57 protein-coding genes and 3 pseudogenes (1 of these 60 running past the window's edge) are annotated in these 57671 nt (G+C 28.5%); 56 read left to right on the top strand and 4 right to left on the bottom strand.

All coding sequences use genetic code 11. The features are described from left to right. Positions 1-403: the start of a phosphopyruvate hydratase gene (eno, locus tag HMPREF0216_RS14440; protein ID WP_005215765.1), read on the bottom strand. Its footprint begins 890 nt before the window's first position; only the first 403 of its 1293 coding nucleotides appear in the window; it begins with the start codon at positions 401-403; the stop codon falls past the left edge of the window. A gap of 375 nt (positions 404-778) precedes the next feature. On the opposite strand from eno, the gene HMPREF0216_RS14435 reads away from it, so the two are divergent. The 3 genes from HMPREF0216_RS14435 to HMPREF0216_RS14425 all read left to right on the top strand — a co-directional run bounded on the left by HMPREF0216_RS14435 (position 779) and on the right by HMPREF0216_RS14425 (position 2979). Next, positions 779-1471 carry an iron-sulfur cluster assembly scaffold protein gene (locus tag HMPREF0216_RS14435; RefSeq protein ID WP_005215762.1) on the top strand — a complete coding sequence of 231 codons (693 nt, stop codon included), beginning with the start codon at positions 779-781 and terminating at the stop codon, positions 1469-1471. A 21-nt stretch (positions 1472-1492) separates the two neighbouring features. Continuing rightward, positions 1493-2491, top strand: a complete 999-nt coding sequence (locus HMPREF0216_RS14430) for a GGGtGRT protein (RefSeq protein ID WP_005215761.1) — start codon at positions 1493-1495, stop codon at positions 2489-2491. Between the two features lie 149 nt (positions 2492-2640). After that, the gene (locus HMPREF0216_RS14425; RefSeq protein ID WP_005215760.1) at positions 2641-2979 is read left to right on the top strand and encodes an arsenate reductase family protein; all 339 of its coding nucleotides are present in this window, start codon (positions 2641-2643) and stop codon (positions 2977-2979) included. 73 nt (positions 2980-3052) lie between these two features. On the opposite strand, the gene HMPREF0216_RS14420 is transcribed toward HMPREF0216_RS14425, so the two are convergent. After that, positions 3053-4363, bottom strand: a complete 1311-nt coding sequence (locus HMPREF0216_RS14420; protein WP_005215759.1) for an aspartate kinase — start codon at positions 4361-4363, stop codon at positions 3053-3055. Between the two features lie 224 nt (positions 4364-4587). Here HMPREF0216_RS14420 and HMPREF0216_RS14415 point away from each other — a divergent pair, with 224 nt between their 5' ends. The 14 genes from HMPREF0216_RS14415 to HMPREF0216_RS17520 all read left to right on the top strand — a co-directional run bounded on the left by HMPREF0216_RS14415 (position 4588) and on the right by HMPREF0216_RS17520 (position 15639). Beyond that, positions 4588-5541 (top strand): DUF4003 family protein, encoded by a 954-nt coding sequence (locus HMPREF0216_RS14415; protein ID WP_005215757.1) that lies wholly within the window; start codon positions 4588-4590, stop codon positions 5539-5541. A 9-nt stretch (positions 5542-5550) separates the two neighbouring features. After that, the gene (locus HMPREF0216_RS14410) at positions 5551-6597 is read left to right on the top strand and encodes a DNA polymerase IV (protein ID WP_040420112.1); all 1047 of its coding nucleotides are present in this window, start codon (positions 5551-5553) and stop codon (positions 6595-6597) included. 100 nt (positions 6598-6697) lie between these two features. Then, on the top strand, positions 6698-7372 hold the full coding sequence (gene deoC, locus HMPREF0216_RS14405; protein WP_005215755.1) for a deoxyribose-phosphate aldolase: 675 nt from the start codon (positions 6698-6700) through the stop codon (positions 7370-7372). A 184-nt stretch (positions 7373-7556) separates the two neighbouring features. Continuing rightward, positions 7557-9857, top strand: coding sequence for an AAA family ATPase (locus HMPREF0216_RS14400; RefSeq protein ID WP_040420110.1), 2301 nt, complete (start codon positions 7557-7559; stop codon positions 9855-9857). 315 nt (positions 9858-10172) lie between these two features. Then, the gene (gene spoIIAA, locus HMPREF0216_RS14395) at positions 10173-10508 is read left to right on the top strand and encodes an anti-sigma F factor antagonist (RefSeq protein WP_005215752.1); all 336 of its coding nucleotides are present in this window, start codon (positions 10173-10175) and stop codon (positions 10506-10508) included. Positions 10509-10523: 15 nt separating this feature from the next. Continuing rightward, positions 10524-10955: an anti-sigma F factor gene (spoIIAB, locus tag HMPREF0216_RS14390; protein WP_005215751.1), complete on the top strand. Its 432-nt coding sequence runs from the start codon at positions 10524-10526 to the stop codon at positions 10953-10955. Positions 10956-10964: 9 nt separating this feature from the next. Continuing rightward, positions 10965-11723: an RNA polymerase sporulation sigma factor SigF gene (gene sigF, locus HMPREF0216_RS14385; RefSeq protein ID WP_005215750.1), complete on the top strand. Its 759-nt coding sequence runs from the start codon at positions 10965-10967 to the stop codon at positions 11721-11723. A 147-nt stretch (positions 11724-11870) separates the two neighbouring features. Then, positions 11871-12347 carry a stage V sporulation protein AC gene (gene spoVAC / locus HMPREF0216_RS14380; RefSeq protein WP_040420108.1) on the top strand — a complete coding sequence of 159 codons (477 nt, stop codon included), beginning with the start codon at positions 11871-11873 and terminating at the stop codon, positions 12345-12347. Between the two features lie 18 nt (positions 12348-12365). Beyond that, complete coding sequence (gene spoVAD, locus HMPREF0216_RS14375; RefSeq protein WP_005215748.1) at positions 12366-13385, top strand: stage V sporulation protein AD; 1020 nt, start codon at positions 12366-12368, stop codon at positions 13383-13385. A gap of 18 nt (positions 13386-13403) precedes the next feature. After that, a complete protein-coding gene (spoVAE, locus tag HMPREF0216_RS14370; protein WP_005215747.1) occupies positions 13404-13784 on the top strand; it encodes a stage V sporulation protein AE in 381 nt (126 codons plus the stop codon). A 116-nt stretch (positions 13785-13900) separates the two neighbouring features. Continuing rightward, the gene (locus HMPREF0216_RS16870) at positions 13901-14059 is read left to right on the top strand and encodes a DUF1540 domain-containing protein (protein ID WP_005215746.1); all 159 of its coding nucleotides are present in this window, start codon (positions 13901-13903) and stop codon (positions 14057-14059) included. A gap of 190 nt (positions 14060-14249) precedes the next feature. Further along, complete coding sequence (locus HMPREF0216_RS14365; RefSeq protein ID WP_005215745.1) at positions 14250-14666, top strand: flavodoxin; 417 nt, start codon at positions 14250-14252, stop codon at positions 14664-14666. Between the two features lie 46 nt (positions 14667-14712). After that, the gene (locus HMPREF0216_RS17225) at positions 14713-15315 is read left to right on the top strand and encodes a DUF3793 family protein (RefSeq protein ID WP_187116567.1); all 603 of its coding nucleotides are present in this window, start codon (positions 14713-14715) and stop codon (positions 15313-15315) included. Positions 15316-15354: 39 nt separating this feature from the next. Beyond that, a complete protein-coding gene (locus HMPREF0216_RS17520) occupies positions 15355-15639 on the top strand; it encodes a DUF2325 domain-containing protein (RefSeq protein ID WP_005215743.1) in 285 nt (94 codons plus the stop codon). 98 nt (positions 15640-15737) lie between these two features. On the opposite strand, the gene HMPREF0216_RS14350 is transcribed toward HMPREF0216_RS17520, so the two are convergent. Continuing rightward, entirely contained in the window at positions 15738-16541 is an 804-nt protein-coding gene (locus tag HMPREF0216_RS14350; protein WP_005215742.1) for an EcsC family protein, read from the bottom strand. Between the two features lie 164 nt (positions 16542-16705). On the opposite strand from HMPREF0216_RS14350, the gene HMPREF0216_RS14345 reads away from it, so the two are divergent. From HMPREF0216_RS14345 to holA, 8 genes are all read left to right on the top strand, one after another. Then, on the top strand, positions 16706-18505 hold the full coding sequence (locus HMPREF0216_RS14345) for an ABC transporter ATP-binding protein/permease (protein ID WP_040420105.1): 1800 nt from the start codon (positions 16706-16708) through the stop codon (positions 18503-18505). Between the two features lies 1 nt (position 18506). After that, on the top strand, positions 18507-20177 hold the full coding sequence (locus tag HMPREF0216_RS14340) for an amino acid ABC transporter ATP-binding/permease protein (protein WP_005215739.1): 1671 nt from the start codon (positions 18507-18509) through the stop codon (positions 20175-20177). Positions 20178-20362: 185 nt separating this feature from the next. Next, entirely contained in the window at positions 20363-20662 is a 300-nt protein-coding gene (locus HMPREF0216_RS14335; RefSeq protein ID WP_005215738.1) for a nitrous oxide-stimulated promoter family protein, read from the top strand. 65 nt (positions 20663-20727) lie between these two features. Then, positions 20728-21138, top strand: a complete 411-nt coding sequence (locus tag HMPREF0216_RS14330) for a YbaN family protein (RefSeq protein WP_005215736.1) — start codon at positions 20728-20730, stop codon at positions 21136-21138. A gap of 41 nt (positions 21139-21179) precedes the next feature. After that, complete coding sequence (locus HMPREF0216_RS14325) at positions 21180-21500, top strand: hypothetical protein (protein WP_005215734.1); 321 nt, start codon at positions 21180-21182, stop codon at positions 21498-21500. Between the two features lie 223 nt (positions 21501-21723). Beyond that, positions 21724-22116: a proteasome assembly chaperone 4 family protein gene (locus tag HMPREF0216_RS14320; RefSeq protein WP_005215733.1), complete on the top strand. Its 393-nt coding sequence runs from the start codon at positions 21724-21726 to the stop codon at positions 22114-22116. A gap of 89 nt (positions 22117-22205) precedes the next feature. Further along, positions 22206-23903 carry a ComEC/Rec2 family competence protein gene (locus HMPREF0216_RS14315; RefSeq protein ID WP_005215731.1) on the top strand — a complete coding sequence of 566 codons (1698 nt, stop codon included), beginning with the start codon at positions 22206-22208 and terminating at the stop codon, positions 23901-23903. 16 nt (positions 23904-23919) lie between these two features. Further along, positions 23920-24951: a DNA polymerase III subunit delta gene (gene holA / locus HMPREF0216_RS14310; RefSeq protein ID WP_005215729.1), complete on the top strand. Its 1032-nt coding sequence runs from the start codon at positions 23920-23922 to the stop codon at positions 24949-24951. Positions 24952-25052: 101 nt separating this feature from the next. Here holA and rpsT read toward each other — a convergent pair whose 3' ends face one another. Further along, a complete protein-coding gene (rpsT, locus tag HMPREF0216_RS14305; protein ID WP_005215727.1) occupies positions 25053-25316 on the bottom strand; it encodes a 30S ribosomal protein S20 in 264 nt (87 codons plus the stop codon). Positions 25317-25490: 174 nt separating this feature from the next. On the opposite strand from rpsT, the gene gpr reads away from it, so the two are divergent. The 31 genes and pseudogenes from gpr (at position 25491) to ppdK (ending at position 57636) form a co-directional block, all read left to right on the top strand. After that, positions 25491-26465: a GPR endopeptidase gene (gpr, locus tag HMPREF0216_RS14300; protein WP_005215725.1), complete on the top strand. Its 975-nt coding sequence runs from the start codon at positions 25491-25493 to the stop codon at positions 26463-26465. 249 nt (positions 26466-26714) lie between these two features. Then, positions 26715-27803, top strand: a complete 1089-nt coding sequence (locus HMPREF0216_RS14295; RefSeq protein WP_005215724.1) for a stage II sporulation protein P — start codon at positions 26715-26717, stop codon at positions 27801-27803. 63 nt (positions 27804-27866) lie between these two features. Next, a complete protein-coding gene (locus HMPREF0216_RS17220) occupies positions 27867-28310 on the top strand; it encodes a hypothetical protein (protein WP_005215722.1) in 444 nt (147 codons plus the stop codon). A 97-nt stretch (positions 28311-28407) separates the two neighbouring features. Next, complete coding sequence (gene lepA / locus HMPREF0216_RS14285; RefSeq protein WP_005215720.1) at positions 28408-30213, top strand: translation elongation factor 4; 1806 nt, start codon at positions 28408-28410, stop codon at positions 30211-30213. Positions 30214-30310: 97 nt separating this feature from the next. Then, positions 30311-31441, top strand: a pseudogene (gene hemW / locus HMPREF0216_RS14280) (radical SAM family heme chaperone HemW). Positions 31442-31658: 217 nt separating this feature from the next. Continuing rightward, on the top strand, positions 31659-32687 hold the full coding sequence (hrcA, locus tag HMPREF0216_RS14275; RefSeq protein WP_040420100.1) for a heat-inducible transcriptional repressor HrcA: 1029 nt from the start codon (positions 31659-31661) through the stop codon (positions 32685-32687). A gap of 25 nt (positions 32688-32712) precedes the next feature. Beyond that, positions 32713-33318 carry a nucleotide exchange factor GrpE gene (gene grpE / locus HMPREF0216_RS14270; protein ID WP_005215712.1) on the top strand — a complete coding sequence of 202 codons (606 nt, stop codon included), beginning with the start codon at positions 32713-32715 and terminating at the stop codon, positions 33316-33318. A gap of 51 nt (positions 33319-33369) precedes the next feature. Further along, positions 33370-35230 (top strand): annotated as a pseudogene (gene dnaK / locus HMPREF0216_RS14265) (molecular chaperone DnaK). A 120-nt stretch (positions 35231-35350) separates the two neighbouring features. Next, a pseudogene (dnaJ, locus tag HMPREF0216_RS14260) lies at positions 35351-36485 on the top strand (molecular chaperone DnaJ). Between the two features lie 214 nt (positions 36486-36699). After that, entirely contained in the window at positions 36700-38250 is a 1551-nt protein-coding gene (locus HMPREF0216_RS14255) for a nitrite/sulfite reductase (protein WP_005215703.1), read from the top strand. A 162-nt stretch (positions 38251-38412) separates the two neighbouring features. Next, positions 38413-39069, top strand: coding sequence for a tRNA (guanosine(46)-N7)-methyltransferase TrmB (gene trmB, locus HMPREF0216_RS14250; protein WP_040420098.1), 657 nt, complete (start codon positions 38413-38415; stop codon positions 39067-39069). A gap of 529 nt (positions 39070-39598) precedes the next feature. Then, positions 39599-40783 carry an O-antigen ligase family protein gene (locus HMPREF0216_RS14245; RefSeq protein ID WP_005215694.1) on the top strand — a complete coding sequence of 395 codons (1185 nt, stop codon included), beginning with the start codon at positions 39599-39601 and terminating at the stop codon, positions 40781-40783. 106 nt (positions 40784-40889) lie between these two features. After that, on the top strand, positions 40890-41891 hold the full coding sequence (locus tag HMPREF0216_RS14240) for an acyltransferase family protein (protein ID WP_005215683.1): 1002 nt from the start codon (positions 40890-40892) through the stop codon (positions 41889-41891). A gap of 127 nt (positions 41892-42018) precedes the next feature. Beyond that, positions 42019-42960: a 50S ribosomal protein L11 methyltransferase gene (gene prmA / locus HMPREF0216_RS14235; protein WP_005215681.1), complete on the top strand. Its 942-nt coding sequence runs from the start codon at positions 42019-42021 to the stop codon at positions 42958-42960. A gap of 21 nt (positions 42961-42981) precedes the next feature. Then, a complete protein-coding gene (locus HMPREF0216_RS14230; protein WP_005215679.1) occupies positions 42982-43743 on the top strand; it encodes an RsmE family RNA methyltransferase in 762 nt (253 codons plus the stop codon). Beyond that, positions 43743-45047: a tRNA (N(6)-L-threonylcarbamoyladenosine(37)-C(2))-methylthiotransferase MtaB gene (gene mtaB, locus HMPREF0216_RS14225; protein WP_005215678.1), complete on the top strand. Its 1305-nt coding sequence runs from the start codon at positions 43743-43745 to the stop codon at positions 45045-45047. Before HMPREF0216_RS14230 ends, mtaB begins: the two co-directional genes overlap by 1 nt. A 165-nt stretch (positions 45048-45212) precedes the next feature. Continuing rightward, a complete protein-coding gene (locus HMPREF0216_RS14220) occupies positions 45213-45557 on the top strand; it encodes a histidine triad nucleotide-binding protein (RefSeq protein WP_040420095.1) in 345 nt (114 codons plus the stop codon). 121 nt (positions 45558-45678) lie between these two features. Continuing rightward, the gene (gene rpsU / locus HMPREF0216_RS14215; protein ID WP_003441547.1) at positions 45679-45855 is read left to right on the top strand and encodes a 30S ribosomal protein S21; all 177 of its coding nucleotides are present in this window, start codon (positions 45679-45681) and stop codon (positions 45853-45855) included. 108 nt (positions 45856-45963) lie between these two features. Further along, on the top strand, positions 45964-46092 hold the full coding sequence (locus tag HMPREF0216_RS18195; protein ID WP_316318992.1) for a GatB/YqeY domain-containing protein: 129 nt from the start codon (positions 45964-45966) through the stop codon (positions 46090-46092). Between the two features lie 328 nt (positions 46093-46420). Then, positions 46421-46699: a sporulation protein YqfC gene (gene yqfC, locus HMPREF0216_RS14205; RefSeq protein WP_005215656.1), complete on the top strand. Its 279-nt coding sequence runs from the start codon at positions 46421-46423 to the stop codon at positions 46697-46699. A gap of 5 nt (positions 46700-46704) precedes the next feature. After that, positions 46705-47655 carry a sporulation protein YqfD gene (gene yqfD, locus HMPREF0216_RS14200; RefSeq protein WP_278244428.1) on the top strand — a complete coding sequence of 317 codons (951 nt, stop codon included), beginning with the start codon at positions 46705-46707 and terminating at the stop codon, positions 47653-47655. Next, positions 47616-47843, top strand: a complete 228-nt coding sequence (locus tag HMPREF0216_RS18300) for a sporulation protein YqfD (protein WP_005215653.1) — start codon at positions 47616-47618, stop codon at positions 47841-47843. Before yqfD ends, HMPREF0216_RS18300 begins: the two co-directional genes overlap by 40 nt. Positions 47844-47871: 28 nt before the next feature. Continuing rightward, positions 47872-49926, top strand: coding sequence for an HD family phosphohydrolase (locus HMPREF0216_RS14195; RefSeq protein ID WP_005215651.1), 2055 nt, complete (start codon positions 47872-47874; stop codon positions 49924-49926). A 157-nt stretch (positions 49927-50083) separates the two neighbouring features. Next, a complete protein-coding gene (gene ybeY / locus HMPREF0216_RS14190; protein ID WP_005215649.1) occupies positions 50084-50584 on the top strand; it encodes an rRNA maturation RNase YbeY in 501 nt (166 codons plus the stop codon). A gap of 17 nt (positions 50585-50601) precedes the next feature. Next, complete coding sequence (locus HMPREF0216_RS14185; RefSeq protein WP_005215648.1) at positions 50602-51303, top strand: diacylglycerol kinase; 702 nt, start codon at positions 50602-50604, stop codon at positions 51301-51303. A 72-nt stretch (positions 51304-51375) separates the two neighbouring features. Next, entirely contained in the window at positions 51376-51792 is a 417-nt protein-coding gene (locus HMPREF0216_RS14180) for a cytidine deaminase (RefSeq protein ID WP_005215646.1), read from the top strand. Between the two features lie 10 nt (positions 51793-51802). Next, positions 51803-52693, top strand: a complete 891-nt coding sequence (gene era / locus HMPREF0216_RS14175) for a GTPase Era (RefSeq protein ID WP_005215644.1) — start codon at positions 51803-51805, stop codon at positions 52691-52693. 7 nt (positions 52694-52700) lie between these two features. Next, entirely contained in the window at positions 52701-53450 is a 750-nt protein-coding gene (recO, locus tag HMPREF0216_RS14170) for a DNA repair protein RecO (protein ID WP_005215643.1), read from the top strand. Between the two features lie 9 nt (positions 53451-53459). After that, positions 53460-54074, top strand: coding sequence for a DUF4342 domain-containing protein (locus HMPREF0216_RS14165; RefSeq protein WP_005215641.1), 615 nt, complete (start codon positions 53460-53462; stop codon positions 54072-54074). 187 nt (positions 54075-54261) lie between these two features. Beyond that, positions 54262-54900, top strand: a complete 639-nt coding sequence (gene ccpN, locus HMPREF0216_RS14160; protein WP_005215639.1) for a transcriptional regulator CcpN — start codon at positions 54262-54264, stop codon at positions 54898-54900. A 105-nt stretch (positions 54901-55005) separates the two neighbouring features. Continuing rightward, the gene (gene ppdK, locus HMPREF0216_RS14155) at positions 55006-57636 is read left to right on the top strand and encodes a pyruvate, phosphate dikinase (protein ID WP_005215637.1); all 2631 of its coding nucleotides are present in this window, start codon (positions 55006-55008) and stop codon (positions 57634-57636) included. Positions 57637-57671: the final 35 nt, after the last annotated feature.

Genomic DNA, 57671 nt, shown 5'->3' with positions numbered 1-57671 from the left:
GATATAAAGGAAGTCCTAAGAAGTTAGAAGCTGCTTGAGCTACAGCTAAAGAAACGCCTAAAATTGCATTAGCCCCTAAAGAACTTTTATTATCAGTACCATCTAATTCTAATAATTTTTTATCTATAGCAGTTTGATCAAATACATTATATCCTATAAGTTCTTTTGCAATTACTTCATTTACATTTTTTACTGCATTTTGAACACCTTTACCCATAAAGTAATCTTTATTTCCATCTCTTAATTCAACTGCTTCGTATATACCAGTAGAAGCACCAGATGGGACAGCAGCTCTTCCTATAGTTCCATCTTCAAGAATAACTTCAACTTCTACAGTTGGAAAACATCTTGAGTCAAGAATTTGTCTTGCAATAATATTTATTATTTCTACAACATTTTTCATTTTAAAATCCTCCTAATAATAGAAAATATAAGTATAGATAAATGAAACATTAATAAAATGAGAATCATTATCAATAATTTGTTTAATTATACCAAAATTTATAAATAAATATCAACTTAATTGATAATAATTATCAATTTCATTTTTAAGGAGGATTTTTAACATAATTTTCAAAAAAATAAATAATAAATTTTAGCAATATGATAAAAAAATATCATTTTCTTATTGTTACAGATTGATTCATCTGTTATTATATAAGGGTAGGATGGATTTATTCCCAGCGGGATGAATCTTGACCCAGTTAGGTATAGTCTAGATATTTACATATATTTGAGACAAACTATAACTAATATTAATTAGGGAGGAATAAATATAATGATGTATTCAAAAGAAGTTGAAGAAATGTGCGTTGTTGCTAAAGGCGCTAATCATGCATGTGCTCCAATTCCAGTTGAAGGAAAATGGGTACAAGCTACACAAATATCAGATATTTCAGGGTTAACTCACGGAATAGGTTGGTGTGCACCTCAACAAGGAGCTTGTAAATTAACTTTAAACGTTAAAGGTGGAGTTATCCAAGAAGCATTAGTTGAAACAGTTGGATGTTCAGGAATGACTCACTCAGCTGCTATGGCTTCAGAAATATTACCAGGAAGAACTATATTAGAAGCTTTAAACACAGACTTAGTTTGTGATGCTATAAATACAGCAATGAGAGAATTATTCTTACAAATAGTATACGGAAGATCTCAAACTGCTTTCTCTGAAGGTGGATTACCAATCGGAGCTGGATTAGAAGACTTAGGTAAGGGATTAAGATCTCAAGTTGGTACAACTTACGGAACTTTAGAAAAAGGTCCAAGATATTTAGAAATGGCTGAAGGATACATTACTAAAATCGCTTTAGATGAAGATAATGAAATCATCGGATACAAGTTCGTGCCCCTAGGAAAAATGATGGAAATGATCGGTAAGGGAATGGATGCTAACGAAGCATTAGAAAAAGCTGCAGGTCAATACGGAAGAGTTGCTGACGCTGTTAAATTAATCGATCCAAGACACGAATAATTTGTAAGGAGGAATTTTAACATGGCATTATTTGAAAGTTATGAAAGAAGAATAGGACAAATCACTCCAGTTTTAGAAAAGTATGGAATGAAAACATTAGAAGATGCTAAAGCTGTATGTGATGAGTATGGAATAGATCCATATAAAATCGTTAAAGAAACTCAACCAATCGCATTCGAAAATGCTGCTTGGGCATACGTTTTAGGTGCTGCAATCGCTATAAAGAAAGGTTGCACAAAAGCTGCTGATGCTGCTGAAGCTATCGGAGAGGGGTTACAAGCTTTCTGTATCCCAGGTTCTGTTGCTGATGACAGAAAAGTTGGTTTAGGACACGGTAACTTAGGAGCTATGCTTTTAAGAGAAGAAACTAAATGTTTCGCATTCTTAGCAGGACACGAATCTTTCGCTGCTGCTGAAGGTGCTATCAAAATAGCTGAAAAAGCTAACAAAGTAAGAAAAGAACCATTAAGAGTTATCTTAAACGGTCTTGGAAAAGATGCTGCTAAGATAATTTCAAGAATCAATGGATTCACTTACGTTGAAACTAACTTCGATTTCTTCACTGGTAAGTTAGAAATCGTTAATTCAAAAGCTTACTCTAACGGACCAAGAGCTAAGGTTAACTGCTACGGTTCAAATGACGTTAGAGAAGGTGTTGCTATAATGCATCACGAAGGTGTTGACGTATCAATCACTGGTAACTCAACTAACCCAACAAGATTCCAACACCCAGTTGCTGGAACATACAAAAAAGAATGTATGGAATTAGGTAAGAAGTACTTCTCAGTTGCATCAGGTGGTGGTACTGGTAGAACTCTTCACCCAGATAACATGGCTGCAGGTCCAGCTTCTTACGGTATGACAGATACTATGGGAAGAATGCACTCAGATGCTCAATTCGCTGGTTCTTCATCAGTTCCTGCTCACGTAGAAATGATGGGATTAATCGGTGCTGGTAATAACCCAATGGTTGGTATGACAGTTGCTGTTGCAGTTGCTGTAGAAGAGCACGCTAAATAAGCCATTTAATAATAGGTGGTAAAGTATAGATTAATCTATATAGATTAATTAATTATAAAATATAGCACACTTCATTTAAGAAAAAAATTAAATGGGGTGTGTTTATTTTTATGTTATAATATTTATTATTTAATAGGAGAGTAATAATAATGAATATACAAATTTTTGGAACAAAGAAGTGTAATGATACGAAAAAAGCTGAAAGATTTTTTAAAGAGAGAAGAATTAAATTTCAATTTATAGATTTAAAAGAAAAAGCTTTAAGTAAAGGTGAATTACAAAGTGTAAAAAAAGTAGTAGGACTTGAAAATTTAATTAATAAATCAGCTAAAGATTATACTAAATTAAACATGGATAAAATAAGAAGTTCTGAAATGAGAGAAGAAATACTTTTAAAGAATCCATCGCTTTACGTGACACCAATAGTAAGAAATGGGAAAGATGCTACAGTAGGATATGCTATAGAAACTTGGAAAACTTGGGAATAAAATAATTAAGAAATTAAAAGTAGAGTTTATACCTATTGTAATTTAAACTCTACTTTTATTAATATTGTATAATTTAATTATTAAACACTTTATAAATAGCATTAATTCCTTTTTCAAAATCTTCATTTTCTATACCAACAAGAATATTAATTTCGCTTGAACCTTGGTCTATCATTCTTATATTTATATCGGCATCAGAAAGTGCAGTAAAGATTTTTGAAGCAACACCTTTGGTATATGCCATACCGCTACCTACAGTTGCAATTAAAGCCATATTTGGATATACAACTATAGAATCAGGATTACAGGATCTTTTAATTTCATCTACAACTATATTAGTTTTATTTTTTAAGTTAGCATCAGAAATAACAACACATACTGTATCAATTCCAGAAGGCATATTTTCAAATGATATACCATGCTGTTCTAATATTGTAAGTACTTTTCTACAAAAACCAAGTTCAGAATTCATCATTGCTTTTTCTATAGAAATTACAGTGAAATTTTGTTTTCCTGCAATACCAGTTATAGTATTAGTATGAATATCTTTTTCATTTACAATAAGAGTTCCTTCATCTTCTGGGTTATTAGTATTTCTAATATTGATAGGAATACCCGCATTTCTTACAGGAAACACTGCATCTTCATGAAGGACAGATGCACCCATATATGATAACTCTCTAAGTTCACCATAAGTTATGGTTTTTATTTTTTTTGGACTTTCAACTATTCTAGGATCAGCCATTAAAAAACCTGAAACATCAGTCCAGTTTTCATATAAATCTACATTTAAACTAGCAGCAACTAAAGCACCAGTTACATCTGATCCACCTCTAGAGAAGGTGACGATATCTCCATTTTCGTTAGAACCATAAAAACCAGGAATTACAGCTCTTTTACAAGTAGAAAGCTTGTCTTTTAATAAACTATAAGTTTTTTCAGAATTTAAAGATCCATGGTTATCAAATTTAATTACATCTTTAGCATCTATAAAATCTATGTTTAAATAATTTGCAAGGATTAAACCATTTAAATACTCACCTCTACTTGCTGCATAATCCATAGAAGCCCCATTTTCTATGTTTTCTTTTATAATATTTAAGTGGTATTCTAAATCTATAGATAAGTTAAGCTCATCAGCAATACCTTTGTATCTTTCAGCAATTAATTTGAATACATCATCTAAAGGTATACTGGATTTTACATGTGCATGACAAAGGTAAAGTAAGTCTGTTATCTTAAAATCTTTAGAAAATCTTTTACCTGGTGCAGATGGAATAATATATTTTCTGTTATGATTTTCTTCTAAGATATTTTTTACTTTTTTAAATTGAGTAGCATCAGCTAAAGAGCTTCCACCAAATTTAGTTACAATAATATTCATTTTTTTGCCCCCTTAATTAATAAATATTGAATATATGCATTATTAATATAGTAACAAAAATTGACAAAAGCTACAACCATAAAATTCTTTAATATCAATAAAATTACATTAAAAAATGATATAATATTGACACAAATCCATAGTATAATAAAGGTGAATAAATTTTTATTTTTAGCAAATAAAAATAAGTTATGCTTTATAGAGTTATGGGGAGAGATAAATAAATGGACAAGTTTCTGATTGACAGAATACAGACTACAATTGATAATTACAGATTAGCAAAGGAAGCTTTAAGAAACGATGGGGATATTATAAATCATTATGCATCATTAGTGTTTTCACATTATGAAAGAGAAATACCTGTAGCTAGAGTTAAGGAAATAAGAAAGTATATTAAAGCTACTACACCAAGACTATCACCTTTTAGGGGAGATGCGTTAAATATAATTTCATTAATGATTGCGGTAATTGATAGAGATAATCAAGAAGAATTTATAGAAGATATGTATGATACTATGGAGATTTTAGAAGAAGAAGGATTTATTTCAGGGTCATATTTAGCTTTAACTGCATTTACTATAAGTAAGTATAGTAGAGTTAAAGAAAAAAGAGAACTTGTAAAGGAAATAAAAGAAGTATACACACTTTTAAAAGAAAAGTATTCTAATATAACTAATGAGGATGATTATTTATTATGTGCTTTATGGGTAATAAATAATATTGGCGCTGATACTGTAGACGATTTTATTGAGAATATTTTTGAACATATTGCAGATTCTAATATAAGATCTAAAAATGGTGTTCAAAGTCTTGCAAATGCAATAATTTTAAATGGTTCATCAGGAGAAATGTATAGAAGTATGCAATTTATATTAGAGTTGCAAAAAAGAAATATAAAAATTGCAAATCAATTTCTACCTTTAGTTGGAGTGTTATCAAATCATAATCCAAGAAGAAATGTAGATATAGTAGAAGGAGTAATTGAGTATTTATGTGATGAAGAAGGCGAATATGAGTATTATATGGATAAAGGCTTTAGAACTATTATTGCTATAGTTATAGTATCTTTTTGTACAATGTCAAATAAAAAAAGATATTTAGATGAATTATTAGCACAAGGTATTTTTTCATTTATAAACAGTAAAAATAAGGGCATATTTGAAGAAGTAGTATACTAGGTGGAAGATTTGGATAAAATTATTTTACATGTGGATATGGATGCTTTTTTTGCATCTGTTGAACAAAATGATAATAAAAAACTTAAAGGAAAACCAGTAATAGTGGGAGGAGTAAGTGAACGAGGAGTTGTATCTACTTGCTCTTATGAAGCTAGAAAGTTTGGAGTTAAATCTGCTATGCCTATTTTTATTGCACAAAAGTTATGTCCACAAGGAATATACCTTAAGGTAAGATATTCTAGGTATAAGGAAGTATCAAACAAAATATTTAATATTTTTAAAGAAGTAACATCTATAATAGAGCCTTTATCTATTGATGAAGCATTTTTAGATATAACATATAGTAATTTTAAAAGCGGAATAGAAGCAGCTAATTATATAAAAAAAAGAGTATACAGTGAATTGGGATTAACTTTATCCATTGGAATATCCTATAATAAATTTTTAGCAAAGCTTGCATCTGATTGGAATAAACCAAATGGAATAATGATTATAAATAAGGATATGATTCCAGAAATATTAAAGCCATTATCTATATCAAAAATATATGGTTTAGGTGAAAAATCTGTAAAAAGGCTTAATAATATGGGAATGTTTAAAATAGAAGATTTATACCCCATGCCTAAAGAATTTTTTGTTGAGTATTTTGGTAAGCAGGGGTTAGAAATATATGATAGGATAAGAGGTATTGATAATAGAGAATTAAAAGTTAATAGAGATAGAAAATCTTATGGAAGAGAAACAACTTTAAAATTTAATACAGAAGAGAAAGAAGAGATTATTTCTTATGCAAATGCATTTTGTATAGAGTTAAGAGAAGAATTAAAAAGAAGGAATGTATTTATAAAAACTATAACAGTTAAATATAAAACAAGCAATTTTGAAAGTCATACAAGGAGTAGGACTATAGGATATTACACAAACGATTATGATGTGATATTTAATGTTGTAAAAGAGATAATTGAAGCTGAGGATTTTTTAGGTGGAATAAGGCTAATTGGAGTTTCGGTTTCTAGTATAAGAGAAGAAAAAACCGAACAATTAACACTGTTTTAAAGACAATATTAACAAAAATAACTTAAAAATCTTTTAAATACTACAAATATCAATTATAATAATAAGGGGCTACTATAAAATTACTTTGGAGGTATTAGATATGGATAAGGCACAAATAGCTAAAATGATCGACCACACAATATTAAAAGCAGAAGCTACTGAAAAGGAAGTTATTAAGCTTTGTAAAGAAGCTGTAGAATATAATTTTGCATCTGTATGTGTTAATCCTGCGATGGTTAGCGTTGCAGCAAATGTTTTAGAAGGAACTGATGTTGATGTATGTACAGTTATAGGATTTCCTTTAGGTGCAAATACAACAGAAGTTAAAGCGTTTGAAACAGCAGATGCTATTGCAAAAGGTGCTACTGAAGTTGATATGGTTATCAATGTAGGTAAGTTAAAAGAAAGAAACTTAGAATATGTAAAAAATGATATAAAAGCAGTAGTAGATGCAGCTAAGGGAAAAGCATTAACAAAGGTAATAATAGAAACTTGCCTTTTAACAGATGAAGAAAAGGTTATAGCTTGTGAATTATCTAAAGAAGCAGGTGCTGACTTTGTTAAGACTTCTACTGGATTCTCAACAGGTGGAGCTACAGCTTCAGATATCAAATTAATGAGAGAAACAGTAGGACCTGATATGGGAGTTAAAGCTTCTGGTGGAGTTAGAAGTAGAGAAGATGCAGAGCTTATGATTGAAAATGGAGCTACAAGAATAGGTGCTTCAGCATCAATTGCAATTTGTGAAGGAACAAAATCAAATTCAAACTATTAATATAATAAAAAAGAGCTATTTTAGCTCTTTTTTTTGTTTTCAAATAAATTTTATAAAAAATAAGAGCTTTTTTAAAAAATATTACCTAAAATAATTTAATAAGAATATTAATATAATATATACTACTGTATCAAAGGTGAATCAATAAAAAAATAGAATGATTTTACCTATAATGGGGAGGGTTATGAAAAGAGAATTAACTCCATCAGAAATAAAATTTAAAATATCAGTAACAGACAATGAAGATAAAGAAGGAACAAAGGGCATTTCTGAGTTTAATAATGCATATAGGAAAATTGAAAGAGCACTAAGTATAGATAAAGAGGGGTACAATTTATATTTAATAGATACTTTTTCAAGAGATAAGTTAAATGAACTTATTAAATTTGTAGAAGAAAAATATAAAGATTTAGAAGCACCTAGAGATATATGTTATGTCACTTTAGAAGATATAAATAAGCCAGAAGCAATATTTGTATCTAATGGACAAGGAAATAAATTAAAAGAAGCTGTAGATAATATAAAAAATAGTTATTTAGAAGCAATTGATGATTTTTATAGTGATTCTACTAATGATGAAAAGGACTATTTGGTTGAGGAGATTCAAACAAAGAGAAATAATTATTTAAATGAATTAATGAAAATGGCTAAAGATGAAGGCTTTGAGGTTAAAGCTACAAATAAAGGCTTTGCGTTTATACCATTAAGTGGTGATGAAGCTATGACAGAAAAAGAATATGATAACCTTGAAGAAGAAAATAAAAATGTAATAGTAGCAAAGGCTAGTACACTTAAAAAAAAGGCAGAGTCCATTTTAGAAGAATTAAAAGAAATTGAAGTTAAGTCAATAAAAAGGTTAAAGAAGATTTATTCTAAATATCTTTCAACACAAATGGAGGAAGCAAAGGATGACGCATTATTAGAATTTATTACAGATGATGATTCTTATGAATACTTAGAAAGACTATTTAATTGTATAGAAGAAGATATAATAGAGTGCTATACAATGAATATAGAGGATGATGAAAATGAAATATATGAAATTCTAAATAAATATGATGTAAAAGTTATAGTTGATAATACAAATGTATTTTCACCACCTGTAATATACGAAGAAGACCCTAATTTGAATAATTTAATTGGGCTTATAGAATATGAAAATCATAATGGAATGTATACAACTAATATATCACTTATAAATGCAGGATCCATACTTAAAGCAAATGAGGGATGTTTAATATTAAGATTAAACTCATTAATATCAAATCCTATGAGCTATTATTATTTAAAAAAGATACTATTATCAAATACTCTATCTTTTGATACAAATAAAAGCTATCTAGAATTTATAAATATTAATGGACTAAAACCAAATCCTATACCGGTAAAGGTTAAAGTTATAATAGTTGGTGATTATGAATCTTATGATATTTTATATAATTCAGATGAGGACTTTAGATCATTATTCCCATTAAGAGCTGAATTTACATCTATAATAAAAATTAATAATAACTCTTTAAGTGAAGTTAAAAATATAATAAATGAAAAAATAAGAAAAGATAATCTTTTTAACATAAGTGATAATGGAATAAATGAAATCATTAAATATTTATGTAGAAAGAGTAGTAATAGGCAAAAGTTATTTATTGAAAATGATTTTATAGATAAAGTATTAATTTTATCAAATAATTTTGCAAAAGAAAAAGGTAATATGCTTATTACTGAAAAAGAGGTAATTGAGGCTGTATATGAAGAGGAACTTATAGAAAAAGAAGTAATGAGTGGATATGAAGAAAAGAAGATTCTTATTGATATAAAAGGAGTAAAGGTCGGAGTAATAAATGGATTAGCAGTATTAGATAGTGGTTATTGCACTTTCGGTAAACCTATGAGAATTACTTGTGTTGCTTATAAAGGTACAGGTAGAATTTTTGATATACAAAAAGAAAGTAATTTAAGTGGAAAAATACATGAAAAATCCATTAGTATATTAAAAGGATTATTAACTAATTTATTAAATCCATATGAAGAAATACCTGTTGATTTTCATCTAAGCTTTGAGCAAACATATGGATTGGTAGAAGGAGATAGTGCATCTGTTGCACAAATTATATGTATACTATCAGCATTAAGTAAAAGAGGAATTAAACAAAATATTGCAGTAACAGGTTCTATAAATCAATTTGGAGAGGTTCAAGCTATTGGTGGTGTAAATGAAAAAATAGAAGGATTCTTTAAGGTATGTGAAATGATAGATACTATAGAAAATAAGGGTGTATTAATACCTTCAGCTAATAAGGATGAAATTATATTAAAATCAGAAGTAGAAGATTCTATAGCAAATGGAGATTTTCACATATATACAATGGATAATTTAAATGATGCAATAGAAGTATTGTTATTAAATGATGGAGAAAGTGTAGAACAGTTTTATGAGGAGGTTCAAAGAGAAATAGAAAAATACAAAAATAAAGAAAAGAATTAACAACTTAAATTTTAAATATAACTTTAAGGTTTATGAGTAAATTAATTATAAAGTATATAGAATTTGTTATTATGGTAAATAGATAATTAAGTAGTGAATAGAAGATAAATAACACTTTTTATTCATAGTATTAAATAAATTTAATACCTTAATTTCTATTTACCATTTTGTTTACTAAATTTCGTTATTTTTAAGTATGTTTTAGCAATAATGCAATAAATTAATTGACTAGAAAATATACAATATGTTAAAATTATGGAAAAAGAAGGGAATGGAGGTGCTGACTCTAAATAATAGGTTTTAGAGTTAATTTTTATGTTTTTAAAATTTAATAAGATTGATGATAAATTAGTTGTTTTTTTTATTGGAGAATTAGACCATCATAGTGCTGAAGAAGTAAGAGTAAAGATTGATGATAGAATTGAAAGAGATAATATTCAAAAGGTTATAATGGATTTTGAAGAAGTAACATTTATGGATAGTTCAGGAATAGGAGTAGTAATAGGAAGATTTAAAAAATTACAAAATAGAGATGGAAAAGTATGTGTAGTTAACGTAAATAAAAGAGTAGATAAGGTATTTAAACTTTCAGGGCTTTATAAAATTATAAATTCGTACAGTAGCGTAAGTGAAGCTGTTGAAAGTATGTAATGGAGGGATTTAGTGATGAGAGAAAATAAAGTAAATATAGAATTTGAAAGTAGATCTCAAAATGAGAGTTTTGCAAGAGTTGCCATAGCAGCTTTTGTAGCTCAGTTAGATCCAACTATAGAAGAAATATCAGATGTAAAAACAGCAGTATCAGAAGCAGTAACAAATTCTATAATTCATGGTTATGAAAGTAAAAAAATGGGTATAATCAGAATAGAAGCATCTTTACATGATAATGAGGTAACAATTGCTATTATAGACCATGGAACAGGAATTGATGATATTGATAAGGCAAGAGAGCCACTTTATACATCTAGACCTGAATTAGAAAGATCAGGTATGGGATTCACCGTTATGGAAACATTTATGGATGAATTAGAAGTAATAAGTCATAAAGGAAGTGGTACAACCGTTATTATGAAGAAGAAATTTAATGCTATAAGTTAGGGGAATTTTATGGAGAGTAGCAATCTAAAAAGAGAGGAATATAATTATGAAGACAACGCACGCTTAATTTTATTAGCAAGACAAGGTGATTCTGAAGCGATGAATAAGGTAATAGAAATGAATTTGCCTTTAGTAACCTCTGTTTGTAAAAAGTTTATGAACAGAGGTTATGAGTATGAAGATATTTTTCAAATAGGATCAATAGGGCTTGTTAAAGCAATAAAAAATTTTGATAATAAATATAATGTAAAATTTTCAACATATGCAGTTCCTATGATACTAGGAGAAATAAAGAGATTTTTGCGTGATGATGGAATAATTAAAGTAAGCAGAAATGTAAAAAGTTTAGCTAAAAAGTTACATTTTGATAAAGAATATTTAACTAAAAAATTAGATAGAAATCCAACAATAGAAGAATTAGCTGAATATTCAGGGATTGATAAAGAAGAAATACTCTTTGCATTAGAATCATCAGCAAGTTTACAATATTTATATGATGTTATCCATCATGATGATGGTTCTCCAGTTTTACTTATAGATAAGCTAAGTGAAAATGCGGTAGAAGATAAAAATTTAACTGATAGAATTGCATTAAAAGAAGCTCTAAAAAATTTAGATAATAAATCAAGGCAAATTATAGTATTAAGATATTTTAAAGATAAAACTCAAATAGAAGTTGCAAAAATGCTTGGAATAAGTCAAGTTCAAGTATCTAGAATAGAAAAAAAAGTATTAGGTGAGATGAGAAAACAACTCGAAGAAGGATGAATATAAACTATGGACAAAAAAGAATATAAAAGATTTAAGATCTGCATTAAGTAATAATTTTATTATTTAATGCAGATTTTTATTTTAGTGATTTATTTTTTATTTTAGAGGAATACTATATTTAATTAAGAAAGGAGATTGGTTTTTTTGAGTAAGTTTAGTAAGAATGAAGAAGAGAAGATAATAAGTAAGTATGAACAACTTTCAAAGGAGATGAAACCAAAGCCAAAGTATTTTAAAAATATAGTATTGGCCTTTTTAGTTGGAGGAAGTATTTGTACTATAGGTCAATTTATATTAAATATGATGATTAAGTTTGGTGTAGATAAAGAATTAGCAAAAGCATGGCTACCAATAATAATGATATTTTTAGGAGCATTATTAACAGGGGTAGGTGTGTATGATAAAATTGCCACTTTTGGAGGAGCAGGAACTGTAGTACCTATAACTGGATTCTCTAATGCAGTAGTTTCACCAGCTATTGAATTTAAAAAAGAAGGATTTGTTTTTGGTGTAGCAGCAAAGATGTTTACTATAGCTGGTCCTGTATTAGTATATGGTATAGGCACATCAGTAATAATAGGAATAATTTATTACATACTTGGACTTTGGGGTATTGTGTAAATTGGAGGGAAAATTTTTATGAGTACAAAAGTTAAAAAGGTTGGAAAACAAACTATTAAGTTAGAAAATCCACCTAAAATAATTTCTACTTATTCTATTGTTGGACCAAAAGAAGGGCAAGGTCCTTTAAAAGATTATTTTCATCAAATAATAAGTGATGATACCTTAGGAAAGGATAGTTTTGAAAAGGCTGAATCAGAAATGATGTACACTGCAATTAAAAGTGCAATAAGTAGTGCAGGGTTAACAGAAGAAAAAATAGATTATTTATTTGCGGGAGATTTACTTAATCAAATAATATCTTCAGGTTTTGCAGCAAGGGAATTAAATATACCTTTTATAGGTCTATATGGAGCTTGTTCAACAATGTCTGAATCATTAAGTATGGCATCTCTATTTTTAGATGGAGGGTTTGCAAATTATGTTGTAGCATCTACTTCATCACACTTTAGTTCTGCAGAAAGACAATTTAGATTTCCACTAGAATATGGTTCTCAAAGGTGTCCAACATGTCAATGGACAGTAACAGGTTCAGGAGCGATGGTCCTAGGCAAAACTGGAAATTATCCGGAAGTAACTTATGTTACTACTGGTCTTGTTAAGGATTATGGTGAAAAAGATACAAATAATATGGGGGCTGCTATGGCACCAGCTGCTGTTGATACTATTTATAATCATTTTAAGGATACAGGAAGAACACCAAAAGATTATGATGTTATAGCAACAGGAGATCTTGGAAAGGTAGGAAAAGATATAACTACTAAATTATTATTGGAGTATGGATATGATGTTAAAGATAATTATGTAGATTGTGGTGATATGATTTTTAACGATGAGGAACAAAAAACTGATGCTGGTGGAAGTGGATGTGGATGTTCAGCAGTTGTAACTTGTGGATATTTTTATAAAAAACTTATGAAAAAAGAAATAAAAAGCTTGTTATTGGTTTCTACAGGTGCATTGATGAGTACAACTAGTTCACTTCAAGGTGAAAGTATTCCAGGAATAGCTCATGCCGTAGCTATTGAGTTTAAATAGAAGGGGGAATAGAGTTTTATGGATTATGTAAGTGCGTTTATCGTTGGTGGTTTAATATGTGTTATTGCTCAAATATTAATGGATACTACTAAATTAACACCAGCTAGAATATTAGTTATTTTTGTTACTTTAGGTGCAATACTAGGTGGATTTGGAATATATGATAAACTTATAGAAATAGGTGGTGCTGGAGCAACAGTACCATTACCTAGCTTTGGAAATTCTTTAGCTGATGCAGCTATAAAGGCTGTTAAAGAAGAGGGATTAATAGGAGCTTTTACAGGAGGAATTAAAGGGGCAGCAGGAGGAATAACAGCTGCAATATTTTTTGGATATTTAATGGCTCTTATATTTAATCCAAAAGACAAAACAATAGGTGAAGTATATGATAAGAAATGATAATAAAAATATAGTTTTATATGAGTAAGTTTTAATATATAAAAGTGCGGAAGATAGAATAATATGCTTAGATTAGGGAAAATTAATAGGGTAATTTGTTAAGGGAGGTGAATATTATGGAAAAAAATCCTAGTATACAATGTAGTGTACAACAATGCAAACATCATGCATGTTCAGAAAATTATTGTACATTAAATGCAATACAAGTTGGAACTCATGAACAAAATCCAACAGTTGTTGAATGTACAGATTGTCAATCATTTGTATTAAAATAACAAATTTAAAAGAATGAGATAATATTAAATATTATCTCATTTTTTTGTAGTATTAATAAAGAATAGATATATTAAATTTTAACTAACTTTATTTGTAAATTATTTTTAATAGGCTATTGACAATTAAAAAGGAGTAATGTAATATAATAATTAATTGAGAATGAATATCAATATTGATTAGGGGGGAGAAATGAAAATTATTTATTATTCAAATTCAGGTAACACTGAAAAAATGGCAAATTTAATTGCGGAAGGTATTATAAATACAGGAAAGACTGCAGAGGTTATAAATGTTTCTAATGCAAATGTTAATATCTTTGATGATGAGGATGTAGTAATATTAGGTTGTCCTGCTATGGGAGATGAAGTTTTAGAAGAAAGTGAATTTGAACCTTTTATGGAAGAAATATCAACAAGGATTCAAGGGAAAAAGGTTGCTTTATTTGGATCATACGGCTGGGGAGATGGTCAATGGATGAGAGATTGGCAGGAAAGAGTAGAGTCGTTAGGTTGCACTTTAATAAATGATGGTTTAATAATTCAATATGAACCAGAGGATAATTCTTCTGAGTGTATTGAATTTGGAATGAGTATAGCAAAGGCTTAAAAAAGCAAAAGTGAAACAAATTGAATTTTATAAAAGCCTTTCAATTATGGAAGATAGGGAGTGCATTGAAAAATTTTTAATTTACAATGCCTCTCTGGTAATATCAGGAGTAAAACCATCAGCAACCGTAACATTAAAAAAGGGAAATAATAATTTATATGATAAATGGATTAAATATGGAATATCATTTTTAAAATCTATAAATATTGAATTTGTAGAGTTAAGAGAATCACAAGATGCATTAATAATATTGGTATATGATAAAGAAGAGTTAGAGAATTATATTTTTAATAAAAGTAATAAACAATTTTTAGTTCAATTAGGTTATGAAGAAGAAAATAATCTTGAAAGTTATATAAATAAACTAAAAGAAAGATATGAAAAATTTAAATGTCCTCATGAATTAGGAGTATTTTTAGGATTTCCGCTTGAAGATGTAAAAGATTTCATGGGGTGTACAAATAAGAAGTGTTTAGTATGTGGATACTGGATGGTATATAATAACTTCAACAATGCAAAAGAAATTTTTAATAAGTATGATAAAGTAAAAGAACATGCAGTTAATAATATATTAAGTGGAGATTCAACGCATAATATAGCTTTTAATATACGAAATTTTATTAAGAATTATGAAAAAATATCAGTGTAAAAGCAAATGGAAATATAAAATGTTATTGGAGGTTTAAATATGAGTATAGTTATAGTAGGTGGTCATGATAGAATGAGTAAGGATTATATTAAAGTCTGTAAAAAATATAATTGTAAAGCTAAGGTTTTTACACAAATGGAAACAGGATTAAGAGATAAGATAGGTAGTCCAGATGCAGTTATATTATTAACAGATGTAGTATCTCATAAATTAGTACGAACAGCAAAAAAAGAAGCGGATAAAAAGAATATTACAATTATAAGAAACCATAATAGTACTGTAAGTTCATTAGAAACAGTTTTAAAAAATATAGTAAATAATTAGAGAGAATAATATATAAATTTGAGAGTGTGATTATGTTTGTAGTTAATATTATAAACGGCTAAAATAAATAGAATTTATTTTAGCCGTTAATTTTTTTATTAAATTTGAAGGTTGTTTAAATATCGCTTTTTATATTTAAGTTTAGCTATAGTACTAATATCTTGTAAAGTTTTAAAATTAGTTACGCCTCCTACAACTCCGATTAAAGGAAGACCTTGTATAAATTTAGAAGTTAACATATAAGTAGAGATTTTATTAGAGGTTTCTTTTAATAATTCATCTAATTGATAATTAGGATTTTTATTAGCATCTATTTCATTAGCCATTTTATCTAATTTATCAAAGTAGTATTTTTTTTCAGTTGTAGATGTTACTGCAGCACAGATTATAGTTAAGATATAAGCTTTTTCGTTTTGTGAATTATAATTAAATCCGTAGCTTAGACTAATTTCATATATAGATTTTAAAATTACACCAATATAAATAGGAATATCAGGTAGACCTATTCCTAATAAACCAAGAGCAGTACCTTCAACAGCGCTTATTGATTTATTTAACATAGTTTTTCGATTTGCAGATTTATCTATTTTTTTAAAATTCCTCTTAGTTGGATATTTTTCAATAGCATAAGTGTTTATATCAAATTCCATATTAATATTATCCCTATTGTAGGTTTTTTCTATTAGGCCTACACCTTTATCAAATACTACTTTAAATCCCTTTTCAAAAGCTAGTTCTAATGTTGATTGTAATTTATCAGGAATTTTATCTTCTAATGTCTCTTTAATTGGCGATAGTTTATTTTTAATATAACTAGGAGGTTTTTCTTCTAGTAATTTAGCTTCCTTTTTATAAATATCCATTAATTGTTTTTGAATTAAATTATTTTTGTTTTTTTTCATATTAATTTCTCCATAAATAAACTTCTATATTAATTATAGTACAAAAATTAAAATTTTATCAAAGAAGGTATTGAAAATAATTATCAATTAAGTTATATTAATGAGAGTGATAACAAATATCAGTTAGAATGTTAGTTCAAAAAAAGGAATGGGGGATATTACTTATGATGATTAATAAAAGGTTAATAAACCTTTGTGAAGATTCAAAAAAATATATAGGTTTAACTATATTAGTAAATTGGATTTCTGTTTTATGTAATATAATTACGATAATATTAATTGGACAGTTTATTAATAAGATTTATGTTGGAGAAAGATTAAATCTTAATGGAAATAATATATTTGCAGCGATGATGGATTTTAAGATATGGGGAAATATATCATTGTTAGCGGCCAGTGTATTAATAGTAATTTTATTAGCTATTAGATATTCATGTAATATTTTATATGCTAAATTTTCAAATGCAGCATCTGCAACAGCAAGAGTAACATTAAGAGAACTTATTTACAAAAAATTATTAAAATTAGGAACTGGATATACGAAGGTTGAAAGCACATCAGCTGTAGTTCAAGTATCAGTTGAGGGAATAGAGCAGCTTGAAATTTACTTTGGTAAATACTTACCTCAATTTTTCTATGCACTACTAGTGCCAGTAACGCTATTTATATTTATGAGCTTTATATCATTTAAAGCAGCACTTGTATTTATACTTTGTGTACCGCTTATACCGGCATCAATAATAGCAATAATGAAAATTGCTAAAAGAATATTAAAAGATTATTGGAAATCTTATTCTGATTTAGGCGGAACATTTTTAGAAAATCTTCAAGGGTTAACTACTTTAAAAGTATTTAATATTGATGAAGAAAGACATGTAAAGATGAATGAAGAAGCTGAAAAATTTAGAAAAATAACTATGAAAGTTTTAAGTATGCAGCTTAATTCAATAACAATAATGGATTTAGTAGCTTTTGGTGGAGCAGCAGCAGGTACAATAGTTGCATTAATTCAATTTAAGAATGGACAAATTCCAGTAGGAAGCTTACTTATAATAATATTACTTTCATCTGAATTCTTTATACCACTTAGACTTTTAGGTTCATATTTCCATATAGCAATGAATGGAATGGCTGCAAGTGATAGAATGTTTGGTATTTTAGATGCAGAAGAAAGACAAAAAGATGTTAATACAAATGAAGAAACTAAATTTAATGAAATAAAAGTAGAATTAAAAAATGTTGATTTTAGCTATGATGGTGAAAGACAAGTATTAAAAAATATTAATATGGAAATTACACCAGGTGGATTAGTTGCAATAGTAGGGGAAAGTGGCTCTGGTAAGAGTACTGTTGCATCACTTATATTAAATAACCATAAAGTAACTAATGGAGAAATAAGATTAAATGATATTAACATAGAAAATATATCATTGGATAATATTTATGGAAATATTGCTTTAGTATCTACTAATAGTTATATATTTAATGGAAGCATTTTAGATAACCTATTAATGGCTAAAAAAGATGCAACTAAAGAAGAATTAGAAAAAGCGTTAAAAACAGCAAGATTATATGATTTTGTAAATGGATTAAAAGATGGATTACTAACAGATGTAGGGCAAGCAGGTAGTGCATTATCAGGTGGTCAAAAACAAAGATTAGCATTAGCAAGAGTAATTTTAGCAGATAGACCAATGATTATCTTTGATGAAGCTACGTCTAATATAGATGTAGAAAGTGAAGAAAGCATTTGGGAAGCTATTTATGAACTTTCTAAAGATAAAACTGTATTAGTAATATCACATAGATTAGCTAATGTGAAAGAAGCGAAAAACATATATGTTATGAATAAAGGGATTTTAGTTGAGAATGGAACACATGATGAATTAATGAGTAAAGAATCTCATTATTATAATATGGTTAATAAGCAAAATGAATTAGAAATGATAAGGGAGGTTTGCTAATATGAAAAGAAGATCAGGCTTCCAAATAATGAAGAGATTAATAGTTGAGTTAAAACCATTAGCCCCAATTATGGCAATAACTATAAGTATGGGTGTTGTTGGATTTTTAGCTGCAATTGCAATAGCTAGCTTTGGAGCAATTGCAATAGGCGCGTTTATAGGAGATATTACATTTGTTAGCTTTACTGGTGCAATGATAGTTATGGCAGTAAGCGCACTTTTAAGAGGTTTCTTAAGATATGCTGAACAATTATCAGGACATTATATTGCTTTTAAAATACTTTATATATTAAGAGACAAAATATTTACAAAGCTTAGAAAATTAGCTCCTGCAAAATTAGAAGGACAAGAAAAAGGAAATCTTATTTCATTAATTACTTCTGATATAGAGCTTTTAGAAGTTTTCTATGCACATACAATAGCCCCAATATCAATTGCAATAATTACAAATACTATAATTTCAGTAATACTATTTATTATTAATCCATGGTTTGGAGTATTATCAGTTATATTCTTCTTAATTGTTGGATTTGTAATACCATATGCTTCTTCTAGCTTAGGTAAGGAAGCTGGGGTTCAATATAGAAATATGTTTGGTGAATGTAATAACTATATACTTGATTCTTTAAGAGGATTAAAGGAAGTATTATTATTTAAAGCAGGTGATGAAAGATTAAAAGAAATAAATTCAAAATCACATAGAATAAATAAAAGCCTTGATAAGATTAAAGAACATGAAGGTATAATAAGAGCTATTACAGACTTAACTATAATGATTGCAATATTAACTTTTGTTGGAGTTGGATTTGCACAATATTCAATGGGAAATATATCATTTACATGGATGCTTGTAGGAATAGTAATAATAGCATCATCATTTGGACCAGTAGTTGCATTAAGTAATCTTTCAAATACATTACTTCAAACATTTGCATGTGCAGAGAGATTATTTGATTTAATGGATGAAGAGCCACATGTAGAGGAAATTTTAGAAGGACATGCTGTAAGTGGTGAATCAATAGCGTATGATAATGTAACATTCTCTTATCCAAATAGAAAAGAAAAGATTTTTGATAATACATCAGTTCACATAAAAAGAGGAGATAAAATTGCTCTTATAGGTGAAAGTGGAATAGGTAAGAGTACATTTGTTAAGCTTATGATGAGATTTTGGGATGTAAATGAAGGAAAAATTAATATTGATAATAAAAATATTAAAAATGTTACTACAAAATCACTTAGAAATAGTCAAACATTAGTTAGCCAAGAAACATATCTATTTAATGAAACAATACTTGATAATATAAAGATAGGAAATCCAAAGGCAACTAAGGAAGATGTAATTAAGGCTGCTAAAATGGCATCTATACATGACTTTATAGAAACTTTACCTAATGGATATGAAGCTAAAGTAGGAGAGTTAGGTGGAAACCTTTCTTCAGGTGAAAAACAAAGAATAGGACTAGCTAGAGCATTTTTAGCTGATGGAGATGTTTTAATATTAGATGAACCAACAAGTAATTTAGATACATTAAATGAAGGTGAAATATTAAAATCTATAAAGGAAAACTGTGAAGATAAGACAATAGTTCTTATATCTCATAGAAAATCAACAACAGCAGTTTGTAATAAGACTTATAAGCTAGAAAATAGTAAGCTTGTATTAAATTAAGGGTTAGCAATTAGGAGTGTAGAGTTTATGGTAGAAATTTTCTACTGAAGATCAAATATATATTTGATCCATAAACTCGACACTTCAAATTCTTAAATTAAACATAAGCTTTTTTTATCAATATTAAGTGATAATGATTATCGCTTATATTTGAGAAAGTTAATATTTATAGGAGATAAATTAAAATGGGAAGAATTGATAGGGAGAAAAAGACTATTAAATTGATGATAGATATATATTGTCAAAAAAAACATGGGAATAAAAAAGATGAACTATGTGAAGAGTGTAAAGAACTATTAGAATATGCAAATAAGCGATTAAGTTTTTGTAAGTTTGGTGAAAATAAATCAACTTGTTCAAGATGCCCTATACATTGTTATAAGAAAGACATGAAAGTAAAAATTAAAGAAGTAATGAAGTTTTCAGGACCAAGGCTTATAATATACAATCCAGTTGAATTAGTAAGACATGCGTTAAATAAATAGGATTTTTTAATAGAAATTTGATTAATAGAAAATACAAAAAATTAGTATTTAAAAGGGGAGTAAACATGAATAAAGTAAAAAAATATTTTTATATAACTTTAGGGTTTATAGCGCTTGGATTAGGGCTTATAGGAGTGATATTACCTGTAGTACCAACTACACCATTTTTATTAGTAACATCATATTGCTTTGCAAAGGGTTCAGAAAGATTTCATAATTGGTTTATAAATACAAAGCTTTATAAAAAGCATTTAGAAAGTTTTGTTAAAGAAAGAGCTATGACGCTAAAGCAAAAAGTTGTTTTACTAAGTTTTGTAAACTGTATGTTAGCTTTTCCTTTAATATTAGTAGATGTGTTACCTATGAGAATAACAATTATCATATTAATAATAGTTAAATTATATTACTTTACATTTAGGGTTAAAACTATTAGTCCAGAAGAAAAAAGAGCTATGGAAGCTGCTAGAGGTATATAGCTTAATAAAAATTTACAAAGAAAGAGTAGGGAGTAGTGACAATGGAAAGAATATCATCAATGTTTTTTTGTTTATCATTATTAGTTTATTATATATTAAAATTATTTAAGGTAAAAAGAAAAGTATACGTAAAAACACATATATTTTTAGGTGTAATTTCAGTAGCTGCAATGATTGCTGAATTAATTTTAAGAATTGGACAAGAAGGATTTATAAAATATATAGGTTTTGCGGCTATTATGGCTGCTATTGGAGTAACTGGAGCTATTATGAAGAAAAATTACAAGTTATATAAAAAGCTTCATATTATATTTACAATATCGTTTTTTGTATACTTACCAATAGCAATTAAATTTTTATAGTTTTTAATAGGCTTTGCTTTAATGTAAAGTCTTTTTTTATGCACAAAAAGTTAATAGTACCTTTTAAAATTTAAGGCCAAAACTATAATATTAAAAATAGATAGTAACTTTAATGTTTATATATAAATTAAAAAGTAAATAATATAAATGATATATGGAAATCAATAAAGCGTGGTATGTAATGAATTTATGTACCATATTTTTTTATATATAAGGAGAAAGTATGATAAAAATTGAAAAGAGTACAGAAGATTTAAAGGTTACTTTTATTGTAGTTAAGATGGGAAATGATATGAATATATCTATATTAGGTGGAGATAAACCTCATATAGGGGCTATAGCGTTAGCTGTTCCAAGAGAACATTTCTCAGAGAATGAAAAAACAAGTGTGTCTGTATCACTTTTAACTGTTACAGGGCAAAAGGAAGATGAGATAGTAATGCCTGTTGCTAAAAAGATTTCTACGAGTTTTAATTCAAGTGTGGTTGTAAGTTGTGGAATCCATAAAGATAATATCACATTAAAGGAAATAAGAACATTTGTAGATTTGGTTAATAAAGCAACAGAAGAATTTATAGATAAATTTAAAGGTTTGTGGGATAAGCTTATTAGTTAAAAAAATAGCATGAATTTATTAAATATTTATATTAAGATTTGATTATAATAATAAAACTTTGGCAAGGCTTACAATAGGGGTGATGCCAAATGAAACTATGTACTGAAAAAAGCTTTAATAATCCATTAATATATATTTTTGTTGTATCTATATTAGCATCTATATGTTATGAAATGTATAGTAAAAATAAACTGTTGGCAATTTTTGTTGTTAGCAGTTTTTTTATATTTATATTTAAGCTTAAAGGAAATTATATAGCGATAATATTAATATTATTTTTTACTATTTTTATATTCAATAATATATGGTTTTATCAGTATATTCCAGATAATATTGAAGAAATAAGGATTATTGAAGTGAAAAATTATTATGGTAAAGGCAAAATCAATGGTAGAAACGTAAATTTATATAATATAAATAATGAAATAAAGGTTGGTCAAAAAATACTTGCTAAGGGTGAATTTAGTAAAGATAACAATATAATTAAAGGATATATAGGAGAATATAAAATAAATTTCTATAAAATAAAACAAGATGATTTCATTAGTACTTTATATAAAGAAAGAGAGAAAATATTTAAAAAGATAGAAGAAAAATTAGGAAATAGAAAAGCTGCACTTATTACATCTGTTGCATTTGGTTATAAGAGTGAATTAGGCGAAGAGGATAGAGATATTATGGGGGAATTAGGAATATCTCATGCTATATCTGTATCAGGATTACATTTATCATTAATTTTTAGTGTTTTATCAAAAATATTTGGTATTAAGATGAGTTTAATTATTTCTTTTATATATGTTTTATTTACAGGGGCACCACCATCATCTGTAAGAGCATATATAATGATATTTATTATGAGCTTTGGAGTGGTTTTAAGAAAGACATATAACTCATTAGCAGCTTTATCATTAGCAGGCATAATAATACTCCTTATACGGCCTTATGAAGTGTTTGGGCTAGGGTTTATATTATCATTTTTGGCCACATTAGGTATAATACTTTTTAATAAAGATTTAAACAAAAAATTATATAAACTACCTAATAAAATAAGAGATACAGTATCAATATCTTTATGTGCACAAGTATTTACTTTGCCAATATTAGTTTTATACTTTGGAGAGGTATCAATTAGTTTTATTTTAGGTAATATGTTAGTAGTTCCCTTTATAGTTATTTTAGTTATATTGGGAAATGTGCTGTTGGTAATTCAAATGATTATACCAATATTTAATTATTGCCTCTATTTATGCAATTATATAATTAAAATAATAGATTTTATAATGTATAAAATTAATAATATTGGTTTAGAATTATTGTATTTACATTACAGCGTGGCATATTTTTATATTGCAATACTTACAACTTACTATTATTACAAAAGAGGTTTTAAAAGATTTTTATATTATCCTCTTATCATAGCAATATATATACTTGTGCTAATTTACTCACCATTTCTAAAAATAAGATATTATAAAGATGGAGCACTTCTCGTAAGTTATAAAGGTAATAGAGTGCTAATAGAAACTAGTGACTATGTAGACACTGAAAAGTTAAAAAGAGTAACATTAGCAGATAAAATAGTTAGAAAAGTTAATAGGATTAATATAGCAAATGAATTTGTAATTAATGGTCAAGGGAAGAATTATATTTTATACACAACAAATAATAAATATTTGCTATTAGTAAATTATGAAAAAATAGATTGGGAATATGATATAATAGATTTCAGAAAAGGCGATATAGAGGAAATAATAATACTTAATGATAAATTTTTAAAAGGTAGATAAGGAGTTGTAATAAATATTGATAAATATAGATGTACTTGAAAATGAACTAAAAAAGAATGATGTGGCAAATGGGTATGTCTTTTGTGGATTAGATGAGGAACTTATTAAAATAAGTGTTGATTCAATTATAAATAAGGTTGTAGAAAAGGACTTTATAGATTTAAATTTTACAAAGTTAGATGGATTAACAACGACTTTTGAAGAAATAGAAAATGCATGTGAAACTTTACCTTTCTTTGGTGATAGAAAAGTAGTTTTAGTTTATAGAGCTAATTTTTTAAAAGATAAGGCAGATAAAGAAGCAGCAAAAACATATAGTGAAATATCTAAGTATATTAAGAACTTACCTAGTCACACTGTGCTTATAATGTATTATGTATTTAATGATAAAAGAGATACGCCTAAAAAAAATAAAAAGTTATCTACATTAGATAAATATATAAAAGTAGTTCATTGTGATAAGTTAAAAAAAGATAAGTATTATAAGAAAATAGAGGATTTATTTAAAGAAAGAGGAAGAAATATAGGAAAGATACAATTAAAATATTTTGCTGATAAAATACAAAATAATTTTGATATTATAAAAAGAGAAATTGATAAGATAGATTGTTATGCAATGGGAAGAGAAATAACTAAAGAAGATATAGATAAGTTAATTCAAAATAAGAGTGAAGATGATATTTTTGATTTAGTAGAATACATATCAACTAGAAAAGTTGAAAAGGCTTTAGATCTTTTAGATGAGTTATTATTTAAGGCAGATCAACACATGCTTATAATATCATCTATCGGAAATCATTTTAAAAGATTATATGAAATTAAAGTTTATATGAGTAAGGGAAAAAGATTAGATTTCTTTATGTCTAAATATAGACTTCCTCAGTTTGTATGTGAAAAATTAATGAATCAAGCATCGAAGTTTAGTCCCAAACAATTAAGTGAACTTATAAAAATTTGTGTAGATACAGAAACTAAGCTTAAATCATCTTCAGGAGAAAAACAAATGGAAATGGAGCTTATGTTGTTTAAAACATTTATGGTTAAATAATAAATATGTAAATAGTATGTAAATAAAATTATATTTTTTAGAAACATAATTAAATTAAGGTAAAATAATAGCCGGTGAAAAATTCACCGGCTTCTTATTTATTACGCCATAGCGTTTAATTTTGCAGCTAATCTTGATTTCTTTCTAGCAGCCATGTTCTTATGAACAGTTCCTTTTTGAGCAGCCATGTCTAAAGACTTAGAAGCTTTAACGAATAAAGCTTTAGCTTCTTCAACGTTGTTAGCAGCTACAGCAGCTTCAAACTTCTTTATAGCAGTTTTTAATGCTGATTTAACCATTCTGTTTTGTAAAGTTTTCTTTTCAGTAACTTTAATTCTTTTCTTTGCTGATTTAATATTTGCCATTCAATTCACCCCCTTGATATTTTATAGGGCCTCTGCAGTTTTTGGGGAAATCTGCGTACGAGTTCATTTTCAACAAATCATATTATAACACCTAAAGTTTTTAAGTTCAAGTATGAAATTAAAACTTATTTGGGAAAATAAATTTGATTAGTAAATATTTTTAGGAGGAAAGTTATGATAAGTGTTAGAACAGACCTTGCAATTGAAGCAAAACAGGCATATACGGAAGAAAATAAAAGAGAACTTGATGGGGTTAAAGTTGATGAAGAAATGGATGGAGAGGCAAAAATTACTACAGTTACAATAGAAAGTGATGAAGCAGGTAAAGAGCTTGGAAAACCAAAGGGGCATTATATAACTATAGATTTTCCGGAATTTACAGCATATGATGGTGAAACTATGGATAATGTATCATTAACTGTAGGTAAAGTATTAAAAAAACTTGTAGATATTAGTGCAGACAAATTGGTGTTAGTAGTAGGACTTGGTAACTGGAATGTAACACCAGATGCATTAGGACCAAAGGTAGCAGAAAAAATTATGATAACAAGACATTTAAAAGAAGTTATGCCAGATGTTATAGATGAATCTGTAAGACCTGTTTGTGCAATAGCACCGGGTGTACTTGGAATAACAGGAATTGAGACAGGTGAAGTAATAAAATCTTTAGTTGATAGGATTAAACCAGACTTAGTTATTTGCGTTGATGCTTTAGGTTCAAGAAAGCTAGAAAGAGTTAATAGAACTATTCAAATAGGTGATACAGGAATTTCACCAGGTGCTGGTGTTGGAAATCATAGAATGCAAATAAATGAAGAAAGTTTAGGTGTTAAAGTAATAGCCGTTGGTGTTCCTACAGTTGTTGATGCAGCAACAATTGCTAATGATACTATGGACTTATTATTAGATGATCTTTCAAATAAAGCTGAAAGTGGAAAAGAATTTTATAATATGTTAAAGAGTGTGGATAGAAATGAAAAAAATATGCTTATAAGAGAAATATTAAATCCTTTCTTTGGAGAACTGATGGTAACTCCAAAAGATGTAGATCAAGTTATAGATTCACTATCAAAAATAATTGCAAATGGAATTAATATAGCAGTACAACCCAATATGGATATGGAGGAGATAAATAAATTTATGAATTAGTTAAATAAAAAAGCACTTATATAAAATTTAAGTGCTTTTTTATTTTAAGATTAATTATTGGGAATAAAAACTTTTTTGATTAATATTTTATTATAAATTATAGCTACATTCTTAATGTAAGTATAATGGTTTCTTAATTGGATATGATGAATTTTTAGCAATATGTTTGCTTGAAATTTAATTTAGAAAAAGTATTAATAATTATGTAAAACCTCCCATATATATAAAGAGTGAGGAGGGATATATATAATGCAGTGGGTTAATGGTGATAATAAAAATACTAAAAAGAAGAAACAATTTAGTGTAGGATATATTTTATTAATATTAATTATAGTTGTAGTTATAGTAAGGGCTGTAGGGATAGTTAATAATTATAGAGAGCGTGGAGGATTAGCCTATGTACAGTTGCTTAATTACTCAATGCCTATTGTTGAAACACAAATCTATGATGAATCAGCTTATAGAGAAAATACAGTAGATTTGAAAAGAGTGTTAGTAGAAGCCCTAGGATTAAATAATATAACAACGTATGGAATAATAGGTAATGAGATTGCATATTTCAAAAATCCCCTTAAAGAAACTGTTACAGTTAGTAATAATACAAACAGTAGATTTAATATATTCACACCTTATGAAGTTAAAGAAGAGAGTATAGTTAGAATGACTGATGAAGACATCGCAGAATTAAATAGTGTTAGTGCTGCTTATGACCCAAGTTTAAAGAAAACATTAGATCCTAATAATGTTGAGGTATTAATATATCATACTCATACTCATGAAGGATATATAGATGTAGGAGCTGATAGTTCGGAAGAAGATTTTACAGTAGTTGGAGTTGGTAATGTATTAGCACAGGAATTACAAGAGGGATATGGAATATCAGTTATACATGATAAAACAATACATGATATAGCACCATATGCAGATTCATACTTTAGATCCCAAGTAACAGTTGAAAGTTATTTAGAGCAATTTCCTAATCTCAAACTTATAATAGATTTGCATAGGGATGGAGGACCAGATAAAGATAGGACTACAACTGAAATTAATGGACAAAGTTTGGCAAGAGTAGAGTTTGTTACATCGCAAACATCACCATATTACAATGAAATGATGGAAACAGTAAATTCTTTAATTACAATTGCAGATACATTATTTCCTACTTTTTTAAGAGATGAAAAATTAATGGAATATCCAAGTGGTTCTAATGATTTTAATCAAAATTTAAGCCCTGCATGTATCTTAACAGAATTTGGAGCTGATAAAAATACTGCTCAAGAATCTAAGCTAAGTGCTAAATATTTAGCAAGAATAATAGCAGAGTATTTAAATAGATAAAAAATTGAATAAAAAAATAAAAAATGAGCATCCTTATAGTTAAACACTAGGGGGTGTCTTTTTATGACCATTTTTAAGAAGTATATTATACCTATGGTATTATTGATTTTAGTTGCTATAGGAGCAATTAAGATTAATATAATTAATACTAAATCATTATCACCTTTAGGTAATAGTGATGATAATTTTAATTTAGTAAGTGAAGAATTTGGTGAGGATTTTCAAGAATTTATAATGGATAAGAGTGCAATTAAAATTTATACTGGAGAAGAAAATGATAATTTGGCAATGGTAAAAGTTTTTAATAAAGAAATTAATTTAACAATGGATAATATATTTTTAAAAAAATTAAAACCAGTTTTTAATTATATTGAAAAAACGGTATCTAATATAAAGGATAAATTTAATGAAAAAAGAAAAAATAATAACGATAATAGTAATAGCGTAGATAGTTATGATTTGGATAATACTGTAGATGATTTTATTGAGAATTATCAAGGAAATTAATATTCTTGACACCTACTCTATACTCTATGTTATAATTTAGTTTGATTTAACAATATGGGGGTGAAGAAGCTGCTTAAAAGATTAGCAGTTAAGATATATGCAAAGTAATAGACAATCAAAGATTAGAAACTTTTCAATAGTAGCACATATAGACCACGGTAAGTCAACCCTAGCGGATAGATTATTAGAAATTACAGGGACTCTTACTCAAAGAGAAATGGAAGAGCAAGTTTTAGATAACATGGAACTAGAAAGAGAAAGAGGTATTACAATAAAATCTCAAGCTGCAAGACTTGTGTATAGACGTGCTGATGGTGAAGAGTATATTTTAAACTTAATAGATACACCAGGACACGTAGACTTTACATATGAAGTTTCAAGAAGTTTAGCTGCTTGTGAAGGTGCTGTACTAGTAGTTGATGCAACACAAGGTATTCAAGCTCAAACTTTGGCAAATTGTTATTTAGCATTAGATAATGATTTAGAAATTGCACCAGTAATTAATAAGGTAGATTTAGCATCTGCAAGACCAGATGAAGTGAAGCAAGAAATCGAAGATGTTATAGGTATAGAAGCACATGATGCACCTATGATATCAGCTAAAACAGGATTAAATGTTGAGGATGTTTTAGAAACTATAGTGGAAAAAGTACCAGCTCCAAATGGAGATGAAGAAGCTCCACTTAAAGCTTTAATATTTGATTCATATTATGATAGCTACAAAGGTGTTGTATGTTATGTAAGAATTATGGACGGAAAAGTTAAGCCAGGAACTAAAATAAAGTTAATGGCAACTAATAAAGTATATGATGTAACAGAAGTAGGGGTATTTACTCCTAAGTTCTTACCTGTTAATGAACTTATGGCTGGAGACGTTGGATATATAACTGCATCTATTAAAAATGTTGCTGATGCTAGAGTTGGTGATACTATAACGGAAGCAAATAGACCAACTGAACATGCATTACCAGGATATAAGAAAGCTGTACCTATGGTTTACTCAGGGATTTATCCAGTAGATGGTGCTAAATATGATGAATTAAAAGAAGCTTTAGAAAAGTTACAAATAAATGATGCAGCTCTAGATTTTGAGCCAGAAACTTCTATAGCATTAGGATTTGGTTTCAGATGTGGATTCTTAGGATTACTTCACATGGAAATAATTCAAGAAAGAATAGAAAGAGAATTTAATTTAGATATTATAACAACAGCTCCTTCGGTTGTGTATAAGGTAGCTAAGACTAATGGAGAAGTTTTAGATTTAACTAATCCAACAAACTTACCAGAACCAACAGAAATAGATTATATGGAAGAACCAGTTGTTAGAGCATCTATAATTTCTCCAACAGATTATGTTGGTGCAATAATGGATTTATGTCAAGAAAGAAGAGGAACATTCATAGATATGGAATATCTTGAAACAACAAGAGTATCTATAAATTACGATATGCCGTTAAATGAAATTGTTTATGATTTCTTTGATACATTAAAATCAAGAACTAGAGGGTATGCATCATTTGACTACGAATTTAAAGGATATATGAAGACAGAACTTGTTAAGCTTGATATATTATTAAATGGAGATATAGTCGATGCATTATCAATGATAGTTCCAAAGGAAAGAGCTTACCATAAAGGAAGGGGAATAGCTGAAAAGCTTAAAGAAATAATTCCAAGACAAATGTTTGAAGTTCCAATTCAAGCTGCCATAGGTTCTAAAGTTATAGCAAGAGAAACTGTTAAGGCTATGAGAAAAGACGTACTTGCTAAATGTTATGGTGGAGATATTTCAAGAAAGAAGAAACTTCTTGAAAAACAAAAAGAAGGTAAGAAGAGAATGAGACAAGTGGGATCTGTAGAAGTACCACAAGAAGCATTCATGGCTGTACTTAAAGTAGACTAATAAATGTGTTAATGAAAAGACATTGCAATAGCAATGTCTTTTTTCATAATCGAAGATATTATTAAGTAAATTATTACATAGTTTGGAGGAGAAAATAATGAAAGAAATTAGCTTATATATACATATACCATTTTGTAAACAAAGATGTTTTTATTGTGATTTTCCTACCTTTGCAGGGAGAGAAAAGTTTAGAGAGGATTACATAAATGCATTAGTCAAAGAAATTGAAAGTAAATGTTCAAATTATATTATTAAAACTATATTTATTGGTGGAGGAACGCATTCGCATCTTGAAGTAAAAGAATTAGAAAAGTGACTTAGTTCTGTTGAAAAATTAAATTTATCGGAAAACGTAGAATATTCAATAGAATGCAATCCAGGAACAGTAAATGAAGAAAAATTAATGCTTATGAAAAATTATGGCGTAAATAGATTAAGTTTTGGACTCCAATCTTGTGATGATAAATTGCTTAAGAGAATTGGTCGTATACATACCTTTAATGAATTTTTAGAGAATTATAAATTAGCTAGAAAAATAGGGTTTACTAACATAAATGTAGATTTAATGTATGGTTTGCCAAATTTAACAATAGAAATATGGAAATATACATTGGAAAAAATATGTGAGTTAAAACCAGAGCATATATCAGCATATAGTTTAATTATTGAAGAAGGTACAGCATTTTACTCTTTATACGAAAAAAATAAATTAGAAATACCGTCAGAAGATGATGAAAGAATTATGGATAAAATGACGAAAGATATATTAAAAAAGTATGGATATCACCAATATGAAATTTCTAATTTTGCTTTGCCTGAAAAAGAATGTGAACACAATAAGGTATATTGGAGTTTAGGTGAATATATTGGTGTAGGATTAGCAAGTAGTTCTTATATTGATGGATATAGATTGGTTAATATAGATAATATGAATGAATATATAAAAAGAGTAGAGAATAATGATAATGTAGTTATGGAAAAACATAAAAATTCAAGAGAAGATGAAATAGAAGAATTTATTTTTATGGGATTAAGAATGCTTTCAGGGATAAGTTTATCTAAATTTAATAAAAAATTTGGTGTAGATATAAACAGTATATATGAGCATGTCATTGAGAAAAATATAAGAGAAGGTCTTTTAGTTGTAAAAGATGATTTTATGTATTTAACTTCAAAAGGAATTGAATTATCTAATATTGTTATGTCTGATTTCATATTAGATAAATAGATAATTCAATGGTTGTATAGTTGACTATTTAAAAAGCTAAGAAAAAAGGAGTAATTTAGAGATGGAAAGAGAAAACTTAGAAAAAACTAAATTATACAAAAAAATAATTGAAAATTTAAAGAAATATGAAATTGACAAAAAAAACAAATAAGAATATATTGATATTGTAGTCATTAGCACTCGACTTAAATGAGTGCTAACAAATAGAGGTGATGAGATGGCTATTGATGAAAGGAAAATAAAAATACTTCAAGCCATTATTAATGACTATATAGTAACGGGAGAACCTGTAGGATCTAGAACAATAGCTAAAAAGTATGATTTAGGTGTAGGATCTGCGACTATAAGAAATGAAATGGCAGATTTAGAGGAAATGGGGTACTTAGAACAGCCTCATACATCAGCAGGAAGAATACCATCTAGTAAGGGCTATAGGTTATATGTTGATAAACTAATGGAAACACAAAAGTTAAGTAAGGATGAAGAGCTTAGAATTAAAGAATATTTAATTAACTCAGCTATGCAAGAAGTTGATACAATTTTAAAAGAAGCTTGTGTTTTATTATCGGAATTAACAAATTTAACATGTATAGTTCAAACTCCATCAATGAAAAGAAGTTATATAAAATCACTTCAATTAATTAAAATTGATGAGACAAATTTAATTTCAGTAATTGTAACAGATAGTGGAGTTATAAAAAATCATAGAATCAAGGTTAAAAATGCCCCAAGTAATGATGAGCTAAGTAGAATTAATGAAGTATTAAATAGTAAACTTAAAAATTTAACTATTGAAGCTATTAACTTAGAGGTTATTAATGGACTAAAAAATGAATTAGTAGGATTTGATGATTTATTTAATGCAATGCTTCCAGCTTTATATGAAAGTTTAAACAATAACTCCAAATCAGAGTTAGTGGTTGAAGGAACAACAAATCTTTTTAATTATCCAGAATACAACGATATTGAAAAGGCAAAAGAGGTACTTCAATTAATAAGCAATAAGGATTGTGTTATAGAGTTACTTGAAACTAGTGGTGATATGTCTATTAAAATTGGTGATGAAAATTATATACCTGAAGCAAAAGATTGCTCGGTAATTACAGCAGAGTATTCTTTAGGTGGAAGACCAATTGGCAGTATTGGACTAATAGGTCCACAGAGAATTAATTATTCTAAAGTAGTCTCAATTATGGCACAAGTGATAAAGGAGTTAAATAAAAGTCTTCAGGACCAAGAGTATTGAATGAAAAGAGATGAGGTGTGTAAGGATGGAAGAAAACAAAGAATTAAAAGATGAAGAAATATTAGAAAAAGCTGAAACAGTAGAAGAAACTGAAACAGTAGGAGAAACTGCTGAGTCTACGGAAAATGAAGAAGTAGAAGAAGAAAATTCAGAAAACACTGGATCAGATGATTTATCAATGATTAGAAATTTAAAAGAAGAAAATAAAAAGCTTTCTAATGAATTAGAAACATTAAAAGATAGATTACTTAGATTAACAGCTGAGTATGACAATTATAGAAAAAGAACAGCTAAAGAAAAAGAAGGAATATATACTGATGCATGTACTGATGTATTAAAGGAAATGCTTCCTGTAGCTGATAATTTAGAAAGAGCTTTAGCTGTAGATGGAAATGTAGATGATCTTAAAAAGGGTGTTGAGATGACTATAAAAGGTTTCTTAAACTCTTTAGATAAATTAGGTGTTGAAGAAATTGATACAACTAATGGATTTGATCCAAATTTACATCAAGCAATTTCTGTTGTTGAAGATGAAAATTTAAATAGCAATGATGTTGCTCAAGTATATCAAAAAGGATATAAAAGAGGCGAAAAAGTAATCAGATATTCAATGGTTACAGTAGCAAAATAGTAATTAAGGAAAATCTTTAAATAGATATGTAATTTCGAGGAGGAAAAAATTATGGGAAAAATTATAGGTATTGATTTAGGTACTACAAATTCATGTGTAGCTGTTATGGAAGGTGGAGAACCAGTAGTTATCACTAACTCAGAAGGTGCTAGAACTACTCCTTCAGTTGTTTCTTTCCAAGCAAATGGAGAAAGATTGGTTGGACAAATTGCTAAAAGACAAGCGATTACAAATCCAGAACATACAATAATTTCAATAAAAAGAGAAATGGGAACAGACCATAAAACTCATGTAGATGATAAAGTTTATTCACCACAAGAAATATCAGCAATGATACTTCAAAAAATTAAAGCAGATGCAGAAGCTTACTTAGGAGAAACTGTAAACCAAGCAGTTATTACAGTTCCAGCTTACTTTAATGATGCCGAAAGACAAGCAACAAAAGATGCTGGTAGAATAGCAGGATTAGAAGTATTAAGAATAATAAACGAACCAACTGCAGCTTCATTAGCTTATGGATTAGATAAGACTGACCACAGTGAAAAAATATTCGTTTATGACTTAGGTGGAGGTACATTCGACGTATCTATTCTTGAATTAGGAGATGGAGTATTCGAAGTATTATCAACTAATGGAGATACTCACTTAGGTGGAGATGACTTTGACCAAAAGATTATAGATTATATAGCAAATGATTTTAAATCACAATATGGAATAGATTTAAGAAATGATAAGAGTGCAGTTCAAAGATTAAAAGAAGCTGCAGAAAAAGCTAAAATAGAATTATCATCATCAATGCAAACAAATATTAACTTACCATTCATCACTGCAGATGCAACTGGTCCAAAACACATTGATATGAACTTAACTAGAGCTAAATTTAATGAATTAACTCATGATTTAGTTCAAAGATCAATAGAACCAATGAAGAAAGCATTAAGCGATGCTGGACTTTCAATTAGCCAAATTGATAAAGTTATATTAGTTGGTGGTTCAACAAGAATACCTGCAGTACAAGAAGCTGTTAAGAACTTTACAGGAAAAGAACCTTCAAAAGGAGTTAACCCAGATGAATGCGTAGCTATGGGTGCTGCAATTCAAGCAGGTGTTTTAACTGGAGAAGTTAAAGATGTATTATTACTAGATGTTACTCCATTAACATTAGGAATTGAAACAATGGGTGGTATTGCTACTCCATTAATAGAAAGAAATACAACTATACCAGCTAAGAAGAGTCAAATATTCTCAACTGCAGCAGATGGTCAAACATCAGTTGAAATTCACGTTGTTCAAGGTGAAAGACAAATGGCTGCTGATAACAAGACTTTAGGTAGATTTACTCTATCAGGTATTGCTCCAGCTCCAAGAGGAATTCCACAAATTGAAGTTACTTTTGATATAGATGCTAATGGTATTGTTAAAGTTTCAGCTATGGATAAACGGAACTGGTAAGGAAGCAAATATCACAATTACTGCATCAACTAACCTTTCAGATGAAGAAGTAGATAGAGCAGTAAAAGAAGCTGAAAAATTTGCAGCAGAAGATAAGAAGAGAAAAGAATCAATAGAAACTAAGAATAATGCAGATCAATTAGTTTACCAAACTGAAAAGCAATTAGAAGAGCTTGGTGACAAGATTTCTGCAGATGACAAAGCTAAAATAACTGCTAAATTAGATGCTTTAAAAGCTGTTAAAGACGGAGAAGATTTAGAGGCAATTAAGAAAGCTACAGAAGAGTTAACTCAAGAGTTCTATGCTATATCTTCAAAGATGTATGCTGATGCTCAAGGAGCTCAAGGTGCTCAAGGTGCAGGATTTGATCCAAACAACATGGGTGGAGCAAATCAAGGAGCAACTCATCATGATGATAATGTAGTAGATGCTGACTTTGAAGTTAAAGAAGATAAATAATAATAATTAAGAGGGAAGACAAGAGTCGTCTTCCCTTTTTAAAAGTTTAGGTGTTTACTAAAAAATATATAAATGATAAGATAAATTGAGTAAATTATAAATAAGGTGGTGACCACATAGATGGCAAATAAAGACTATTATGCAACTCTTGGCCTTGAAAAAGGAGCAAGTGATGATGAGATAAAAAGAGCCTTTAGAAAGCTAGCTTATTAAATACCATCCTGATAAAAATCAAGGAAATAAGGAAGCAGAAGAAAAGTTTAAAGATATAAATGAAGCATATCAAGTGCTTTCTGATCCAGAGAAGAAAGCAAGATATGACCAATATGGTACTGTTGACTTTGATGGAAGTGGATTTGGTTCAGGTGGATTTGGTGGCTTTGATTTTGGTGATATGGGAGGATTTGGAGATATATTTGAAAGCTTCTTTGGCGGAGGCGGTGGTTCTTCAAGAAGAAGAAATGGGCCGGTTAAAGGTGCTGATATAGAATATACTTTAAATTTAACTTTTGAAGAAGCTATCTTTGGTGTTGAAAAAGAAATTACTATAAATAGAAATGAAAATTGTGAAGAATGTCATGGTAGTGGAGCTAAACCAGGAACTTCTCCAAAGACATGTCCAACTTGTAATGGAAGCGGGCAAGTTAGAGTTCAAAGACAAACTCCACTTGGAAGTTTTGTAAGCACTTCTACTTGTAGCACATGTGGTGGAAAAGGTACAGTAGTGGATAGTCCATGTTCAAGTTGTTCAGGAAGAGGAAAAACTAGAAAGACTAGAAAAATCACAATTAATGTGCCAGCAGGGGTTGATACAGGAAATGTAATGCCACTTAGAGGGCAAGGGGAACATGGTTCTAACGATGGACCTCCAGGTGATTTATATGTTAGAATTAATGTTGCTAAATCTAAACACTTTGATAGAAGAGGTAATGATATCTATATAGATACTCATATTTCTATGGGAAAAGCTGCTTTAGGTGTAGAAATAACAGTTCCTACAGTAGATGGGGATGTTAAATATACAATACCGGCAGGTACTCAATCAGGAACTATGTTTAGATTAAAAGGTAAAGGAGTTCCAAAGGTTCATTCATCAGCTAGAGGAGATCAATATGTAAAAGTTATTGTTGATATTCCTAAGACTTTAACTAGTAAGCAAAAAGAAGCTTTAGAAGCATTCATGGAAGCTTGTGGAGAAAGTGTTGATGGTGAAATAACTCACAAGAAAAAAGGATTTAAGGATATTTTTAAATAATATTTAAAAGCTATGCAAATTTGCATAGCTTTTTATATTTACTGCAGTTATACCAGCTTTTTTTAATGTGTGTAAACTTAATTATTAAGTTTATTTATGGTATTTATAAAATATTTAAATGAATAAATTGGTAAAAAAACTTTGAGTAAAAATCTACATATTTGTATAATAGATTAGGAATATTAAAAATAGTAATGAATTTTGAGGTGAAATTATGGGGAATTTAAAAGAAGTTCTAATGCCAGAAATAGAAGAGTTTAGAAGTGTGGGGCATAAATTTGCTAATGGAGAAATGTCTGTTATGGATTTTAAACACGCTTCTGGTGGAATGGGTGTATATGCACATCGTGGTGGAAAAGAGTTTATGATTAGACTTAGAATACCATCAGGTATAATAACAATGCCACAATTAGGATTAATTAATGAATGGGCTGAAAAATATAAGCTAGGTGGCTTACATTTTACTACTCGTCAAGCAATTCAATATCATGGTTTATCAATAGATGATATATGTAATTTAATGAAAGAAGCTTTAGAAAATGATATATATACAAGAGGTGCAGGTGGTAACTTCCCAAGAAATGTTGCTTTATCACCTTTATCTGGAGTTGATAAAGATGAAGCTTTTGATCCAACACCATATGCATTAGCAACAGGTGAATACTTTATGGAGAGAATAACAACTTATAAGTTACCAAGAAAGCTTAAAGTTTCATTCTCAAATGGAGAAAATGATACTGCACATTGTACAATACAAGATTTAGGATTCTTAGCTGTAAATGAAAATGGAGAAAATTTATTTAGAGTTTACGTAGGTGGAGGATTAGGAAGAAATCCAAGACTTGCTTTAGTTTATCCAGAACTTATAAAGCCAAGTGAAGTATTATATTATGTTGAAGCTATGGTTAGATTATTTAAAGCTGAAGGAAATTACGAAAATAAAGCTAAAGCTCGTATAAGATATATTGTTGAAAAGCTTGGAGAAGAAGGCTTTATTGCAGCTTATAAGAAGTTTGTAGATGAAGTTAAGAGTGAAGGTGGATTAGATTTAAATTGTAACGCCAAAGAATATAATAAGAGTGGTATAAAAGCAAATGTAGAAGATGAAAGATTAATTGCTCAAAAGCAGGATGGATTATATAGCGTTTATTTACATCCAGTTGGAGGACAAATTAAACTAAGTGATTTAAAATCTATTAGAGAAATGTTAGAAAAATTTGATGATCCAGAAATAAGATTATCAATGACTGAAGGTGTTTATTTTAGAAACTTAAATGGGAAAGAAGCTGAAGAACTTTTAGAGTTAACAAATTCTATGTGTGGAAGAACATCATTTGAATATAGTGTATCTTGTATAGGTGTTCCAACTTGTCAAATGGGTATAGCTGAAAGTCAAGAAGCTTTAAAAGAAACACTGAACTATGTAAAAGAAAATGTTTCTAAATTAGATTTATTGCCAAGATTATATTTCTCAGGTTGTGGTAACTCTTGTGGAGTTCATCAAATTGGAGAAATAGGATTAACAGGAAAGAAAAAGAGAGTTAACGATGTAGTAGAAGAGGCATATGAACTTCATGCTAATGGTAGCTTTGTAGAAGGTAAAGCTAGACTAGGAGAAGTTTATGGTGATATTTTAAGAAGAGATATCCCTAAATTTATATGTGAATTAGCTAATATATTAAATAATTCTAATATAAAATTCGAAGATTATATTATTAGTAATAAAGAAGATTTTAAAGCTTTAGTAAGTAAATATAATTGTTAGTAAATAATTTTTAAATAGTTTTTTATATAAGGCATGCTGAATTGTTAAAAATAAATCAGCATGCTTTATATTATTTTTAAAATTTCTATGTAGTTGAAATAAAAAAAATAATCTGTATAATTAATCTATGAACTTAAAGAAATGATTTGGAGTGAACGATATATGAGAATGAGAAGAAAGCCTTGGGCTAGACCTGAATTAGAAGCATGTGAATTTTTTATACAAAAGCCAAGTGAGTATAAAGGAAGATGGAAAGAGTTCTTTGGAAATGATAAGCCTATGTATATGGAATTAGGTTGTGGAAAAGGAACGTTTATGGCTGTCCATGGTTCTGAAAATCCAGATATAAATTATATTACAGTAGATATAAAAGATGAAGTTTTAGTTTTAGCTAAAAGAAATATTGAAGCTGCTTATGAAAAAGTAGGACATGAAATAGATAATGTTGCACTTATGTCCCAGGAAATATTATTAATCGACGAAATGTTAGATGAAAATGATGTTATAGAAAGAATATACATAAACTTCTGCAATCCTTGGCCAAAGGATAGACATAAAAAGAGAAGATTAACACATACAAGACAATTAGAAAAATATAAAAAGTTCTTAAAAAAAGGTGGAGAGATTTGGTTTAAAACAGATGATGATGAGTTATTTGAAGAATCTCTTGAATATTTTAAAGAATGTAATTTTGAAATTAAATATATTACATATGATTTACATGATAGTGGTTTTGAAGGAAATGTTACAACCGAACATGAAGATATGTTTACAGCACAAGGAATTAAAACAAAATTCCTAATAGCACAATATAATTAAATTTAGAACTAAAGTTAACAAAGAAGTGATGATATAACATTCAAAGAATTGATATGATTTCACTAAAGATTAAATTCTAGGGACTATCATATGTTTATTCCAGTTATAGCATCACTTTTTTTACTTTCTTCTAAATTTTAAAAAGTATTTTTAGAAACAATAGGAGATATAAGCTAGACTTTCTAAAAATATTTATTATAAATTTTATTTCAAAATACAAAAAAATTATAATAAATAAAGAGTAGTTGAAAGTTATTTGAATATTAATAGAAAATTAATATTTTTTAAATTATAGATTTTATTTAATATATAAGTTGATTATAATAAAATTATTTACAAAATTTTCAAATGAAAACGAAAATCTAATTAGATAAAGTTAATATATATAGGGGAATACTAATTATATATTAAAATTTAAATGTTAAATTTGATAAAATTATAATTAAAAATATTGAATAATAATTAGGTTATGTGTATACTAAGACAGTTATACTGAGATAGTGTAAATAATATATGATGGTGGTAAAATATGGTATTTTTTATTATTATGATTGTTTTTTCGCCTTTTACAGCTGTAATACCAGCTATATATGCAGGAAAATTATTGTTTGCGAAAAAATTGAAAATAGAAAAGAATTATTGGAGTATTGGGTTATTTTTATTGTTTTGTTATTCTGTGTTTAGTGCGGTAATAAATAAGAGCATTTTATCATTGTTAGCTTCGATAGGATTATTTTTATATTTTGCAATAAGTATTTTATTTCAAAATTATTTTATTAAAATGGTCAGGATTAATAACGCTTTAAAGCTTTTGGTTTATCTAACTATGTTAACAGCAATTACAGCAATTATAGAAAAATTAGCCTTTATTTTAATGGGGTTTCCTAATCATAGAGTTTTTAGTACTTTTGGTAATCCTAATATGGCTGGTGGATGGTTTGCTAGTATGTTGTTAGTTGCAATTTATTTAAAAAGTGTTAAAACAAATAAAAAATATTTTGATATTTATAATGTGGCAATGATTTTAATAGCAATAGCATTAATACTAACAGAATCATCAGGAGCATTTATAGCATTAATAGGATCTTTGTTTATATATTATTTATTAAGAAAAGATAAAAACTTTAAAAGTACACTATTGGGTACTTTATGTATTGCAATAGTAGCGGTAGTATTCCTTTGGGTTCAAAGTAAGATGAGTTCTGTAACACCTATAGGAGAGATTAAAGTATCTTTTAGTTCAAGATATGATGTTTGGCTTGGTTCTATAAAAATGTTTACTGAAAAGCCTATTGTAGGTTGGGGATTTTTGGGCACTTTAGAACATGGAATAGATTATAATTATCGTAATGGAAATGCTATACACTCTCATAATTTATGGCTTACATTTTTAGTTTCTGGGGGAGTAGTTGCTTTAGGAATATATATATATATTAAATATAATTTATTTAGAGATATAATCAAATTGTATAAATCAAGAAATATAATGGTGCCTTTAATAGTATCTTTGAATACAATGGTAATAATTCAAGGTCTTGTTGATTGTCCATTATACGCACCTCAATTGGGAATTTTATTTATAGCAACAGGTGCAATTACTTATAATTTGAGTTGTAATAAAATTAGTAAAAAGCATATTAGCAAAAAAAATATAAATGTTAAATGTAAAATTAGAAAAGTTTCTAAAAATGGGGAAGATAGAATAGCTATTTAAATGTTAAATAGAGAACTTATTTAAAGTTATAAGTTCTCTATTTTTTATTTTACAATAATAATGTAAAAGTGATATAATTTAAAAGATTTTATTAGAAGGAGGAAATATGGGGAATTATATAAAAGAAGCAAATTATCTTAAGGGTCTTGCTATTCTATTAATGTTTATTGGACATGCAGCAACACCTACATTTTTAAAAAGACCACTTTCTTATGAAATTGTAGTACAATTTATTTATTCGTTTCATATGCCTTTATTTTTTATTGTATCGGGTTTTTTAGCTGTAAAAAGTATAAATATTAATTTTAGAAATGATTACTTTTTATTGTTAAAAAAGAGAATAATAAAATTAGGAGTACCATATGTAGTTATAGCATTAATTACTAATATTGCATTAAATATAGCAAGTGGAAATATAACGATTAATGGTTTTATAGAATCTATTAAAACTACAATTTTTTATCCAGAATTAGGTGCAATGGGAGCATTATGGTTTTTATATGCATTATTGATTATATCTATATTAACACCTATTATAACTAAGATATCATTAGAAGCATCAATAATTATTACAATTATAATAAATATATTTGGTCCTAGAGATTTATATTTTTTAGCTATAAATAGAATAAGTTTCTTTATTGTGTATTATTTGATAGGTATGTATGTGAGAAAGTGCTATGAGGATAAAAAGTTAAAAAATATTAATAATAAAAATATTATAATAATAGGAAGTGTTATATTCTTAGGTATATATTCTTTAATAATTTCAAAGGGAATAGTTATTAATAGAATTATATTTAATTTATATATGTTTTTATGTGGTTTAGTAGGAAGTTTAATGATGTTATTAATCATAGAAAAGGTTAAGAAATGTAAGGGGATTATTTCAACTGTTGAGATATTTGGAAAATATTCTATGGATATATATATATTTTCTTGGTTTTTTCAAATTATATCTATGATATTGTGTACTAAAATATTAAATATAAGTAATTATAATATATTTTTTGTTAGCAACTTAATTATTGGTTCAATATCATTACCTTTTTCTGTATATTTTATAAGGAAAATAAAGATATTAAGAATTATGTTTTTAGGAAGTTAACATAATAATAATTAAAATGTAAAATAATTAAATTGGAAATTATTTAATAGAATAAATATAGACTTTACATAATTATAAGTATAAAATATAGTATTATTCAAAGAAAACAAATGAAAGGATGATTTAAATGGACGGAACATGGATAGAGGTAAGAGTAATAACAACAAGTGAGGCTCTTGAACCAGTATCAGGAATATTTTATAGTTTAGATTGCAAAGGAGTTGCAATAGAGGATCCGAATGATATATTAGGTAGAGAACAAGGACCATTAACATGGGATTTTGCTGATATAAATGTTTTAGAGCATAAAGGTGAAGTTGCCGTAGTAAAGGGATATTTTGCTGAAGAAGATAATATAGAAGATGTAATAGCTTATATTAATGAAAGATTAACTGAGCTTAAAGAAATGGGAATTGATTTAGGGCAAGCAAAAGTTGAATCAGAAACTATGCATGAAGAAGATTGGGCAAATACATGGAAGCAATATTATAAGCCATCAAAAGTTGGAGAAAAAATAGTAGTTAAACCTATATGGGAAGAATACGAAGCTAAAGATGGTGAATTAGTTGTTGATTTAGATCCAGGAATGGCTTTTGGTACAGGTACTCATGAAACTACAAGAATGTGTATTCAAGCTCTTGAAAGATATGTTAAAGAAGATAGTACAGTATTTGACGTTGGATGTGGTTCTGGAATACTAGCAATAGCTGCAGCTAAGTTAGGAGCAAAGCTTGCAGTAGGTGTTGATTTAGATCCAGTTGCAGTTGAATCTTCAAAGGAAAATGTTGCTTACAATAATCTGGATAATATAGAGATACTTTATGGAAATCTTGTAGAAGTTATAGATGGAAAAGCAGACATAGTTGTAGCAAATATTTTAGCAGAAATAATTTGTATACTTACAGATGATGTTAAGAGAGTATTAAAAGATGGTGGAGTATTTATAACATCAGGAATTATTCATGATAGAGTAGATATGGTATGTGAGAAACTAGAAGCTACTGGTTTTGAAGTAATTGAAAAAAATAGAGATGGTGAATGGAACTGTATAGTTGCCAAATTAAAATAGTTTTTAGGAGAGAAGAAAAGAATGCACAAATTTTTTACTCCAAAGGAATTAATTAATGAAAATGTAGCTAAAATAATAGGTGATGATGTAAAACACATCTATAAGGTTCTTAGAATATCAGAAGGTGAAAAAGTAGTTTTAAATAACTGCGAAGGAACGGAATATTTAGCTACAGTATCCTCTGTAAATAAACAAGAGGTATTACTTGATATAATTGAAAAGCTTGATTTAAATAATGAAAGAAAAATTAAAATTTATTTATTTCAAGGATTACCAAAAGCGCAAAAGATGGATTTAATAGTTCAAAAAGGAACAGAACTAGGTATAAATGAGTTCATTCCAGTTATTACTCATAGAGTAGATGTTAAGCTAAAGGGTGAATTTAAGAAACTTGATAGATTAAATAGAATTGCACTAGAAGCTGCAAAGCAAAGTAAAAGAAGTATAATTCCTAAGGTTAGTGAACCAATAGATTTTGAAGATATGTTAGGAAGAGTAGATTCTTTAGATTTAGTAATAGTTCCTTATGAAAATGCAAATAATTTCGGTATTAAAACTTTAATTAATAAGTTAAGAAAAGAAAGTGCTGAACAAGAAATAAAAAGTGTTGGAATATTTGTAGGGCCCGAAGGTGGCATAGAAGAATATGAAATAGAAGAACTTAAGGAAAAAGGTGCTCATATAATAACTTTAGGAAAGAGAATATTAAGGACGGAAACAGCAGGATTTGTTGCAACATCTTTAATACAGTATGAGCTAAGTGATTTAGGAGGAAATGATTAATGAAAGTCGCATTTGCTACATTAGGGTGTAGAGTTAATGTATATGAATCAGAAGCTATGGCTGAAAAATTCATAAGAGAAGGATATGAAGTTGTAGATTTCAATGAATTTTCTGATGTATATGTAATTAATACTTGTACAGTAACGAATATGGGAGATAAAAAGTCTAGACAAATTATAAGCAGAGCAAGAAGAACTAATCCAGAGGCTATAATTGCAGCAGTAGGATGTTATTCTCAAATGGCACCTAAAGAAGTTTCAGAGATACCTGGAGTTGATGTAGTTTTAGGTACTAGAAATAAGGGTGATGTGGTATACTATGTTAATAAGGCCAAAGATGAAGGTCAACCACAGGTACATGTACAGCCAGTACTTCAAAATAAGAAATTTGAAGACTTAAAAATAGAAGATTATCAAGATAAGACTAGAGCATTCTTAAAGATTCAAGATGGATGTAATAGATTTTGTACATATTGCACAATACCTTATGCAAGAGGGTCAGTATGTTCAAAGGATCCTGACAAAGTTTTAAGTGAAGTTAAGGAATTAGCATCACATGGGTTTAAAGAAGTGATTTTATCAGGAATACATACAGCATCTTATGGTTTAGACTTGGAAGGAAATGTAACTTTAATTGGATTAATAGAAGAAATAGAAAAAATAGATGGAATAGAAAGAATAAGAATAGGATCAATTGAACCTGCATTCTTTACACCAGAAGTTATTGAAAAAATTAAAGGATTTAAAAAGTTATGTCCTCACTTCCATTTGTCACTTCAAAGTGGGTGTGATGCAACATTAAAGAGAATGAATAGAAGATATACAGCTGAGGAATATGAAGCATCAGTAAATCTTTTAAGAGAAACTCTTCCGGATGTATCGATATCTACAGATGTAATAGTAGGATTCCCAGGAGAAACAAAGGAAGAATTTAATGAAACTTATGAATATTTAAAGAAAATTCATTTAACTAAAACTCATGTATTTAAATATAGTCCAAGAAAAGGAACTAAGGCAGCAGATATGCCTAATCAAATAGATGGAAACATTAAAGATGAAAGAAGCAAACTATTAATTGAGTTAAATGATAAAAATGAACATGCATTTACTGAGAAGTTTATTGGAAAGGTAATGGATGTATTAATAGAAAAAGAAGTTAAAGATAAGCCGGACTTCTATGAAGGATATACAAGAAATTATATAAAAGTAATAGTACATTGTATGTCGGCTGATATTACTGGTAAAATAGTAGATGTAAAGATTGAAGAAGCCGTAGAAGATTATGCAATAGCAAGTATGGTTTAATTAAGTTGTTAAAATGGAATCCTTTTGGACTAAGAGTCTAAAGGGTAATTACAACTAAACAAATTGAAAATTAAATATGGAAGTTATATCTTCTCTTAAGTTAGAAGATATAACTTCCAATAAGCAAATTTGAAATTTGGATTTTCGGTTAAAGGAGGTGAGTTTATGGGAGATTGTATTTTTTGTAAAATAGTTGCAGGTGAAATTCCTTCAAAGAAAATATATGAAGATGATAAGGTTTTAGCTTTTTATGATATAAGTCCTGAAGCACCAGTACATTTTTTAGTGGTACCTAAGGAACATATTGTAAGTGCTAATGACATAACTGAAGAAAATTGCAGTATAGTCTCACATATTTTTCTAGTAATAAATAAAATAGTAAGGGACCTTAATATCTCTGAAAATGGCTATAGAATAGTAAATAACTGTGGTACTGACGGCGGGCAAACTGTAAACCACATACATTTTCACGTATTAGGTGCAAGAGAACTTAAATGGCCACCGGGTTAAAAGAAATAATTTAAAGTATATTGACATTTTAGATTATAATATTGTATAATACAATATGTGTTATTAAGCCCGTAGCTGAGTTAAAGATACTAATTTGAGCTAGCGGAGGGAGGGATAATAGATGTCAGAAATCAAAGTTGGAGAAAACGAAACACTAGAAAGTGCGTTAAGAAGATTTAAGAGAAAATGCGCAAGAGCTGGGGTTCTTTCAGAAGTTAGAAAGAGAGAACATTACGAAAAGCCAAGCGTAAAGAGAAAGAAAAAATCAGAAGCTGCAAGAAAGAGAAAGTTCAAGTAGTTTTTAATTTTTAAAAGAATGGGATATTCCCAGAATAAAGAAAAACTGCAAGTATGCTATATAGTATATTTATTTAAGAAATTATTTTAATATGCTAACTAATAGCGAATCTGTAATACTGTTATAAAACAAACCGATGGTGTTACGCTTGAGGACGATAAGGTTATAGAGATATTAGCAAAAGAAATCAAGCAACGAATAAAATCAATGCTTGAATTTGAAAAGGGAAATAGCTAAGAGTTTTAATTTAGATATATCTATAATTAAAATCTTGCTAGGTTACCTTCCTCAGCAATTAAGTGAAAGATTTTACAATTTGTAAAATGAACAGCTACAAAGTGGGAGCTAATAACATTGAGACATGGGTAAGCTTATGTCAGCAGTTAGACCAAAGGTTGTAAGTAAGACAGATAGAAAACTTGTAAGTGCGCTTGTTAAAGATTATTTAAGAAATAAATAATAAAAAGAACTCAATATTATATTGAGTTCTTTTTTGTTTTTAGTGATTTTATTTACTATATAATCATAAAGTACATTGAGAGAGTATTTTTAGAAGGAGAAGGTTATGGATAATAAAATTAGTAGAGGAAAAGAATTTATTGCTGAAAAGCTTGAACTCCCTAAAGATGTTGTACTAGATTTACCAAAGATTATAATAGTGGGACGAAATGAAATAACTATAGAAAATCACAAAGGAATAATATCATTTAAGGATGATTTGATAAAAATTAATACTAAAGAAGGTCCATTAAATATTCATGGAAGTAAATTTGAAATACTATATATTGCTACATCTACTATTACTATCAGTGGTTTTTTTAATTCAGTTGAATATGAGAGGTGATAGTAATGGCTTTTGATAAAGTGAAACAAGGTAGGATACTAATTGAAGTTAGAGTTTTAAACCTAGAAAAGTTATTAAATATACTTTGGAGTAGAGGAATTAAAGTTTATAAGGCTAAAAAGAAGAATGTAGCAACTATGATTCTGGAAATAGATTATTTAAAATATATAGAAGTAGAAGAAATTGTTAATAAGCTTGGAGGTTCTATAACACTTGTAAAGAGTAAAGGTTTTATCTTTTTTTTAGGAAGTCTGAAAAAAAGGCTATCTCTTGGAATAGGATGTGTATTATTTTTAGGAATATTATATTATCTATCAACATATATATGGGCAGTTCAAATTGACACTCAAAAAAATATACCTCCATTTGTAATTAGGCAAGAGTTAATGCAAATAGGAATTAAACCTGGGATTGCTAAAAAATCTATAGATGTAAAAGAAATAGAAAAAAAATTAGAAAATATAAATTCGGAAATATTATGGGTAAGAGTTAGAATAGAAGGGTCTACACTAAAGGTTGTATTAGAAGAAAAAATTAATCCACCTAAAATAGAGGAATCGGAATATGGCAATCTTGTTGCAAAGATGGATGGAGAAATTACTAAGATATATACTTTTAGTGGAAGAGCTGTTGTTACTAAGGGTCAAAATGTAAAAGCCGGAGATGTACTTATAGAAGGTATGGATGGAAATGAAGAACTTAAATATATACTACCTGCTAGAGGTGTTGTTGTTGCAAAGACATTATATGAGAAAATGATTAATGTTAAATTAACTGGAACTACTTTAGAGAGAAGTGGCAACAAGGATAGTGATGTATATATAAGTGTATTTGGAAAAAGAATTTACTTAAAAAAGGCTATAAAAGGTTTTGAACACTATGATAAAATAGAAAACAGTGGTAAATATTTAACAAGGTGCTATATTATGAAAGAGTTGAAAAAGAAATTGATTTAGATGAAGATGAAGCAATAAATGAGGCTGTAAATGAAGTGGAAAAATCTTTACTAAATGAATTAACAAGAGAGGCTGTTTTAGTAGATAAAATTATAGAGACAAAAAAGGAAGAGGACGGGAATGCTTTAGTTAAAGTTATTTTTGTAATAGAGCAAAATATAGTTAATGATATTTTAACTGATTATTAACTATAGAGAGATGAGAAGGTGATTAATATTGAAGGATGAAATTAAACATAAGGATAAATGGAAGAGAATATTTCTTTTTACTGTAGGTGTAATTTTAACATATTTCATAATTATGACGGTAATAACTCCTAAGAGGTATGATTTTATTGAAGGCGATATTGCAAGCGTAGATATAAAAGCGCCTAGAGATATTATTGATGAAGAAGCAACTAGTGAAAAAGAGCAAGAAGTAGCTGCTAAAGTAGAGAAAAAATTTACATTGAAAAGTGAAGTAAAGATTCAAGCTAGTGAAAATACAAAGTTGTTTTTTGATAAAGTAATAAATTTAAAAAGCAATAATATTTCAGAAAAAGATAAAATTAATGAGCTTAAAAAAATGGAGAGCTTTAAGCTTTCAGATGACCAATATAAAATACTATTAGATTTATCTGTAGAGAAAGCTACAGAATTGCAGTGGATAGCCTTAGTTATTATTGATAGAGTATATGAAAATCAAATAAAAGAAGATGATATCGTAGCTATAATGGATGCTAAGAGTATTGTAGATGAGTATTTAAGTGATCAAGATTTAGATTTAAATTTAGAAAATATACTTAGAGAAATGTGTTACAGTCAAATACAACCAAATTGGTTTTTTGATCAAGCAAAAACTGATGAAATGGTAAAGGAAGCATTAAAAACTGTTTCAAAAGTTATGATAAAGAAAAATCAAATTATAGTAAAAGAAGGAGAGCCTATAACACAGAGACAAATATCTATATTAACAGAGCTTGGACTTATAGGAGATAGTGTAAGCAAGGACTATATGCTTACATATATTATAATATCGGTTTATGTATTATTTGTATTGTTAACACAATATTTATATTTAAAAAAGGAAAGAAAAGATGTTTTAGCAAATACTAAATTAACATTTATGATTTTATTACTAAATATACTTTTATTACTTCTTACGCGTATAGTTTCTTTAGCATCATTATATTTAATACCGTTAGCATCTGTACCTATACTTATGACTGTATTGTTAGATTATAAGATATCTATAGTATTAAATAGCTTAACTTTAATGCTTATTTCTGTTATTGTAAGTTTTGATCCTCAAATTATATTAATAGGTATAATTAGCATTATTGTATCATCTATATCATTAAAGAAATCAAGTCAAAGAAATGATATATTATATACAACTTTTTATGTAGCTATTTCAGTAGCTATTATAACAGTATCAAGTGGAGTATTGCTTTCAAATAATATGAGAAAGATACTTCTAGACGCTGGTATAGCTTCCATAGGAGCATTTATATCAGGAATATTAGCTATTGGGTTATTACCATTTTTAGAATCAAGTTTTAATTTAATAACCAATATAAAACTGTTAGAAATATCTAATCCAAACAGTCCGCTACTTAAAAGATTATTAATGGAAGCACCAGGAACTTATCATCATAGTGTAATGGTTGCTAATTTAGCTGAAGTAGCAGCAGAAGAGGTTGGAGCTAATCCTATAATTGCTAGAGTAGGAGCTTACTATCATGATATAGGTAAAATTAAAAGACCATTTTTCTTTGGAGAGAATCAATTAGGGGGAGGAAATCCTCATGATAAAATTTCACCAGAACTAAGTGCCTCAATAATAATATCACATGTTAAGGATGGCTTAGATTTAGCTAAGGAATATGATATACCTTTAGTTATAAGAAATATAATTGGGCAGCATCATGGAACTACTTTGGTGAAATATTTTTATTATACATTAAAAAATAATAGTGAAAATCCTGATGAGGTAAGGGAAGAAGATTTTAGATATCCAGGTCCGATACCGGAATCCAAAGAAAGTGCAATTGTAATGTTAGCTGATAGTGTTGAAGCTGCTGTAAGGTCTATAAATGAACCAACTATGACTAAAATAGAAGAAATGATTAATAATATAATTAAAGATAAGCTTAACTCAAATCAGTTAGATAATTGTGAGTTAACCTTTAAAGATTTAAATTTAATTAAAAAAAGTTTCTTGAGGGTTTTAAAAGGCTTATATCATCATAGAATAGAATATCCAAAAGAAAAAAATAAAGATGAAAAATAGGGAGTAATATTACTCCCTATAACTAAGTTATGAAGAAAATAAATGAAATTATGAATATTACAACTAATTACTTTTGTATGTATGTGGTTAAACTAATAATAAAGTATATAGTATTTAATATTACATAATTTCAATATGTAAAGAAGGTAGGAAGGTTATGTTATATACAGATAATAGACAAGAGAAAATAGAAGTTACTGAAGATTTTATTAGCATAATAAATGAAGTATGCGATTTTGCACTTAGTGAAGAAGGCGTTAAAATTCCGTATCAAATTTCTTTACTTTTCGTAGATAACGAAGAGATAAGAGAAATAAATAGAGATACTAGAGGTATTGATAATGCAACAGATGTTTTATCTTTTCCTATGTTAGAATATCCTAAAGATAAAGTATTTAAAGATGTGTATGGAGATAATAAGTTTAGTGAAGTATATTTAGACGGTGATGAATTAGTATTAGGAGATATGGTTTTATCATTAGAGAGGGCAAAAGAGCAAAGTATCGAGTTTAACCATTCATATATAAGAGAGACTTGTTATTTAGTAGTACATTCTATTTTACATCTGCTTGGATATGATCATATGGAAGAAGAAGAAAAAAAGATTATGAGAAAAAGAGAAGAGGAAATATTAGGGGGATTAAATATAAATAGATAAAAAATAGGGGTGAGATTATGGAAATGAGGAAATTGCTAGAGAGTTTTAATCATGCAATTGATGGAGTAATTGATGCTGTAAGAACTCAACGAAATATGAAAATTCATATTATATCAGCGATGGCGGTATTAATAGCGTGTTTTTTCTTTGATATATCTAAGGCTGAATTTTTAGCACTAGCAATTACTATAACTATGGTTATTACTGCGGAGTTAGTAAATACGGCAGTAGAAGCAGTGGTAGATTTAAATACTAATTACTATCATCCACTTGCAAAAGTAGCAAAAAATACAGCAGCAGGGGCAGTTTTAGTAACTGCAATTAATGCATTGTTAGTAGGATATATCGTATTTTGGGATAAACTTTCAAATTTTTCTTATGGAGTTATTCATAAGATAAAACATTCTGAACCATATATGATTTTTATTGCATTAGTTATAGTTGTTCTTACTGTTGTCATAGTAAAAGCTGTATTTGGTGAGGGAACTCCATTAAAAGGTGGAATGCCAAGTGGTCATAGTGCATTAGCATTTTCTATATCTACGGCAATAGCACTTATAACAGAAAAATCAATATGCATAATATTGGCGTATCTAATGGCTTTTATAACAGCTCAAAGTAGAGTAGATTCTGAGGTGCATTCAGTATTTGAGGTTGTTGTTGGAGGAATTTTAGGAGTGCTTTTAACACTTTTAATATTTACCATATTTAAATTATAAAGAAATTTTATAAAACATTTGTGTTAAGTAAAAACAGAGGGTATTATAATATATGTGCTATACTATTTAACTATGGAGGAAAATGAAGTGAATTATAAAGAATTAATTATAAATGCTTTAGAAGCAAGAGAAAAGGCGTATTGTCCATATTCTAACTTTAAGGTTGGTGCTGCTGTTCTTTTTGAGGATGGAAAAATATATACTGGGAGTAATATAGAAAATGCATCTTTTGGTGGAACTAATTGTGCTGAAAGAACAGCAATTTTTAAAGGAGTTCACGAAGGAAACAGAGAGATAAAGGCAGTAGCGGTAGTTGGAGATACAAATGCATATACATATCCATGCGGTATATGTAGACAGGTAATAGCAGAATTTGTTGTAGATAAAAATGTACCAATAATAATTATAAAAAATGAAAATGACTATATAGTAAAAACTTTTGAAGAAATACTACCAGGTGTTTTTTCAAAAAAGGACTTAAAGGGCTAGGAGGCTAATAATGTATAAATCAGGATTCGTAACAATAGTAGGTAGACCAAATGTAGGGAAATCAACATTAACAAATCAAATAATGGGTGAAAAACTATCAATAGTTTCAAATAAACCACAAACTACAAGAAATAATATACAAACAATATTAACAGGTGAAGATTATCAAATAGTATTTGTAGACACATCAGGTATACATAAACCAAAGAATAAATTAGGCGATTATATGGTTAATTCAGCAACTGAATCTATAAAAGAAGTAGATTTAGTATTATTCTTAATAAACCCATGTGATGAGATTGGGAGAGGAGATAAATTTATCTTAGAAGCTATAAAGAAGCAAAAGGCACCAGTATTCTTAGTAGTAAATAAAGTTGATGAAAACAGCCATGAAAAAGTTGCTAAAACTTTAGATATGTACTCAAAGGAATATGATTTTGCAGAAATAGTACCAATATCAGCATTAAAAGGTAAAAATGTAGATACACTTGTAAGATTAATGGTAGAAAAAATGCCAGAAGGTCCTCAATATTATCCAGAAGATATGATAACAGATGCAAATGAAAGATTTATTGTTGCAGAAATAGTAAGAGAAAAAACATTAAAGAATTTAAGAGATGAGATTCCTCATGGAATTGCTGTTGATATAATTCAAATGAAGCAAAATGAAAAAGGAACTTATCATATAGAAGTAGATTTAATATGCGAAAAAGATTCACATAAAGGAATAATAATTGGTAAAAATGGAGCTTCACTAAAGAAGATTGGTGAGACAGCTAGATATGAAATAGAAAGATTCCTAAATGCTAAGGTAAACTTAAAGATTTGGGTTAAAGTTAGAAAAGAGTGGAGAGACAATAACCTTCTACTTAAGGAATTAGGCTATAAAAAAATGAAGTAGGTAGGAGTTGATTGTTCTGTCACTTGTAAAAACTAAGGGTGTAATTATTAAATCCATAGATTATAAAGAAAATGATAAACTTATTTGGGCATATACAGAAGAAGTAGGAAAAATAACATTTATAGCAAGAGGAGCTAAAAAGAGTAAAAGTAAAAATTTAAGTATAACTCTGCCTTTATGTTTTGGAGAGTATGTGTTCTTTAAAGGTAAAAATCTTTATAATTTACAAGAAGGTAAGATATTAAATTCTTTTCAAGGACTACTTAATAACTTAGATAAGTTAACATATTCATCTTATATATGTGAGCTTATAGATATATGTGTACAAGAAGGAGAAATTAATAAATTACTTTTTAGAGATTTTATAACATGTCTGTATTTGCTAAATACAGATGCCATGGATTATGAGTTATTAGTTAGAGCATTTGAACTTAGATTACTTAAAGCAACAGGGTATGGGCTACAATTTGATAATTGTAGCCTTTGTAAAAAAAAGATAGCAACAGCTGAATATATTTCTCTATCTCATTATGGTGGTGTTTGCATAGAATGTAAGAAGGAACATGGCTTACATGTCTCAAAAGCAGCATATAATGCACTAAGGTTTTTAAATAATACACCCATGGATAAAATATATAGATTAAACATAACAACTGAAATAAAGAAACAAATTGAAAGAGTAACTACTTTCATAATAAATTCAAATTATTCAAAAAAGCCAAAAAGCTTAGAAATGTTAAATTATATAAAGGAGTAGAGAATAGATATGGATATTACATTAGAAAAAGTAGATTTAGTTAAAGAAAGAACAGGTGCAAGTTATAGTGAGGCTAAAGAAGCATTAGTGATTTCTAATGGAGATGTATTAGATGCAATAATTTATTTAGAGCAAAAGCTAAAGAAAGAAAATATTGATTTCAAAGAAGAGGCTAAAGAAGAAAGCTATAAAACAGAAACAATAGAAGAGCTTAAAGTTTGGTTAAAGGACTTAATAAACAAAGGAAATGTAACTAGAATTAAGGTTAGTAAGGATGGGAAGAAATTAGTAGATGTTCCTGTAAATGCAGGAATTGCTGCAGGGATTATAGCTATTGTAATACCACCAATATTAGCTTTTGTTGTAGTTGCAGCTGTAGTTACACAAGTTACAATAGAAATAACTAAAGCAGATGGTTCTGTTGAGGTAGTAAATAAATATATTTCTCAAGCTGTAAATGATGTTAAAGATAAAGCAAGTACTATGGCAGATAAGATGAAAGAAAAAGTTCAAGATGTAAATGAAGGAATAAAAACATCACATACAGCAAAAAAGAGTGATGATGAGAGCGAAACAACGTTCACATATACTGTAAATTTTTCAGATGAAGATGATAAAGAATAGAAAATTAAAGAAAAACTAGGGTAAAGTCTAGTAAATAAGGAAAAAATAGGAATATTCAGCTAATTTGAGTGATTTTTAAGAAAATTTGATATAGTAAAAAGATAAGAAAATGATATAATTATACTGTAAATAAAAAATATTCTTAATTGTCTGAATATTCCCTAAAAAGTCGAAAAGAGGGGTAGCTTTGAAGTTTACAAAAAGACAAGAGGAGATAGTTAAGATAGTTAAAGCTGGTCAGCCTGTTACAAGTGAAGCTTTAGCAGAAAAGCTAGGTGTTACTAGAGCGGCACTTAGAGCGGATTTAGCAATACTTACAATGACAGGAACACTAGATGCTAGACCTAAGGTTGGATATGTATACTTAGGTAAGAAATTAGATAGTGACATATTGGCTAATTTATCCAAAATAAGAGTTGGGGAGATTATGTCAAAGCCTGTAACTGTTAACGATGCTACAACTGTATATGATGCAATTGTGTATTTATTTTTAAATGATGTAGGAACGCTATTTGTTGAGAATGATGGAATTTTAGTTGGAGCAGTATCTAGAAAGGATTTTCTTAAAATAGCTATAGGGGGAACAGATATACATAAAGTTCCTATTGGAGTTATTATGACTAGAATGCCTAACATAGTTTATGGATTTCCAGAAGATAGTGCATATACATTAGCTAAAAAGATAATAGAGCATGAAATTGATAGTATACCTATAGTAGAAAAGGTTAATGATTCAGATGATGAGAAAGTTAATTTAAAAATAGTAGGAAAAATATCTAAGACAAACATAACAAAATTGTTTGTTAAACTTGGAGAAAATAATTAGGATAAAAATTGAAAAGGGTAATTTAAAAGGGGTAATTTAAAAGGTAAGCTACGAGACTTAAGTCTTGATAGTATATATTTATCGTATGAACGGAGGAGTATTGAGATGGAGAAGAAAAAGTATGTTTATCTTTTCAGTGAAGGTAATGGGTCAATGAAAAACCTTCTTGGAGGTAAAGGGGCAAATTTAGCAGAAATGACTATACTAGGTATTCCAGTGCCTCAAGGATTTATTGTTACAACAGAAGCTTGTAATAAGTATTATGAGGATGGAAAACAAATTAGTGCAGGAGTCATAGAAGAAATCCATGCAAATATTAAAGAATTAGAAAAAATAACAGGAAAAGAATTTGGAAGTAACACAAATCCACTTTTAGTTTCAGTAAGATCTGGTGCAAGAGTTTCAATGCCAGGGATGATGGATACAATATTAAATCTTGGTTTAAATGATGTTGCTGTTGAAGCTGTAGCTAAGGCTACTAATAATCCAAGATTTGCTTATGATTCATATAGAAGATTTATTCAAATGTTCTCTGATGTTGTTATGGGTGTTGAAAAGAGATTATTTGAAAATTTAATAGATGAAGCTAAAGAAGCTAAGGGCGTTAAATACGACACAGATTTAACTGCTGAGGATTTGAAAGAATTAGTAGTTAAGTATAAGGAATTATACAAAAAAGAAAAAGGTGAAGATTTTACACAAGATCCAACAGTTCAATTAACAGAAGCTATTACTGCCGTATTTAGATCATGGGACAATCCAAGAGCTATTGTTTATAGAAGATTAAATGATATTCCAGGTGAATGGGGAACCGCTGTTAATGTTCAACAAATGGTATTTGGTAATAAAGGAGAAACTTCAGGAACAGGGGTTGCATTCTCAAGAAATGCAGCAACTGGTGAAAAAGAAATTTATGGTGAATATTTAATGAATGCACAAGGTGAAGATGTTGTTGCAGGAATTAGAACACCACTTCCAATATCAAAATTAGAAGAACAAAATCCTGCAATTTACAAGCAATTTATGGATATTGTTCATACTCTTGAAAATCATTATAGAGATATGCAAGATATGGAATTTACAATTGAGGAAGGTAAGTTATACTTCTTACAAACTAGAAATGGAAAGAGAACAGCTCAAGCTGCATTGAAAATTGCTGTTGATTTAGTTGAAGAAGGAATGTTAACTAAGGAAGAAGCAATTCTTAAGGTTGAACCAAAGCAATTAGATTCCTTATTACATCCAACTTTTGATTTAAATGAAATGAAGAAAGCAACTGTTATTGCTAAGGGGCTTCCAGCATCTCCAGGAGCTGCATGTGGTAAGATAGCATTTACAGCAGAAGAAGCTAAAGAAAGAGCTGAAAAGGGAGAAAAGGTTGTTCTAGTAAGACTTGAAACATCACCAGAGGATATCGAAGGTATGATTGCTGCTGAAGGTATATTAACAGTAAGAGGTGGAATGACTTCTCATGCAGCTGTTGTTGCTAGAGGTATGGGAACTTGCTGTGTAGCTGGTTGTGGTGATTTAAGAGTAAATGAAGAAGAAAAGACTGTAGAAGTAAATGGAAGGACTTATACTACTACAGATTATATTTCAATAGATGGATCAACAGGAAATGTATATGGAGAAGCTGTTAAAACTGTTACTCCAGAAATTTCAGGACATTTTGCTACATTCATGGGTTGGGCTGATGAAATAAGAGCATTAAAGGTTAGAACTAATGCTGATAACCCAAGAGATACTAAGCAAGCGGTTGAATTTGGTGCTGAAGGTATTGGTCTTTGTAGAACAGAGCATATGTTTTTTGAAGGTGATAGAATCATGGCAATGAGAGAAATGATAGTTGCTAAGAGTGAGGAACAAAGAAGAGCTGCACTTGAAAAACTACTACCAATGCAAAGAAAAGATTTCGTAGAAATGTATGAAGCATTAGAAGAAAGACCAGCAACTATAAGATTCTTAGATCCACCACTACATGAATTCTTACCTCATACTGACGAAGAAATAGCAGAACTTGCAAAAACTATGGATTTATCTTTTGAAGATCTTAAAGCAACAGTTGATGGTTTACATGAATTTAACCCAATGATGGGTCATAGAGGTTGTAGATTAGCTGTTTCTTATCCAGAAATAGCAGAAATGCAAACTAGAGCAGTAATTGAAGCTGCAATAGAAGTTAAAACTTCAAAGGGATATAATATAATTCCAGAAATAATGATTCCACTAGTTGGAGAAGTTAAGGAATTAAAATTTGTTAAAGATATAGTTGTTAGAACAGCAGAAGCTGTAATGGAAGAAAAAGGAGTTAAATTAGAGTATCATGTTGGTACAATGATTGAAATTCCAAGAGCAGCAATAACAGCAGATCAAATTGCTAAAGAGGCTGAGTTCTTCTCATTTGGAACAAATGACTTAACTCAAATGACATTTGGTTTCTCAAGAGATGATGCTGCTAAATTCTTATCTGATTACTATGAAAGAAAGATTTACGAACAAGACCCATTTGCTAAGCTAGATCAAACTGGTGTAGGTGAATTAATTAAAATAGCTGTAGAAAAGGGTAAATCAACAAGACCAAATATTAAACTTGGTATTTGCGGTGAACATGGTGGAGATCCATCATCAGTTGAATTCTGCCACAATGTTGGATTAAACTATGTATCTTGTTCACCATTTAGAGTTCCAGTTGCAAGACTTGCAGCAGCTCAAGCACAAGTGAAAAATCCTAGATAGTTTAAATAAAAAAATAAGGAGCAATTTATTGCTCC

This window comes from Clostridium celatum DSM 1785 (assembly GCF_000320405.1).
GTDB lineage: Bacteria > Bacillota > Clostridia > Clostridiales > Clostridiaceae > Clostridium > Clostridium celatum.
The sequence above is the reverse complement of the archived record's forward strand: the minus strand, read 5'-3'. Positions and strand labels throughout refer to the sequence as shown.

Coding starts and splice junctions, on each gene's coding strand:
- HMPREF0216_RS14255 (WP_005215703.1), top strand. CDS start 36,700: ATGGGGAATTTAAAAGAAGTTCTAATGCCAGAAATAGAAGAGTTTAGA.
- ybeY (WP_005215649.1), top strand. CDS start 50,084: ATGTTATATACAGATAATAGACAAGAGAAAATAGAAGTTACTGAAGAT.
- HMPREF0216_RS14425 (WP_005215760.1), top strand. CDS start 2,641: ATGAATATACAAATTTTTGGAACAAAGAAGTGTAATGATACGAAAAAA.
- HMPREF0216_RS14400 (WP_040420110.1), top strand. CDS start 7,557: ATGAAAAGAGAATTAACTCCATCAGAAATAAAATTTAAAATATCAGTA.
- HMPREF0216_RS14335 (WP_005215738.1), top strand. CDS start 20,363: ATGGGAAGAATTGATAGGGAGAAAAAGACTATTAAATTGATGATAGAT.
- HMPREF0216_RS14365 (WP_005215745.1), top strand. CDS start 14,250: ATGAAAATTATTTATTATTCAAATTCAGGTAACACTGAAAAAATGGCA.
- HMPREF0216_RS14420 (WP_005215759.1), bottom strand. CDS start 4,363: ATGAATATTATTGTAACTAAATTTGGTGGAAGCTCTTTAGCTGATGCT.
- HMPREF0216_RS14220 (WP_040420095.1), top strand. CDS start 45,213: ATGGGAGATTGTATTTTTTGTAAAATAGTTGCAGGTGAAATTCCTTCA.
- rpsT (WP_005215727.1), bottom strand. CDS start 25,316: ATGGCAAATATTAAATCAGCAAAGAAAAGAATTAAAGTTACTGAAAAG.
- spoIIAB (WP_005215751.1), top strand. CDS start 10,524: ATGAGAGAAAATAAAGTAAATATAGAATTTGAAAGTAGATCTCAAAAT.
- yqfC (WP_005215656.1), top strand. CDS start 46,421: ATGGATAATAAAATTAGTAGAGGAAAAGAATTTATTGCTGAAAAGCTT.
- HMPREF0216_RS14180 (WP_005215646.1), top strand. CDS start 51,376: ATGGAGGAAAATGAAGTGAATTATAAAGAATTAATTATAAATGCTTTA.
- hrcA (WP_040420100.1), top strand. CDS start 31,659: ATGGCTATTGATGAAAGGAAAATAAAAATACTTCAAGCCATTATTAAT.
- HMPREF0216_RS14295 (WP_005215724.1), top strand. CDS start 26,715: ATGCAGTGGGTTAATGGTGATAATAAAAATACTAAAAAGAAGAAACAA.
- ppdK (WP_005215637.1), top strand. CDS start 55,006: ATGGAGAAGAAAAAGTATGTTTATCTTTTCAGTGAAGGTAATGGGTCA.
- sigF (WP_005215750.1), top strand. CDS start 10,965: ATGGAGAGTAGCAATCTAAAAAGAGAGGAATATAATTATGAAGACAAC.
- HMPREF0216_RS14185 (WP_005215648.1), top strand. CDS start 50,602: ATGGAAATGAGGAAATTGCTAGAGAGTTTTAATCATGCAATTGATGGA.
- spoVAE (WP_005215747.1), top strand. CDS start 13,404: ATGGATTATGTAAGTGCGTTTATCGTTGGTGGTTTAATATGTGTTATT.
- HMPREF0216_RS14165 (WP_005215641.1), top strand. CDS start 53,460: ATGGATATTACATTAGAAAAAGTAGATTTAGTTAAAGAAAGAACAGGT.
- HMPREF0216_RS14325 (WP_005215734.1), top strand. CDS start 21,180: ATGGAAAGAATATCATCAATGTTTTTTTGTTTATCATTATTAGTTTAT.
- gpr (WP_005215725.1), top strand. CDS start 25,491: ATGATAAGTGTTAGAACAGACCTTGCAATTGAAGCAAAACAGGCATAT.
- HMPREF0216_RS14240 (WP_005215683.1), top strand. CDS start 40,890: ATGGGGAATTATATAAAAGAAGCAAATTATCTTAAGGGTCTTGCTATT.
- rpsU (WP_003441547.1), top strand. CDS start 45,679: ATGTCAGAAATCAAAGTTGGAGAAAACGAAACACTAGAAAGTGCGTTA.
- HMPREF0216_RS14230 (WP_005215679.1), top strand. CDS start 42,982: ATGCACAAATTTTTTACTCCAAAGGAATTAATTAATGAAAATGTAGCT.
- deoC (WP_005215755.1), top strand. CDS start 6,698: ATGGATAAGGCACAAATAGCTAAAATGATCGACCACACAATATTAAAA.
- spoIIAA (WP_005215752.1), top strand. CDS start 10,173: ATGTTTTTAAAATTTAATAAGATTGATGATAAATTAGTTGTTTTTTTT.
- lepA (WP_005215720.1), top strand. CDS start 28,408: ATGCAAAGTAATAGACAATCAAAGATTAGAAACTTTTCAATAGTAGCA.
- HMPREF0216_RS14315 (WP_005215731.1), top strand. CDS start 22,206: ATGAAACTATGTACTGAAAAAAGCTTTAATAATCCATTAATATATATT.
- HMPREF0216_RS14330 (WP_005215736.1), top strand. CDS start 20,728: ATGAATAAAGTAAAAAAATATTTTTATATAACTTTAGGGTTTATAGCG.
- HMPREF0216_RS14340 (WP_005215739.1), top strand. CDS start 18,507: ATGAAAAGAAGATCAGGCTTCCAAATAATGAAGAGATTAATAGTTGAG.
- era (WP_005215644.1), top strand. CDS start 51,803: ATGTATAAATCAGGATTCGTAACAATAGTAGGTAGACCAAATGTAGGG.
- trmB (WP_040420098.1), top strand. CDS start 38,413: ATGAGAATGAGAAGAAAGCCTTGGGCTAGACCTGAATTAGAAGCATGT.
- HMPREF0216_RS14320 (WP_005215733.1), top strand. CDS start 21,724: ATGATAAAAATTGAAAAGAGTACAGAAGATTTAAAGGTTACTTTTATT.
- HMPREF0216_RS14435 (WP_005215762.1), top strand. CDS start 779: ATGATGTATTCAAAAGAAGTTGAAGAAATGTGCGTTGTTGCTAAAGGC.
- HMPREF0216_RS14430 (WP_005215761.1), top strand. CDS start 1,493: ATGGCATTATTTGAAAGTTATGAAAGAAGAATAGGACAAATCACTCCA.
- HMPREF0216_RS17220 (WP_005215722.1), top strand. CDS start 27,867: ATGACCATTTTTAAGAAGTATATTATACCTATGGTATTATTGATTTTA.
- HMPREF0216_RS14345 (WP_040420105.1), top strand. CDS start 16,706: ATGATGATTAATAAAAGGTTAATAAACCTTTGTGAAGATTCAAAAAAA.
- HMPREF0216_RS16870 (WP_005215746.1), top strand. CDS start 13,901: ATGGAAAAAAATCCTAGTATACAATGTAGTGTACAACAATGCAAACAT.
- HMPREF0216_RS14415 (WP_005215757.1), top strand. CDS start 4,588: ATGGACAAGTTTCTGATTGACAGAATACAGACTACAATTGATAATTAC.
- grpE (WP_005215712.1), top strand. CDS start 32,713: ATGGAAGAAAACAAAGAATTAAAAGATGAAGAAATATTAGAAAAAGCT.
- HMPREF0216_RS17520 (WP_005215743.1), top strand. CDS start 15,355: ATGAGTATAGTTATAGTAGGTGGTCATGATAGAATGAGTAAGGATTAT.
- HMPREF0216_RS17225 (WP_187116567.1), top strand. CDS start 14,713: ATGGAAGATAGGGAGTGCATTGAAAAATTTTTAATTTACAATGCCTCT.
- HMPREF0216_RS14350 (WP_005215742.1), bottom strand. CDS start 16,541: ATGAAAAAAAACAAAAATAATTTAATTCAAAAACAATTAATGGATATT.
- HMPREF0216_RS14245 (WP_005215694.1), top strand. CDS start 39,599: ATGGTATTTTTTATTATTATGATTGTTTTTTCGCCTTTTACAGCTGTA.
- mtaB (WP_005215678.1), top strand. CDS start 43,743: ATGAAAGTCGCATTTGCTACATTAGGGTGTAGAGTTAATGTATATGAA.
- spoVAD (WP_005215748.1), top strand. CDS start 12,366: ATGAGTACAAAAGTTAAAAAGGTTGGAAAACAAACTATTAAGTTAGAA.
- prmA (WP_005215681.1), top strand. CDS start 42,019: ATGGACGGAACATGGATAGAGGTAAGAGTAATAACAACAAGTGAGGCT.
- yqfD (WP_278244428.1), top strand. CDS start 46,705: ATGGCTTTTGATAAAGTGAAACAAGGTAGGATACTAATTGAAGTTAGA.